This is a genomic window from Rhizobium mayense (assembly GCF_030272705.1).
Classification (GTDB): Bacteria; Pseudomonadota; Alphaproteobacteria; order Rhizobiales; family Rhizobiaceae; genus Rhizobium; species Rhizobium mayense.
The window spans coordinates 1-57,671 of record NZ_JARFYM010000021.1 but is presented as its reverse complement, the minus strand read 5'-3'; the positions used below and the strand labels follow the sequence as shown (position 1 = coordinate 57,671).

At 58.9% G+C, this 57,671-nt stretch carries 39 protein-coding genes, 2 pseudogenes and 1 riboswitch (1 of these 42 running past the window's edge); of the genes and pseudogenes, 12 read left to right on the top strand and 29 right to left on the bottom strand.

Features of this window, described 5'->3' with window-relative positions; all coding sequences use genetic code 11:
* From PY649_RS22355 to PY649_RS22315, 9 genes are all read right to left on the bottom strand, one after another.
* A protein-coding gene (locus PY649_RS22355; RefSeq protein ID WP_285870956.1) for an 8-amino-7-oxononanoate synthase crosses the window boundary here: on the bottom strand, nt 1-711 show its 5' portion. The gene continues 423 nt to the left of window position 1, outside the view; the window shows 711 of its 1,134 coding nt (coding positions 1-711); its start codon is at nt 709-711; its stop codon lies beyond the left edge, outside the window.
* Between the two features lie 5 nt (nt 712-716).
* Nucleotides 717-1,700: a biotin synthase BioB gene (gene bioB, locus PY649_RS22350; protein WP_285870954.1), complete on the bottom strand. Its 984-nt coding sequence runs from the start codon at nt 1,698-1,700 to the stop codon at nt 717-719.
* Between the two features lie 346 nt (nt 1,701-2,046).
* On the bottom strand, nt 2,047-3,849 hold the full coding sequence (gene atzF / locus PY649_RS22345) for an allophanate hydrolase (RefSeq protein WP_285870893.1): 1,803 nt from the start codon (nt 3,847-3,849) through the stop codon (nt 2,047-2,049).
* Nucleotides 3,849-7,385 carry an urea carboxylase gene (gene uca, locus PY649_RS22340; protein WP_285870892.1) on the bottom strand — a complete coding sequence of 1,179 codons (3,537 nt, stop codon included), beginning with the start codon at nt 7,383-7,385 and terminating at the stop codon, nt 3,849-3,851. Before uca ends, atzF begins: the two co-directional genes overlap by 1 nt.
* Before the next feature lie 5 nt (nt 7,386-7,390).
* Entirely contained in the window at nt 7,391-8,041 is a 651-nt protein-coding gene (locus tag PY649_RS22335) for an urea amidolyase associated protein UAAP2 (protein WP_285870891.1), read from the bottom strand.
* A 15-nt stretch (nt 8,042-8,056) separates the two neighbouring features.
* Complete coding sequence (locus PY649_RS22330) at nt 8,057-8,872, bottom strand: urea amidolyase associated protein UAAP1 (protein WP_285870890.1); 816 nt, start codon at nt 8,870-8,872, stop codon at nt 8,057-8,059.
* A gap of 109 nt (nt 8,873-8,981) precedes the next feature.
* Entirely contained in the window at nt 8,982-9,731 is a 750-nt protein-coding gene (locus PY649_RS22325) for an ABC transporter ATP-binding protein (protein ID WP_285870889.1), read from the bottom strand.
* Nucleotides 9,728-10,546, bottom strand: coding sequence for an ABC transporter permease (locus PY649_RS22320; protein WP_285870888.1), 819 nt, complete (start codon nt 10,544-10,546; stop codon nt 9,728-9,730). The genes PY649_RS22325 and PY649_RS22320 overlap by 4 nt, the downstream gene beginning before the upstream one ends.
* 60 nt (nt 10,547-10,606) lie before the next feature.
* Nucleotides 10,607-11,680, bottom strand: coding sequence for a putative urea ABC transporter substrate-binding protein (locus PY649_RS22315; protein ID WP_285870887.1), 1,074 nt, complete (start codon nt 11,678-11,680; stop codon nt 10,607-10,609).
* Nucleotides 11,681-11,753: 73 nt separating this feature from the next.
* A riboswitch (guanidine-I (ykkC/yxkD leader) is annotated at nt 11,754-11,864 on the bottom strand.
* An 803-nt stretch (nt 11,865-12,667) separates the two neighbouring features.
* On the opposite strand from PY649_RS22315, the gene PY649_RS22310 reads away from it, so the two are divergent.
* The 4 genes from PY649_RS22310 to PY649_RS22295 all read left to right on the top strand — a co-directional run bounded on the left by PY649_RS22310 (nt 12,668) and on the right by PY649_RS22295 (nt 17,664).
* Nucleotides 12,668-13,852, top strand: coding sequence for a low temperature requirement protein A (locus PY649_RS22310; protein WP_285870885.1), 1,185 nt, complete (start codon nt 12,668-12,670; stop codon nt 13,850-13,852).
* Between the two features lie 515 nt (nt 13,853-14,367).
* A complete protein-coding gene (locus tag PY649_RS22305) occupies nt 14,368-14,910 on the top strand; it encodes a hypothetical protein (protein WP_285870884.1) in 543 nt (180 codons plus the stop codon).
* Between the two features lie 106 nt (nt 14,911-15,016).
* A complete protein-coding gene (locus tag PY649_RS22300) occupies nt 15,017-15,472 on the top strand; it encodes a (2Fe-2S)-binding protein (protein ID WP_285870883.1) in 456 nt (151 codons plus the stop codon).
* An 11-nt stretch (nt 15,473-15,483) separates the two neighbouring features.
* Nucleotides 15,484-17,664, top strand: a complete 2,181-nt coding sequence (locus tag PY649_RS22295) for a xanthine dehydrogenase family protein molybdopterin-binding subunit (RefSeq protein WP_285870882.1) — start codon at nt 15,484-15,486, stop codon at nt 17,662-17,664.
* A gap of 197 nt (nt 17,665-17,861) precedes the next feature.
* Here the strand turns inward: PY649_RS22295 and PY649_RS22290 are convergent, their stop codons facing one another.
* Complete coding sequence (locus PY649_RS22290; protein ID WP_285870881.1) at nt 17,862-18,752, bottom strand: LysR family transcriptional regulator; 891 nt, start codon at nt 18,750-18,752, stop codon at nt 17,862-17,864.
* A 711-nt stretch (nt 18,753-19,463) separates the two neighbouring features.
* On the opposite strand from PY649_RS22290, the gene PY649_RS22285 reads away from it, so the two are divergent.
* Nucleotides 19,464-19,601 carry a hypothetical protein gene (locus PY649_RS22285; RefSeq protein ID WP_285870879.1) on the top strand — a complete coding sequence of 46 codons (138 nt, stop codon included), beginning with the start codon at nt 19,464-19,466 and terminating at the stop codon, nt 19,599-19,601.
* Nucleotides 19,602-19,948: 347 nt separating this feature from the next.
* On the opposite strand, the gene dhaL (PY649_RS22280) is transcribed toward PY649_RS22285, so the two are convergent.
* From dhaL (PY649_RS22280) to PY649_RS22235, 10 genes are all read right to left on the bottom strand, one after another.
* The gene (gene dhaL, locus PY649_RS22280; RefSeq protein WP_285870878.1) at nt 19,949-20,593 is read right to left on the bottom strand and encodes a dihydroxyacetone kinase subunit DhaL; all 645 of its coding nucleotides are present in this window, start codon (nt 20,591-20,593) and stop codon (nt 19,949-19,951) included.
* Nucleotides 20,594-20,648: 55 nt separating this feature from the next.
* Nucleotides 20,649-22,745, bottom strand: coding sequence for a bifunctional sugar-binding transcriptional regulator/dihydroxyacetone kinase subunit DhaK (locus PY649_RS22275; protein ID WP_285870877.1), 2,097 nt, complete (start codon nt 22,743-22,745; stop codon nt 20,649-20,651).
* Between the two features lie 132 nt (nt 22,746-22,877).
* The gene (gene dhaL, locus PY649_RS22270) at nt 22,878-23,519 is read right to left on the bottom strand and encodes a dihydroxyacetone kinase subunit DhaL (RefSeq protein WP_285870876.1); all 642 of its coding nucleotides are present in this window, start codon (nt 23,517-23,519) and stop codon (nt 22,878-22,880) included.
* A gap of 13 nt (nt 23,520-23,532) precedes the next feature.
* Entirely contained in the window at nt 23,533-24,525 is a 993-nt protein-coding gene (locus tag PY649_RS22265; RefSeq protein ID WP_285870875.1) for a dihydroxyacetone kinase subunit DhaK, read from the bottom strand.
* Between the two features lie 33 nt (nt 24,526-24,558).
* A complete protein-coding gene (locus PY649_RS22260) occupies nt 24,559-25,332 on the bottom strand; it encodes an SDR family oxidoreductase (RefSeq protein ID WP_285870874.1) in 774 nt (257 codons plus the stop codon).
* Between the two features lie 61 nt (nt 25,333-25,393).
* Entirely contained in the window at nt 25,394-26,383 is a 990-nt protein-coding gene (locus tag PY649_RS22255) for a substrate-binding domain-containing protein (protein ID WP_285870873.1), read from the bottom strand.
* A gap of 85 nt (nt 26,384-26,468) precedes the next feature.
* The gene (locus PY649_RS22250; RefSeq protein WP_285870871.1) at nt 26,469-27,473 is read right to left on the bottom strand and encodes an ABC transporter permease; all 1,005 of its coding nucleotides are present in this window, start codon (nt 27,471-27,473) and stop codon (nt 26,469-26,471) included.
* 55 nt (nt 27,474-27,528) lie between these two features.
* Nucleotides 27,529-29,007, bottom strand: coding sequence for a sugar ABC transporter ATP-binding protein (locus tag PY649_RS22245; RefSeq protein WP_285870870.1), 1,479 nt, complete (start codon nt 29,005-29,007; stop codon nt 27,529-27,531).
* An 867-nt stretch (nt 29,008-29,874) separates the two neighbouring features.
* Entirely contained in the window at nt 29,875-31,995 is a 2,121-nt protein-coding gene (locus tag PY649_RS22240) for a carboxy terminal-processing peptidase (RefSeq protein ID WP_285870869.1), read from the bottom strand.
* Nucleotides 31,996-32,547: 552 nt separating this feature from the next.
* Nucleotides 32,548-34,125 carry an acid phosphatase gene (locus PY649_RS22235; protein WP_285870868.1) on the bottom strand — a complete coding sequence of 526 codons (1,578 nt, stop codon included), beginning with the start codon at nt 34,123-34,125 and terminating at the stop codon, nt 32,548-32,550.
* A gap of 225 nt (nt 34,126-34,350) precedes the next feature.
* On the opposite strand from PY649_RS22235, the gene PY649_RS22230 reads away from it, so the two are divergent.
* Both PY649_RS22230 and PY649_RS22225 read left to right on the top strand, forming a co-directional pair.
* The gene (locus tag PY649_RS22230) at nt 34,351-35,526 is read left to right on the top strand and encodes a cytochrome-c peroxidase (protein ID WP_285870867.1); all 1,176 of its coding nucleotides are present in this window, start codon (nt 34,351-34,353) and stop codon (nt 35,524-35,526) included.
* Nucleotides 35,527-35,762: 236 nt separating this feature from the next.
* A pseudogene (locus tag PY649_RS22225) lies at nt 35,763-37,010 on the top strand (malonate--CoA ligase); the annotation flags it as partial.
* A 164-nt stretch (nt 37,011-37,174) separates the two neighbouring features.
* On the opposite strand, the gene PY649_RS22220 reads toward PY649_RS22225, so the two are convergent.
* The 9 genes from PY649_RS22220 to PY649_RS22180 all read right to left on the bottom strand — a co-directional run bounded on the left by PY649_RS22220 (nt 37,175) and on the right by PY649_RS22180 (nt 49,639).
* Nucleotides 37,175-38,797, bottom strand: a complete 1,623-nt coding sequence (locus tag PY649_RS22220) for an L-lactate permease (RefSeq protein WP_285870866.1) — start codon at nt 38,795-38,797, stop codon at nt 37,175-37,177.
* A gap of 50 nt (nt 38,798-38,847) precedes the next feature.
* The gene (locus PY649_RS22215; RefSeq protein ID WP_285870865.1) at nt 38,848-39,846 is read right to left on the bottom strand and encodes a 2-hydroxyacid dehydrogenase; all 999 of its coding nucleotides are present in this window, start codon (nt 39,844-39,846) and stop codon (nt 38,848-38,850) included.
* A 538-nt stretch (nt 39,847-40,384) separates the two neighbouring features.
* The gene (locus tag PY649_RS22210; RefSeq protein ID WP_285870864.1) at nt 40,385-41,983 is read right to left on the bottom strand and encodes a purple acid phosphatase family protein; all 1,599 of its coding nucleotides are present in this window, start codon (nt 41,981-41,983) and stop codon (nt 40,385-40,387) included.
* 251 nt (nt 41,984-42,234) lie between these two features.
* Nucleotides 42,235-43,572 (bottom strand): LLM class flavin-dependent oxidoreductase, encoded by a 1,338-nt coding sequence (locus tag PY649_RS22205; RefSeq protein WP_285870863.1) that lies wholly within the window; start codon nt 43,570-43,572, stop codon nt 42,235-42,237.
* A 12-nt stretch (nt 43,573-43,584) separates the two neighbouring features.
* Nucleotides 43,585-44,310: an ABC transporter ATP-binding protein gene (locus PY649_RS22200; RefSeq protein WP_285870862.1), complete on the bottom strand. Its 726-nt coding sequence runs from the start codon at nt 44,308-44,310 to the stop codon at nt 43,585-43,587.
* A complete protein-coding gene (locus PY649_RS22195) occupies nt 44,307-45,074 on the bottom strand; it encodes an ABC transporter permease (protein ID WP_285870860.1) in 768 nt (255 codons plus the stop codon). The genes PY649_RS22200 and PY649_RS22195 overlap by 4 nt, the downstream gene beginning before the upstream one ends.
* A gap of 98 nt (nt 45,075-45,172) precedes the next feature.
* The gene (locus tag PY649_RS22190) at nt 45,173-46,156 is read right to left on the bottom strand and encodes an ABC transporter substrate-binding protein (protein ID WP_285870859.1); all 984 of its coding nucleotides are present in this window, start codon (nt 46,154-46,156) and stop codon (nt 45,173-45,175) included.
* A gap of 2,201 nt (nt 46,157-48,357) precedes the next feature.
* A complete protein-coding gene (locus PY649_RS22185) occupies nt 48,358-48,828 on the bottom strand; it encodes a hypothetical protein (RefSeq protein ID WP_285870858.1) in 471 nt (156 codons plus the stop codon).
* Between the two features lie 319 nt (nt 48,829-49,147).
* Nucleotides 49,148-49,639: an Lrp/AsnC family transcriptional regulator gene (locus PY649_RS22180; protein ID WP_285870857.1), complete on the bottom strand. Its 492-nt coding sequence runs from the start codon at nt 49,637-49,639 to the stop codon at nt 49,148-49,150.
* 352 nt (nt 49,640-49,991) lie between these two features.
* Here PY649_RS22180 and putA point away from each other — a divergent pair, with 352 nt between their 5' ends.
* The 5 genes and pseudogenes from putA (at nt 49,992) to PY649_RS22155 (ending at nt 57,527) form a co-directional block, all read left to right on the top strand.
* Nucleotides 49,992-53,690, top strand: coding sequence for a trifunctional transcriptional regulator/proline dehydrogenase/L-glutamate gamma-semialdehyde dehydrogenase (putA, locus tag PY649_RS22175; protein ID WP_285870856.1), 3,699 nt, complete (start codon nt 49,992-49,994; stop codon nt 53,688-53,690).
* A gap of 383 nt (nt 53,691-54,073) precedes the next feature.
* Nucleotides 54,074-54,310: a hypothetical protein gene (locus tag PY649_RS22170; protein ID WP_285870855.1), complete on the top strand. Its 237-nt coding sequence runs from the start codon at nt 54,074-54,076 to the stop codon at nt 54,308-54,310.
* 419 nt (nt 54,311-54,729) lie between these two features.
* Complete coding sequence (locus PY649_RS22165; protein ID WP_285870854.1) at nt 54,730-55,404, top strand: hypothetical protein; 675 nt, start codon at nt 54,730-54,732, stop codon at nt 55,402-55,404.
* Between the two features lie 698 nt (nt 55,405-56,102).
* Nucleotides 56,103-56,734 (top strand): annotated as a pseudogene (locus PY649_RS22160) (tyrosine-type recombinase/integrase).
* Nucleotides 56,735-57,059: 325 nt separating this feature from the next.
* Entirely contained in the window at nt 57,060-57,527 is a 468-nt protein-coding gene (locus PY649_RS22155; protein ID WP_285870853.1) for a DUF1801 domain-containing protein, read from the top strand.
* Nucleotides 57,528-57,671 lie beyond the last annotated feature (144 nt).

Here is a 57,671-nt window from a genome sequence, read left to right as displayed (position 1 = left end):
TGCGAGCAACGCACCCGACACGCCGAGTGCCTTGCCGCAGGTATGCAGGGCAAGCACGTTTTCGCGCCCCTCCAATCCCGCTGCCAGCCCTCTGCCGCCCGTGCCGAAAACGCCGGTGGCATGGGCCTCGTCGATCACCAGAAAGCCCTCGTGGCCGTTCGCAATTTCGGCAAGCTGGGCGAGCGGCGCTTTGTCGCCGTCCATGGAATAAAGGCTCTCGACCGCAATCCAGGGGCGACCTCTGCCGCCGTTCCTGCGCCAGCTTCGGATCGCCTCATCAAAGGCGTTGGCGTCGTTGTGGGCGATGCCGACGGCCGCCGCCTTGCTGGCCGCAATGCCCTCATGCGCGCTAGCATGGATGAGCGCGTCGTGCACGATCAGATCTTCGCGCCGCGGCAAGGTCGAGAAAAGTGCTGAATTGGCAGCATAGCCGCTGCCGAAATAGAGCACTCGATCCACGCCGAAAAACTCAGCGGCTTCCGCCTCCAATGCCTCGTGTTCGGGATGATTGCCGCGCAGCAAGCGCGAGCCGCCGGCGCCCGCCGGAACGCCCCTCTCCATCGCCGCCATGATTGCCGCCTTGAGGCGTGGCGCGCCGGCAAGAGCGAGAAAATCGTTGGAGGTAAAGTCCACGCCACGCTGCGGCGCAAGGCTGCGCAGCCTCGCCTTGCGCCGCAAGCCCTCAAGTGTGGCGCTATAGTCCGAAAGCATGGTCGTCACACCGCCGGCTCCAGCCGCATGGGAGAAAGGCCGAGGCGGCGGAAGAGCGTTATATCATGATCCTCGCCGGGATTGTCTGCCGTCAGCAGCGTGTCACCGACGAAGATGGAGTTGGCGCCCGCGAAGAAACAGAGCGCCTGCATCTCGTCGCTCATCTCGGTGCGTCCAGCCGAAAGGCGCAGATATGAGGTCGGCATCAGGATGCGTGCCAGTGCGATCGTGCGGACGAAGTCGATCGGATCGACAGGTGTTGCGTCCGCCAGCTTCGAACCGGGAATGGGGATGAGCTGGTTGATCGGTACGCTTTCCGGTGGCACGGGCAGGCTGGCCAGGGTCAGCAGCATCGAGATCCGGTCCTCGACCGTCTCGCCCATGCCCAGGATTCCGCCGGCACACACCTTGATGCCGGCCATGCGCACAGTTTCCAGCGTATCGAGCCGATCCGCGAAGCTTCGTGTGGTGATGATTTCGGAATAGAAGCGCTCGGAGGTGTCGATGTTGTGGTTGTAGTAGTCGAGGCCAGCCTCCGCGAGGTCGCAGGCCTGAGTCTCGGTCAGCATGCCGAGCGTCATGCAGGTTTCCATCCCGAGCGCCTTCACCCCTTCGACCATGGCGACCAGCGTGTCCATATCGCGGTCCTTCGGGCTGCGCCAAGCCGCTCCCATGCAGTAGCGGGTCGCGCCTGCATCCTTGGCTTTGCGAGCCTCGGTGACAACTCGTTCGACTTCCATCAGCTTCGAGGCCTTCAGCCCGGTCGGATAATGAGCGGATTGGCTGCAGTACCCGCAATCCTCTGCACATCCGCCTGTTTTGATCGATAGAAGTCGGCTCATCTGCACGGCGTTGGGGTCAAAATGCGCGCGATGGATGTTTTGAGCCCGGAAGAGTAGGTCGTTGAATGGTAAATTATAGATAATTTTGGCTTCGCTCAAGGTGATGCTGTGTGCAAAAGCCGTCAAGCACTCTGAAATTTTGGTTATCTGTTCCACTTTGGTCGCCCTCAAGGTATGATTGTCGATAGACAGTAATTTTTATCGATAATTTTGCAAGAGCTGATTTCAGATGAACTGGGCCGGATTTCACAAACCGTCACGGAGAGGCGCCTGGAGAAATCACGCGCCTACAATGCCAACGTTCAACGCGGCGCAGATACCAATCGCACACGATACATGATCCACTCACGCTTGCCTCACCGACTTGTCGCAAGAACACGGCGTGGTGACAGGACGATATACCGATCGATTTGGGGTTATTCATAGCCGGCGAACGAACATTGTCTTCGATCTTGCCCACGCGGTCACGATCGCGGATCAACCCGTATAAGCTTTATCTCCTGCCTTGAATGTAAGCTTGCCAGCCGCCGAGTTCAGTGATCTCAAGCGCACCTTCAAGTGCATATGGTTCGCATAGGAAGCCCGAAATCTGGCTGCCGTCGTCGAGCACCACCTTTCCTATTCCCAAAGGCGCTGGAATGTTTTGCACGAAACGCCCGAAAGCGCCGGGCGGCAACTTCCATACCTCGACAGCGAGACCGCGACCATCGAGTCCGGGCGAACGGATGAGGCCCGGTTTGGGCGGAGAAGCGTTCGGGAGTACGAAGAGCCGGTAGTCGCCAGCCGTACGGCATGCTTTGACAAATTTGCCGCCTGCGCGCGTCAGCTCGTGGTTGAGCGGCATCCCGGTGAGGTGTGCGCCAACCACGACGATGGGAACAAGTCCATCGTCGTCGGCGGATATTCGCGAGGGTTCCGGTAAGCCAGCATGGCGATCCCTGCCCATTCCTCTCGCGAGCGCCCGGTGCAGGGCGTCCGCAAACGCGGCAAGCGCATCGTCGGAAAAGGCCGGGCCGAAAAGTGTTACGCCAGCCGGCAGGTGTCCTTCTGCGTCGAAGCCGGCGGGAATGGCAATTGCCGCATAGCCGAACAGGTTGGCGAAGTTGGTATAGCGGCCGAAATGGCCGTTCCTGGCGATGGGGTCTGCCAGCATCGCCTCAACCGTACAGGTGGTAGGCGAGGTCGGCAGCATAAGCACGTCGAGCTTCTCCCATTCGACGAGCGTCTTCTGGCGCAGCGCTTCCAGCTTGTACAGCCCTTCGAAGGCGTCAACGGCGCTATATTTCGCGGCGCCGGAAATGATGGTGCGAACGGTCGGGTCGAAATCCGCCGGGTTCGAGACGATGAAATCCTTCACGGCCGCCAAGCGTTCAGCAACCCAAGGGCCGTTATAGAGAAGTTCTGCTGCCTCTCGGAACGGACCGTAATCGAAGGCCACGATCTCGGCGCCAAGCGCCTTTGCCCGTTCGATAGCGGCATCGTAGAGCGCTTCATACGCCGCGTTGCCGTAGAACTCGCGCTCCGTGCCGGCCAGAACGCCGATGCGAAGGCCCGAAGCCGGCAGGCGGACCGGATACGCCTTCTTCGAGAATGGATCGGCCGCATCGTAACCGTCGATCACCTTGCGGACCGCAACGCCATCGCCCACCGTCCCGGCGAAAACCGTGACGACATCAATCGAGCGGCAGGCCGGCACGACGCCGACATTGGGCACCAGTCCAGGTGTCGGCTTGATGCCGACGAGATTGTTGAACGCCGCGGGGACGCGGCCCGAACCGGCTGTATCCGTTCCAAGGGCGAAACTTGCGAGACCGGATGCGACCGAAACTGCCGAACCAGACGAGGAGCCGCCCGAGACATAATCCTTGTCGAACACCGACCGCGGTGCGCCGTGGGGTGAACGCGTACCGTTGAGGCCGGTGGCAAATTGGTCGAGATTGGTCTTGCCGATGACGAGCGCGCCGGCTGCTTTCAGTCGGGCGACGACGGTCGCGTCCCTTTCCGGCCGGTAGGCGAAGGCGGGGCAGGCAGCCGTGGTCGGCAGACCGGCGACGTCGATATTGTCCTTGACCGCGAAAGGCACGCCCCAGAGCGGAAGACTGTTTGCCTCCGGCGCACGGGCAAGAAGATCAAGCGCAGCGGCCCTCAGATCGTCGGCTGGGGTTTTGGTAATGAAGATCGCCGGGTCGTCTGAGGCCGCGATGCGCGCAAGCACCTCATCCACCAGGTCGAGCGGCGAAAGCCCGCTGGCGTAGGCGGCCTTCAAAGAGGAAAGATCAAGAAAAGCGGGAAACATCAGGCGTCCTCCAGAATAACCAGCACATCGCCGGCCTTGATATTGCGACCCGGCCCTGCGCGCAGATCGCGGACGCGACCCGGCGCGTGGGTGGTAACGGTGATTTCCATCTTCATGGATTCAATAATGGCGAGCGTTTCTCCTGCTTCCACCCTCTGGCCGTTCTCGACGAGCACTTTCCAGACACTGCCGGGAACCGCGCTCTCGATGCCGAAGCAGCCCTCGGGAATGTCGCCGCCGAGCCCGGGGCCGCTCCCTTCATCGACCACGAAACTGTCGAGACCCTCGGCCTTCCACCGCTGACGCTCCGCTTCGAAGGCGGCCTGCTGGCTTGCCTTGAAAGCGCCGATGCTTGCGGCGTTGCGGGCAAGCTCCGCCTCATAGCCGGCATAGGAAAACTCCCCTTCGTCGATACGGATGGGATAGCCGCCGTGCGGAAAGGCGGCGCGTGCCTCGGTCAGTTCTGCATGGCTGACTGGAAAGAAGCGCACCTGATCGAAGAAATCGAGCAGCCATGGCTTGTCCTTGCCGAACACGGCGGTCTGCCGCCACGTGTTCCACATCTGGATAGTGCGACCGAAGAGCTGATAACCCCCGGGTCCCTCCATGCCGTAGATGCACATATAGGCGCCGCCGATGCCGACGGCGTTTTCCGGTGTCCACGTCCGGGCCGGGTTGTACTTGGTGGTGACGAGCCGGTGGCGCGGGTCGAGCGGCGTCGCTACGGGCGCCCCGAGATAGACGTCGCCAAGTCCCATGACGAGATAGGAGGCATCGAAGATTGTCTGCTTCACCGCCTCTTCGTCGGCAAGGCCGTTGATGCGGCGGATGAACTCGATGTTGTCAGGGCACCACGGCGCGTTGGGCCGGACCAGTTCCTGATATTTGCGCATGGCAAGTTCCGCGTCCGGGTCGTTCCACGACAGCGGCAGCCAAACGGTACGGCTCGGCACTTTGACCGAATGCACCGACGGCATGCCGTCCTCGATGTCGGAGAGCATACCGAGCAACCGCGAGCGTGCGAAGCTCGATCCGTCGTAGTGGATCTGCAGAGAACGGATGCCGGGAGTGAGGTCGATCAGGCCGGGAAGCTTTGCTTCCTTCACTGCCTCCATCAGGAGGTGGGCACGCAGTCGCAAGCCGACATCGAGCTGCATCGACCCATATTCCACCAGGAGATTGTTGTCGCCCTGACGGCGGTAGACGACGGAAACCTCACGATCTTTCCGCTTGCCGACGATCGGCGAGCCGGCATCCTCGCCGATACGTTTGACGGCCGGACCGGCGACCGGATCTTCGCTACGCGCCACGGCATGGAAGCGGATTCTGTCGCCCGGCTTGAACTGGCCCATCTTCCACTGCTCATCGGCGGCGATCACTGCGGGGCAGACGAAACCACCGAGCGAGGGGCCATCCGGGCCAAGGATGATCGGCATGTCGCCGGTGAAGTCGATGGCGCCGATCGCATAAGCGTTGTCATGGAGGTTTGAGGGGTGAAGCCCGGCCTCGCCGCCATCAGTACGTGCCCATTTCGGGGCTGGCCCGATCAGGCGCACTCCGGTGCGGGCCGAGTTGAAATGCACCTCGTATTCCGTCGCAAACAGCGTCTCGATGTCCTCTTCAAGGAAGAAGTCCGGTGCGCCGTGCGGGCCGTAGAGCACGCCGACCGACCATTGGCGGGAGAGCTCGGCGGGCTCGCTGGCCGGCTTCACGTCGGCCCGCGGCGCGCGGGCAAGCCGCAACACATGGCCGGCGCGCAATGTTCCACTGGCGTTGCCACCGAACTGGCCAAGGCCGAAGGTGGCGCGCGAACCGAGCACGACGGGCGCGTTGAAACCGCCAGAAACGGCGAGGTAGGCGCGCTGGCCCGGGCCTCTGATCGCTCCTACGGAAAGCGTCTGTCCGGCTTTTACAGCAATCACGGTGTCGTGGGGAACCGGTTCGTCATCGAGTTTCATCGGCATGTCCGCACCGGAAAGCGCCACGGTCAAATCCGAGAAGAACTTCAAAACGGGGCCGGATACCGTCAGCTCCAGCGCGGCCGTGTGGTCATGATTGCCCACCAGCCGGTTGGCGTGCCGGAAGGAACGTTCATCCATCGGACCGCTCGGCGGCACGCCGACATGCCAAAGACCGAGCCGGCCGGGCAGTTCCTGCAGGCTCGATTGCGCGCCGGGGGCGATCACTTCCACCACGTCAGGCACGAACACGAAATCCTTGAGCGCGGTCGTTACCACGTCACCGCTGCCGAAGAGATCGCATGCGGCGATTGCCTTCAGATAGTCGAGGTTGGTTTCAATGCCCGAGATCGAGGTTTCGGCGAGCGCGGCGCAGAGATTGGCGATCGCGTTCGCGCGGTCCGTGCCTGAAACAATGACCTTGGCAAGCATCGGATCGTAGAAGGGAGTGACCTCCGTGCCGGTTTCGATCCAGCTATCGACACGCGCCGTTTCCGGGAAGACGACTTCGGTGAGGAGACCGGCGCTCGGGCGGAAATCGGCATGGGGCATTTCCGCATAGACGCGCGCCTCGATCGCCGCGCCCTTCGGCATCAGATTTTCGTTGCCCGTCAGCACGTCTTCGCCGGCAGCCTGCCGGATCATCCATTCAACGAGATCGACGCCGAACACGGTCTCCGTCACCGGATGCTCCACCTGCAGCCGGGTGTTGACCTCTAGGAAGTAGAATTCCTCGCGGACGGCGTCATAAATGAACTCGACCGTGCCGGCGGATTCGTACCTCACCTGCTGACCAAGCGCGATCGCCGCCGCATGGAGCCGTTGGCGCGCTGCATCCGAAAGACCGGGAGCAGGCGTTTCCTCAATGACTTTCTGGTTTCGTCGCTGGAGCGAGCAGTCGCGTTCGCCGAGCGCGATCACCCGGCCCTGGCCGTCGCCGAAAATCTGCACCTCCACGTGACGGGCCTTGGCGACGAAACGTTCCAGATAGACGCGCGCATCGCCGAAGCTGGCCTTCGCGGTGCGCTGCACGGTCTCAAAAGCCGCCTTCAGCGCTGTAGTATCGGAGCAAAGCTGCATGCCGATGCCTCCGCCGCCGGCGGTCGACTTCAGCATGACCGGGTAGCCGACGGTTTCGGACGCTGCCAGCGCGTCCTCCACTGAGCCAAGCAGGTCGGAGCCTGGCAGCAGCGCCACGCCGCTCCTTTTCGCCAGCTCGCGAGCCGTGTGCTTGAGGCCGAAATCGGCGATGTTTTCAGGCTTTGGGCCAATGAAGGCAATGCCCTCGGCCTTCAGCCGTTCGGCAAAGCCGATGTTTTCCGACAGGAAGCCATAGCCTGGATGGACAGCTTCCGCGCCGGTCGCCTTGCAGGCGGCAACTACGGCTTCGATGTTCAGATAGCTTTCGCTCGCGGGTGCCGGGCCGAGCCGCACCGCTTCATCGGCAAAAAGCGTTGCTTTTGCGAACCGGTCGGCATCGGAATAGACGGCGACGGAAGCGATGCCCATTTTCCGCAAGGTCTTGACGATGCGGACGGCGATTTCGCCGCGATTGGCGATGAGAACCTTCTTGAACATGGCGCTCACGCCTCCTCGTTCCAGACGAGAACGCGGATCGGCGTCGGATCGAAACCGTTGCAGGGATTGTTGATCTGCGGGCAATTGGAGATGACCATCAGCACGTCCATCTCTGCCTTCAGTTCCACATAGTCGCCGGGCACGGAAATGCCGTCGACGATGGTCATGCCGCCATTGGGCGAGATCGGCACATTCATGAAGAAGTTGATGTTGGGTGCTATGTCGCGTTTGCCCATGCCGTAGCGGGCTATCTCGGCGACGAAATTGTCGCGGCAGGCGTGGAGATATTTCGTATCATGGCCGAAGCGCACCGTGTTGCTTTCGCATGAGCATGCGCCGGCCGATGTGTCGTGGCGGCCGCAGCTGTCGGCGGTCATCGTCAGCATGACGCGGCCTTCGCTCGACATGATCTTCGTGCCGGTGGAGATGTAGGCGGCGTTTTGCGCGCGCATCGTGTCCTGGTTGGAATAGCGCTCGGAATAATCATCGGCGCGGTAGAAGAGCGTGTCGATGGCCTGCTGGCCGTAGCTGTCCTCTATGCGTATCGTCTGGCCCTTGCGGATGACCGTGGAAAACGGCTTCTCAGCAGGAATGTAATGGTCCGGCGCGACGTTTTCGAGCGTGCGTGAGAGGGCGGTCTGGTTGAAGTCGGTCATGATCGTCTCTCCGGCTCAAAGGCTCGCAGCTAAGTTGTTTTCGAAGCCGCGCACGGCCTCGACGGTCGCGGTGCGGCAAAGGTCGTCAGCGGCAGCAGGCCTTGCCGCAAGCCGCGTGACGGTGACGGGGTTCGGCGCATAGAGCGGGTTCGGATCGAGCGGATGCGGGCAATTGGAGAAGCCGACAATCATGTCCATCTCGGCACGCAATTCGACGTAATCCGGACCGTTGAGAAGGCCCGCGTTCCAGAAAAATTTGCCCTCCGCATCAACGCGCACAGGGGCAAAGAAGGTCAGCGCGGCCGGAATATCCCGCCGATCAAGGCCGGCTTTCATTGCCAGTTTGACGAAGTTGTCGCGTGTGTCGCGCAGGTTCGATTCCTGGTAGCGAGCATTGCTTGATGCGTTGGAGCCGCCAACGAGGCAATCGTGGGCGCCCGACGTGTCCTCGGTGATGGAGAACATGATACGGCCCATGTCGGAAAAGATCACTCGTCCCTTCGACAGCTCCGTGGTCCACTGGACTTTAACGGTGTCGGGAAGATTGATCCGCTCCGACCGGTCGTCAGCGTTCCAGGCGATCATGGCGAGCGACGAATGCCCATGTGTGAGGCTGATTCTAATAAGCTCGGCGGCTCCCAATCTCGTTGCCCAATACCAGCCTCCAGGAATGATTTCGCGGTGCACGATGTTTTCATCGTCCACAGCCGGTTCGGCTAGGGCACTAAATCCCGGGAGTGCTTTAGGAGCAAACTCAAGCCCCTTTCTCTGATGCTCCTCATAGCGCGCCCGGTTGGCGGCGATTTCTTCTGCAGGACGTTTGACGTGCATGGGGTTGCTCCATGGCGGTTATGCGCGGGTCGTCCCGGCGATATCAGGCCCTCGACCGGGTCGTCCCGGCCGGGCAGTAAATCGGCACCCCGATTTGGAGAGAGCCGTTTCAAGACGTGGCGACGACCCCGGCGCGCCGGGGTGGCCAGATCGGGATGTCACTGGTGATCGTCGCACCGTAACGAAGCTTTTCCTCCGGTCGGTCGCGCCGCCGTTCGAACGCGATCACGCGGGTCGCAAGCGTGAATGCCTCGCGCATGTCATGGGTCACCATCACGACAGTCATCGGCGTCTCGTGCCACAGCCGTTTCATCAGTTGATGGATCTCGGTGCGGATGCCGGGGTCGAGCGCGCCGAACGGCTCGTCAAGCAAAAGGACTTTCGGGCGCATGAGGAGGGCCTGGGCCAGAGCGAGCCGCTGCTGCATACCGCCGGAGAGTTGGGCGGGATACTTTTGCTCGGCCCCCGACAGACCGACATCGACGATCATGGCGCGCGCCTCTTCCACCGCCGCTTTGCGGGCGGCGCCGAATAACTTGCCCGTAATCCTCGAACCGGTGAGTTCCTTGCCCACCAGCACGTTGCCGAGAGCGGTAAGATGCGGAAACACAGAATATTTCTGGAAGACCACGCCGCGATCCCGGCCGGGCTCCGAAGGCAATGGCTGCCCGTCAAGAAGGATCGTGCCGCGTGTCGGGCGTTCCTGCCCGAGCAGCATGCGAAGGAATGTGGACTTTCCGCATCCGGATGGTCCGACGAGAGCGATGAACGAACGGCTTTCGACCTCAATCGATACATTCTCCAGAACGATCTGGTCGCCGTATTCCTTCCACACGTTGTCGACGCTGATCGCACTCATGTGTTGCCCTCCGTTGCCGACCAGGGGAACACGGCAAGACGCAGGCGATCCAGCAGCCAGTCAGTCAGCACGGCAATGAGCGTTATCCACGCCACATAAGGGAAAATCACATCCATCGAGAGGTAGCGACGGACAAGAAAGATGCGATAGCCAAGTCCGGAGTCGGAGGAGATCGCTTCCGCTGCTATCAGAAACAGCCACGCCGGCCCCAGCTGCAAACGGACGCAAGTGATGAGTCTTGGAAGAATCTGCGGCAGCACGACACGCAGCGCGATCTGCCAGGAATTGCCACCAAGGGTTTCCGCCTTGATGATCTGTTCGCGTGGCAGCTCGATTGCCTTCAAGGCCAGGTCGCGGATCATAACCGGAGCGACGCCGATCACGATCAGCGCGATCTTGGAAACCTCCCCCAATCCGAGCGCAATGAAAAGGATAGGCAAGAGTGCCAGAGGCGGAACCATCGATACCGCGGCAATGAATGGAGAGAGCAGTGACCGGGCATAGGGCAGCATGCCAATCAGCATGCCTACGACTAGGGCCGTTGCGGTCGCGATCGCAAGTCCCGAGGAAAGCCTGGTTATACTCGCCAGCGTATCCGCCCAAAGCACAATCTCTCCGGTTCGCGTATCCGGAATGAACGCCATTCTGTTGATTGCATCTGCAAAGCCGCCAAGGCTCGGCAGAAGTTTGTCATTGACGTTCTCCGCCAATCGGGCTGCCGAACTGACGGCATAGGCGAGGACGACCAGTGCGAAGGGCAGTGTCATTAAAGCAAACTGCGCGCCCCGGCTCGGCCTCGTGTTGATCCAACGCATGGGAATGCTCCGCTAGTGAAGGAAAGGGGCAGCACGGGTTTGCCGCGCCGCCTGTCGCGATCAGAGGGAACCGTCGGCTGCGGTCTTCATGTAGATCTCGGTGAAGCGCAGCTTCACATTGCCGACGTCCCCCAGGACCTTGCCGTCGGGCATTTCAATGCCAATGACGTCAGCGGACTGCGCCCCATTACCGAGCAGGCCCTTTTCGAAGAGGAAGGCACGAACGCGATCCATGGTCTTCGGCAGGTTTGGTGAAGCGGTAAAGGCAACGGCATCGGCCGGCTTGTCGAAGAGCTTGGTCGCGGCGAGCTGGGCTTCGAAGCCGGCGGCATCGGTTCCGGACGCCGAACCCATCGCCTCGCGCGCTGACTTGCCTTCTGCGGTGTCGGCCCTCAGGAGCGCTGCTGTCTCATACCAGATGCCGGCAAGTGCCTTGCCGAAATCCGGATTGTCTTTCAGCACGCCTGTGTTGGCGGCCATCAGGTCGATGATCTCACCGGGGATCTGAGAACTGTCGAATACCTTCTTGGCGGAGGGATCCTCGAGGATTGTGGATACCAAGGGGTTCCAGGTGACGACCGAAGTCACGTCGGGCGTCTTGTATGCGGCCACCATATCGGCATCCGATGTGTTGACTACCTTCACGTCGCGTTCGCTGAGCTTGATGCTTTCGAGCGCACGAGCCAAAAGATAATGCGAGACGGAGAACTCGACGAGATTGACGTTCTGCCCCTTGATGTCTTTTAAGCTTGTCTTGTCCTTCAGGATGACGGCGTCATTGCCGTTCGAAAAGTCTCCGACGATGACGGCCGTCGTATCGACCCCGCCCGCAGCCGGGATCGACAGGCCATCCATATTGGTGAGCGTCACGGCATCGAAGGCGCCTGCCGTATACTGGTTCATCGACTCCACATAGTCATTGAACTGCGTGACATCGATCTTGATGCCATATTTGTCGGCCCATTTCTTGACGATGCCGTGGTCGGCGGCATAGCCCCAGGGCATCCAGCCGACATAGATGGACCAGGCGACCTTGAATTCTTTCTTCGGCGCGGCCTCGACTACGCCACCGCCGCATAGGGCCAACGATGCCGCAATGAAAGTGATGGATATAAAGCTCTTGAAAGTCTGCATTGGTATTCCCCTTTTGCTTATGTCCAAAAAGGGATCGGCATAGACCAACGCCGCCAATCCCTTGGCTAACGAGGTCTCCCGGGCTTTTATCCCGCCGTGCATCCATGCGGGATTTCTCCCCGCGCGGTGGCAGCTCTCGGACCAGACATGCGCAGCGCGCACCGGAACCCTAGCCACCAACTCTGCGAAACTTTGAAGCAAGCGGTATGCCAAGTCTGAAAACACAGGATTCCGGCTTGTAGAAAGGCGCGCGGGTGAAAAACTGCTCATCAATTGATCAGTCGCTCGTCGCGTGGCCAAAAAATAGCCTGTCCATCATTTGCGGGTGAAGAGACAGGCAGGGAGCCACTGGCGCCCAAACGCCATCAGCGACGGTTATCGCCCGGCGAATACCTGCCAGGTTGTGGCCAGACCGTTAAACCATGCGGCACCACACCAACCCGAACTTTTATTACGGCGTCGGAGGTGGAGAACATCGAGCGCGGCTGACCTCAACTCTGATGCGCCATTTCGTGGCTTAATCGATTTGGCGTCATGCTTTTGAGAATACAGGTCAATGTTATTGACCGTGTTTTCATATTGTTCGCTGGACCCGGCAAGTGTTGCCGGATTGAGCCCCTTTATCGAGATAATTGAAATACTTAACTACGTGTATCGCTGTGCCATGAGTTCAAGGAACCTCAATAATAAGGGCCTGACTGGTCTTTCGCCGGCCTTGTAAGTTCGAGCTTACGATTGAAGCCGGCGGCGAGGCGGTGCCGAGACCTCAAGCGTGGCAGCCGCCACGCTAGGGGGAATACGAGCCGCGCCCGCCCGCATCGATAATGAGGGCCGAGATCAACTTGGCTCAAATGCTGTCTCTCACCTCGACCACAACAATGCCGGAGTGGACGCCGCCGGCTGATCAGACTGGTCGCACTTCCTCCCTTCCATCGCGTGTTGTGAGGACTTTCAACGCACATTAACGTCCTAAGGAGCCCTGCATCGATGGAATCGCATAAGACTGGATCTCATCCGCCTTTACGTCGGCGAGACGGCCATCACGCGCGCGTGACATTCGAGGAACTGTTCTTCGATCTCGTTTATGTCTTCGCAGTTACCCAACTGAGCCATAAGCTGCTGCACGACCTTACACTCGCAGGCGTGATTGAGACTTTGATCCTGTGGTTCGCTGTTTGGCTCGGATGGCAATATACCTGCTGGGTAACAATTTGGTTCGATCCGGAGACGCCGCGCATACGCGGCATGCTGTTCGGCGCAATGCTTTTTGCGCTCGTCATGTCTTCATCTATCGGAGATGCCTTCGGTGATCACGGCCTCGTCTTCGCAGGCTCTTACGCTGCTATTCAAGTGGGAAGAACGGCATACATTGCATATGAGCTTGGAAGTTCGCATCCGTTGTCGGCCAATTACAGACGTATGCTGGGATGGCTTATGATATCGGCATGCTTTTGGCTTGCCGGAGCCTTTACCGAGCATTGGATACGGGCTTCTCTCTGGGTATTTGCCGTATTATGCGAATATATTTCGCCGATGTTCGGCTTTGCGCTTCCGATCCTCGGGCGTTCGCGGACGAGTGACTGGACAATTGAAGGCGGCCATCTGGCCGAGCGTTGCCAACTATTTGTAATTGTCGCACTTGGTGAGACACTGCTCGCAACTGGTGCGATGCTCGCGGAGACAGACACCTGGGATATAATAATAATGTCGGCCGTGCTGGCGACCTTTCTCGGCACGCTCGCGATGTGGTGGTTATATTTTGGGATATCTATCAAGGACGCAACGCGTACAATTACAAAATCGGACGATCCCGGGTGTATTGGAGCTTATCTTCATTATGTCCATGCGATCTTGATTGTAGGTATCATCGCAGCCGCTGTTGGCAACGACTTGGTGATGTCTCATCCCAACGATGGAGTGAAAGTTGCTTATGCCCTTGTACTATCCGCCGGGCCTGCAATTTATCTTATTGGAAGCTCCATATATAAAGGCGTTGTTTATAGAACCGTACCATATTCACACATCATTGGTGGAATTGTCTTCGTCGCACTTATACCTGTTCTCGCCCAAGTTCATTTGATCGCTGCGGGCTGGATAACAAGCGGCGTGCTGCTTGCGATTGGTTTCTGGGAGCGGCGAGTTCATGGCCATTTGCGATCCCAGCCACAATGAGCGGGAATATCGCCAAAAGACGAGCAAGTCTCATGCGCTGAGGTCATGGCGTTCGCTTGAAACGTTGCTTTGGCCGTTACGGTGATTGTCGCGTGCCTTTGATCGGCAGGGACCCACAGCCGATTGAACAAATTTCAATCGACTATGACTGTCGGGTTCCTCCGCTGATGAGACGGTCGGCAAGTCGCCGCCGGCACCACAATGTCTTTCATGCCTTCCCCATCCAGTCGTCGAGCTCCCTAAACTGGGCATGACACGGGATGTTTTCTGCGGGGGTGCCGAAGCAGAAGGGTGGCCCTGGTCAAGTCGGATTCGAGACAACTGGGCGGGCGCAGCTTGTTCGTGGTTTTCGGACATTGATGCCGGAAAACCCATAATTATCGATCAGGGAAGAAGTGATATCCCCAAAGACATCTAACGATGCAGTATTCCAGAGAGCGCAATAAGTATTGGCGACACAGCCTTTTGTAAAAGTCTTAAGGCGAGACGGTTGTCGGAAAACAAGAGGACCAAACGTGCAATCTCTCAACAGACCACTCGCGCGCGTCGGTTACCTCTCAATTGTAGCGGGTAGCATTGTGCTGATGGTGGGGCTAGTTCTTTCGCCGACGCGAAATCTCAGGGCTGAGGTCGCCCCGACAGATCAACTCGAGGCGGTTGCGGCCTGGAATCAGATCGTTACGGTACTCGACCACCCACGGTGTCTCAATTGTCATCAGGCGGTCACGCCGCTGCAGGGCGATAGCCGGCGTGTGCATATTCCGTTGGTCGTCCGCGGCCCAGACAATCACGGCGTAGGTGCTATGCGCTGTGGCAATTGCCACAATGCGATGGGTAATAACGAGACGTCAGGAACTCCGGGCGCGGGCACGCCAGGGTTGTGGCAACTGGCGCCCATCTCAATGCTGTGGCAGGGCCTCTCCAGCAAGCAGCTGTGTGAAATGCTAAAGGATAGGAGCGGCAATGGTAATCGCGACGGCGCCGCCCTGATAGAACACATGGATCATGAGCCGCTAGTGCAATGGGATGGCATCCCGGTGGTGACCGGCAGCCAGTAGCGATGCCGCATGACGAGTTTGTCGCCGCAATGAAGGTCTGGGTTAAGGGTGATATGGCCTGCCCGGAAATGTAAATCGTAAAGCCAGATCAATAAGGTAACCCAGCATGATATCCTTGAAAGTCAATGGTAAGCCTGTTGAGCTTGATGCCAGCCCCGAAATGCCGCTGCTGTGGGCTTTGCGGGATCTTCTCGATCTGACGGGCACTAAGTTCGGTTGTGGTCGCGCAATGTGCGGTGCCTGCACCGTGCATATCGATGGCGAAGCTGCACGATCTTGCTCAGTGATGGTTGGCGATGTGGGTGACGGGGAGATTGTCACGATCGAAGCTGTCGACGGCCCCGTTGCACAGGCAGTGATCGGGGCCTGGCAAAAACTTGATGTAGTACAGTGTGGTTATTGCCAATCCGGTCAGATCATGTCCGCGATCACCTTGCTTTCCGCGAACAAGGCACCGAGCGATGAAGACATCGACTTGGGCATGGAGGGCAATATCTGTCGTTGCGGCACATATGTGCGGATTAAGGCCGCAATTCATGAAGCCGCCCGAACGTTAAGATGAGGGCTGCTGCTATGAATATCTCGATTTCCACTCCTTCGCTCTCGCGCCGCGCGCTGTTGCGTGGCGCTGCAGCTGGTGCCGGGCTCTTCGTCATCGGGACCTTCCTGCCATTTACCAAGGCACGGGCACAAGAGGCCGGAGGGCCGCCCCAAGGAATCTTCGATCCAAACGTGTTTCTTGAAATAGCGCCTGACAATTCGGTCACAGTGCTCAGCAAACACTTCGAAATGGGTCAAGGTATCACGACCGGACTTGCTACATTGGTAGCTGAGGAACTTGACGCTGACTGGGCACAGATGCGCTTCGCTTTTGCCCCCGCCAACGCCGCACTCTACAACAATCTTCTCTTCGGCCCCGTCCAAGCGACAGGCGGCACTACGTCGACCATCGAGTCCTGGACTCAAATGCGTCAAGTCGGAGCTGCGGCGCGGTTGATGTTTCTCGCCGCCGCTGCTTCGAGGTGGCAGGTCAGACCCGAAGACATCACGATCGAGCGTGGCGTTCTACGCAGTGGCGACCGAAGCGCCACTTTTGGCGAACTCGCCTCCGTTGCGATGACCATACCTGTCCCAAAAGAGGTTAAGCTCAAAGAACCGAAGGACTGGAAGCTGATCGGCAAGCGTCTGCCGCGCCTCGATAGTCCCGAGAAAACAACGGGCAAGGCAATCTTTGCGCTCGACATTCGTCGGCCGGATACGCTTACCGTTGCCGTTCGGCATACCGATCAATTCGGGGCGACGGTCGCGTCCTTCGATGCGACGGACGCGTTGCGGGTTCCTGGCGTCGTCGAGGTGAAACAACTGCCGACCGGGATTGCGGTCTACGCCACGAACACCTGGGCCGCGATCGTTGGGCGGAAGGCGCTCAAGGTTACCTGGGACACAACTAAAGCCGAAAAGCGCTCCACGCATGAGATTTATGACGAGTATCGCAGCCAGATGGCTAAACCCGGCCTGAAGGCGGCTGAACGCGGCGACGTGGCCGGTGCTCTAAAAAGGGCTGCCAGGACGATCGAGGCTGAATTTACCTTCCCTTATCTCGCACACGCGCCGATGGAACCCCTGAACTGTACGATGGAGTTGAAATCAGACGGGGCAGAGATCTGGTCGGGTTGCCAGTTACAGACCATCGATCAGTTCGTTGCGGCACGTACACTGGGATTGAAGCCTGAGCAAGTAAAGATCAACACTCTGCTTGGCGGTGGCAGCTTTGGGAGACGCGGCAATCCTGTCTCTGACTGGACAAGGGAGCTTGCCTTGGCCGCTAAGGCCATTGAGGGTCGGTCACCGGTACATTTGGTGTGGACGCGCGAGGATGACATCAAAGGCGGCTTCTATCGCCCGATGGCTATGCACAAGGTGCGCGTCGGCCTCGCTCCAAATGGCGCAATCGCCGGCTGGGAACATAGGTTGGCCAGCAAACCGATTTTCGTCGGTACACCCTTTGAGGCCTCCAGCGTCAATAAAGACGGACTAGATGCGACGAGTGTCGAAGGGGTTGTGGACACACCCTACGCAATCCCTGATTTTTACGTCGTACAGCACAACATCGACTCGAATGTCCCTGTACTCTGGTGGCGTTCGATCGGCAATACGCATACCGCATTCGCCATGGAAACAATGATCGATGAACTGGCGGCTGCGGCGGGTGTCGATCCCGTGGCTTTTCGCCTTAACCTCCTCAAAGATGATGCGCGCAACGTCGCTGTGGTGCGGCTCGCTGCCGCCAAAGCAAACTGGGGTGAAACTCTCGTAAAGGGAAAGGGGCGCGGTATTGCGTTCCATAAGTCTTTTGGAACTCGTGTGGCCATGGTGGCAGATGTCGCGGTTGACGGTGAGAAGGTCTCGGTTGAGCGCATAGTGTCGGCCATCGATGTTGGTATCGCCATTAATCCCGATGTGCTTGTCGCCCAGGTCGAAGGTGCTATTGGCTTCGCACTGTCCATGGTGTTGCGTAATCGCATTACGTTGAAAGATGGCTTGGTCGAGCAAGGCAACTTCGACGACTACGAGCCCACGCGCATGCGCGAAATGCCGCGGGTTGAAGTGCATATTGTTGAATCAACGGAATCGCCGACTGGTATCGGTGAACCTGGGTTGCCGCCGGTTGCCCCTGCGATTGGCAACGCGGTCGCGGCTGCAATCGGCCGTCATCTGCACTCACTGCCACTTGACTTGTCAGGTGCGACGTGACGGTGAATTGCCACTCGATTTGCAAATCATCCCAGAAAAGACGTGCTCGACGCCAAAACGCTCAATGAGTGAAACTCCAAAAGGCCGCGATCTCAATCCGAGCCCGTCCTCCGGCGGACATGCGCTGGCGCGGCCGATGCTCATTCGCATCTCTTGCGCCAACCAATCCTCATGGGCACACAGGAAAGCGGCACCGTCTAGCTTTTCTGATTGAACACCGCCGCCACCCAGTCGATAAAAACTCTCACACGCGGGGATAGTTGCCGATCCCGCGGGTAAAGAACGGAAACCGGGGTACTGGTCGGAGGGAAGTCCTTCAACACTTCAACTAGTTGCCCGGTTTCGAGATCCGCATTGGCATGATATCGAGGGATTTGAATCAAACCCATGCCGAGTTTTGCCAGGGAGATATAGCTTTCCGCAGCATTGACCGACACGGTTGCCGGTAGAACATATTCACGAGTCTGGCCGTTGACGGTGAATTCCAACGGCAACACTTTTCCAGTTGCGCTCGAACGAAAGCCGATCATTCGATGGCCATCGAGCCCATCTGGATGCGTTGGCATACCATGGGCTTCAATATACGACGGCGCTGCGAAGGTCACTTCGTCGAGCATTGCAACCTTCCGCGCGATCATGTCGCTGTCTTGGGGCGTACCGACACGCACCACACAGTCAATACCCTCCCGAATAAGATCGACGAGTCGGTCACCTTCGCTCATATAGACCTCGATCTCCGGGTAATTCGCCAGAAAGGCGCGCAGATTGGGCAGTATGAAGTGGCGTGCGAGTGTGCCGTGAACGTCTACGCGCAACTGCCCTTTTGGCTTTGCTCCTGCGAAGGCTCCTTCTGCATCCTCGATATCCGAGAGAATATTTAGGCAACGCTGATAATAGGCTTCCCCATCGAGTGTTGGGCTGACAACGCGCGTTGTGCGTTGAAGTAGTCGTATCCCGAGGCGGGCCTCCAGCTGCTTAACCGCATCCGTCACCGTCGAACGTGGCACTCCCAAATCCTGGGCTGCAACAGTGAAGCTCCTCCGTTCTACGATGCGGGTAAAAACACGCATTGCGTCCAGTCGATCCATCTATTGTTCGTGCTCCGCGGATAGTGTCACCAATCTATGCATGATCCCCGCCGATTACTAGGTGTGTATCAATTGTTTCAAATTGCCCGGCAGCGCTGTTTAAGGAGTTAACCGAATGTAGGGTAAAAATCAGAAATGTTCATCGATCTCATAGATGAATTTATGATCGTTCTCGATTGTGTCGGTAAGGCGTCAAATATGTATAAAGAACTGTTAAAATTATGCAGCGGCAATACCAGTATAGAAAATGTAGTAAGCGGATAAAATACTGCGAAGAAAGCTGATCATATTGCCATTGACCGCGTTGAGTTTTGGGTCATTCTGGGGTCGCGGTGATAGATATTACTAAGAGCCGAACTTTATTGAGCATGGCAACAATCCATCCAATCGTAACGCCACCTTTGGGCGTGCCGATTTTCCGACACAGGCCCGACCGCGAGAGTAACCGCACACGAATGCGCGGATTGGGTTCCCTCCTCGCATAGCACACCATCGATCGCCTCAGTCTGCGTCGTCGATCGTAACTCCGAAGGTGCTCGCTCCCACACACGAATAGACACATTCCATTGAAGTCCTCCCATTCCTATTGTTCGTAAAATTCGGAAAATGATGTCGATTGTTGGTTGATTAAATACAGTGAAGAAAGCGGCATCTTCCTTACGTCCAAAGAGGCGCCGCGACGGGAGAACGGGAAGCCTTCGCATCGCCGGTGTGGCAACGAAGACGGAGGCCCGTGCCAAGATGATCGAAGCCGGCTGCGAACTCGCCCTCTTCGGCTTCAATGGCCTGGAGATTGGTCAGACGCTTCCCAAGCCGCTGTCGCTTCGCCATCGGCAAGACCGCCGTTGAGTTGCTGCTCGAAAGTTCTGAGCGGAACGATCCGCCCAAAATCATCGATGCCGGGTTTTCAATCATCGAAGGCGCGACTGCTTAAAGTGATCTAAACCCTTCAAACTGGACCAGTTTTGGCCAGAGTTTTCCGGTGAATTTGCCTGGCTGGGAAAGGAACGGAAGGCGATGAAGGCATCGCACGCCGGCGCTATTGATGACCACCGTTTTGGTAGAGCAGTCCAGATAGAACTTCTTCCCGTTGGGTGCGTACCTGACTTCAGTGGAGGGGTTTTGAAACGATACTCTCAATACAATCTTGATACTCCTGCATGGTTGATATCCCCAGATCTGCAAACTCCTGTAGTTCAATCTTTCGCAAACGTATCCTTCATCGCGCGCAAAATTATCACCGCGGATGCCGCGCCGGGATCGATGTGTCCGAGCGACCTTTGCCCAAGGCGAGCTGCCCGGCCGCGTGCGGCAATCATGGAGCTAGTCGAGTCCGCACCGGTTTCGGCGGCGTCCAGAATGGCGTCCCACATACCGGCGACCTCAAGCGCACGTTCTCTGGCTTCGATGGCAGCTTCAGCAGCGGGTATCCAGGCATCCAGCATGGTTTTGTCGCCGCGTTGACCCTTGCCGCGCTGTTGAATGCCGGCGCGCATTTCGTTTACGATCATGGCTTGGCATGCCGGCGAGAGCGTTTCGTCGGTCTTCAGCGCCTGCGCAGCCCGACGAAAAGCCGTCGCATAGAGCGGTCCAGTCGATGCGCCGACGGCATCGAGAAAAGCAGAGGCCGCCACCGCAAATATCTCCGAGGGCGAGGCCCGCGCAGGGTCGAGTTTTGCAAGTTCGGCATTCACGGCCATGAAGCCCAGGGACATGGTAATTCCGTGGTCCGCGTCACCGATCGCGCCATCCAGCTCCGAGAGGCGATCCTTCTCGGCATTGATTGCAATGGATATGCGCTGAAACATGCTGCCGAGGCATCGAGCTGCTTTTTCCGACATCGCCTTCCTCCCGATCCCGGCAGTTCCAAAGGCTGCCGGGCAAATTCTTTTACGATCATCCGACCCTTAGAGCGAAGGTGTCGCATGGATGGTGCAACAGGTCCGTCAGCTCCGGGTCGAGATGTAATATGGATATGGATGCGCCGACCATGTCGAGCGACGTACAGTAATGCCCCACCCAGTTTGCTTCGATTTTGATATCCTTGGCGCTCAACCTCTGTTCGACGCGCCTGAACAGAATATAGAGTTCCATCAAAGGCGTCGCACCGAAGGAGTTGATGAGCACTGCGACCCGGTCGCCCGCCGCGGGCTTCATTTCCGCAAAGATCCGGTCCATGATCCGATCCGCAATCTCATCGGCACTCATCATCCTCTCGCGGGTCACACCGCGTTCGCCGTGAATGCCCATGCCAAATTCGATATCATCAGGCCCGATCTCGAAATTATGGCGCCGCGTCTGCGGCAGCGAACAGGGCTCCAGCGCAACACCCATCGTGAAGGTGCGGTCATTGGCCTTGCGCGTTACCGCCTCGCAGGCATCGAGCGACAGGCCTTTGTCGCAAGCGGCGCCCGCAATCTTGAAGATGAAGAAATTGCCGGCAACACCGCGTCGCCCCTCTCGATCCTCGATCGGCGAGGAGGAGATATCGTCGGTCGTCAGCACCGTGCGGACGTCGATCTCCTGCTCCTGCGCCATTTCCGCTGCCATTTCGAAGTTCATGACGTCGCCGGCATAGTTGCCATAAACGAAGAGCACGCCTTCGCCGCCGGAGGATGCCCTGACGCATTCGAGAATCGGCGTCGGCGGTGGCGAGGAAAAGATGTTGCCGATGGCAACGGCATCGGCAAGGCCCTTGCCGACATAGCCCAGGAAGCAGGGCTCATGTCCCGTGCCGCCGCCGATCACCAGGCCGACCTTACCCTTTCTCGGCCCATTGCGCGCCACCAGCGCCCGGTTCGATCCTTTGATCGGCACGATATGCGAGGTATGCGCTTTGACGATACCCTCGAGCATCTCGTCGACGACATCGTCGGGGTTGTTGAGGAACTTCTTGATGTGCGTTCGGTAGCTACTGGGTGGGGCAACGCTGTTGTCGGATCTCAGACGCTGCTGGGTTTTCTGATCGATTTCCGTAACGCCGTCCGCATTGAGAATGCCGCGGCCCGTGGCCGCATCGGTAATCAGCACATTGATATAACCACCGCGCAAGGCGGCGAGGATTCCTGGAACCTTGTCGAAGCCGCCGGCAACGGCGATCCGCAGGCCTATGGATTTCAGCGTGTCGAGGGAGATGCCGATGGTGCGATCGTCAAGCGGCCCGGCAACCGGCTGGCCCTTCGCATCGATGAAGCGGCCGGCAAGAACGCCGACGGCATTCTTGGCTAGATAATCCTGCAGCGAAACGGATTCGAAAAAGCCGCTGCTGTGGATCGTCGAATTTGGGCGAAGCGACGCCACGCCGAAGATGGCCTTGTTTGCTTTGGAGAGCGTCGCAAACTGATCCGCGACCAGCGGCTCGCGTAGCAGGATCTCGCGAACCTCCGGCGCCGAGACAATGGCGGGCGCCGTGATGTTGATGAGCTTGCCATCAGTCGCGTTCGCGAAGGCTGCGGCGCAGAGCTCCGGCGTGTAGGCAAATCGCGCACGGGTGCCGCCGGTCGCCTGAACGATAGTGACATCCTGCAGGTTCGGCACATCGGCCTGTTCGGCGACCGCGAGAACGGTCCGGCCCCAGGCGACAGCAAGCGTGTCGCCGGATTTCAGCAGCTTCGCGATAGCCTGCGCGCCGGCCGTTCCCAGACGATCGATTAAGGGGCGCGTACCATCGTCGCTTGGCACGACGAGACAGTCATGCAGTCCGAAATGGCGTTTGAGTTCCAGTGCAATGGAGAGGGAGCTCAATCGGGACGGTTCGAGCGAGATGTTGACGATGCCGCGGCTGCGGGCATCGGCAAGGTAACTGTTCACGGTCGCCCGCGAAATGCCCATGATTTCAGCGATATCGCCCTGCGTCCTGCCGTCTTCATAATAAAGCCAGCAGGCCCAAACATAGGGATCGTCGCCATAGCGCAGCGGCATGGTGTCGGTGGCGTCCGGCACGCCTGCTTTGCTTGCAATATTTTTGTCGGCCGAAGATGCCTTGCCTGTCATGACGATTCACTGTCCCCATTTTCCGCCAGAAGATGGAAGCAACGGCGCATGTTTGCAAATGCTTCTTCTTGGGAAGGGCGGCGCGCGACCCCGTGGTGGAGCACGGGATCGCGCAGCCTTGGGAGAGCCCGTTTATTGCAGCCGCGCTCGAGCACCCTCGGAAAGCTCCTTCAGGATGATTGCGCAGGAGGTCGCGCCCGCATCCAGCACGCCAAGCGAACGTTCACCCAGCCGGCTGGCGCGGCCGATTTTGGCCACCAGATTAAGCGTCGAGTCGCGACCGGCCTCGGCCGCCGCGACCAGTGCATCGAGCGCCTCGGCAAAGGAGTCGCCGGCCTCATTCGCGGCATCGAACGCCTCGATTGCCGGCACCAGCGTGTCGAGTAACGTCTTGTCGCCGACCTTGGCGGAGCCGATCGCCTGGATGCCTTCGAGCCCGGCATGCAATGCCTTGCTATAGGCTGCGTTATCGATGGCCTCGATGCCTTCGAGCTTTTCGGCGATCTCGGTGAACATGACGCCGTAAAGCGGGCCCATGGAACCGCCGATCTCGGTCATCAGCACCGTGCCCAGCGTGTCCAGCGAAACCGCAAGCGACTGGTTCTTGCCCTTCAGGCGCTCCGCGGCCATGCCGAAACCCTTGGCCATGTTGACGCCGTGGTCGCCGTCGCCGATCTTGCCGTCGATCTCGCTGAGATAGGCACGGTTCTCGACGATGCGATCGGCCATCGCCAATACGATGTCGCCTGATGTTGCATTGTTGAATGTCTGCATGCGTGCGTCCCCCTTACAGCAGCGTCGTGCACTTGACCTCGACGTCGAGAAGCTCTTTCAGCTCTTCGTCGAGCGCCATTACGGTCAGCGTCGCGCCAACCATTTCGAGCGACGTGAAGTAGTTGCCGATATAGGTCTTGTAGATCTTCAGGCCCCGCTCCGAGATCTTCGCCTCGATCGTATCGTTGAGGATGTAGAGCTCGTTGACCGGTGTCGCGCCGAGGCCCGATACGAGGACGGCCACTTCCGTGCCGGCTGCCAGATTATGATCGTCGAGCACGATCTGGCACATGTCCTCGGCAATTTCCGCCGCCGTTTTCAGCAGCTCGACGCGAACACCAGGCTCGCCGTGATGGCCGATGCCGACCTCCATGGTGCCGGGCTCAATCTGGAAATTCGGATGGCCGACAGCGGGCAGGGTGCAGGGACCAAGACCGATGCCAACCGAGCGGCAATTGTCGATTGCCCTTTGCGCGGTCACACGGACTTCTTCAAGGCTTGCGCCCTTGGAAGCCTTGGCGCCGCCGACTTTCCACATGAAGATTTCGCCGGCGACGCCGCGGCGCTTCTCGCGCTCCTCCGGTGGTGCGGAGCAGACATCGTCGTTGGCAACGACGGTCGCGACTTCGATGCCGTCCTTGGCGGCAAGTTTCGTTGCCATCTTTACGTTCATGTTGTCGCCGGCATAATTGCCGTAAAGGCAAATTACGCCGCGGCCGCCATTGGCCTCGCGGATGGCATCGTGGAAGCTCTTGGCAGTCGGGGAAGAAAAGAGCTCACCGACCGCGACCGCATCCAGCATGTTCTTGCCCGTATAGCCGATGAACGCCGGCTCGTGACCCGAACCGCCGCCGGTGATCACGCCGACCTTTCCGGCATGCGGGGCATCCTTCGCAACGACGACGCGCGGATTTTCTGCCAGGCGGACGATGTCCGAATGCGCCTTGATGAAGCCTTTTACAGTATCTTCAACGACTTCATCGGGGTTGTTGATGAACCGCTGCATGGTCTCTCCTGTCGAATTGTCGAGCGTTTGCGCTCAGAGAATAGTGTAGCCGCCGTCGATCAGCAGATCGGCGCCGTTGATCATGTCCGCGGCGGACGAGGAGAGGAAAACAGCCGCCGCTGCAATCTCCTGCGGGAAGGCAAACCGGCCGGTGGGGATGCGCTTCTTGGCGGCTTCGCCCTTTTCGCCGGCCCAGGCCTTCTTGCCGAGCTCGGTTAGGACGATCGTCGGCGAGATGGTGTTGACGTTGATGCCGTGCTTGCCCCATTCGGCGGCAAAGGTCTTGGACATGCCAATCACGCCGAACTTGGAGGCGCAATAGGCGACGTGTTCTTCGATAGCAACGGTGCCGGCCTGCGAGGCGAGGTTGACGATCTTGCCGCCCTTGCCGGCGGCGATCATGGCGCGACCGACGGCCTGTGTGACCAGGAACGTGCCCTTGAGGTTGATATTGATCGTCTTGTCCCAGTAGTCGAGTGGCAGATCCTCGGCAGGGGCGAGGAAGACGACGCCGGCGCTGTTGACGGCGATATCGATGCCGCCGAAATGCGAGACGACATCGCTGACAGCCTTGTTGACGGAGGCGGGATCGGACACGTCGCAGACGAATGGCGCCCCGCTGCCGCCGATTTCGGATGCCTTGGCCTTCGCCATGTCGACATTGATATCGAGAACCGCGACCTTCGCGCCCTTGGAGGCGAACGCCGCCGCGATTGCAGCGCCGATGCCGGACCCGCCGCCCGTAACAAGCGCTGTCTTGCCTGAGAGCGGGAAGGTCAAATCAATGTCTGGAGATGTCTCGGTCATCTTTTTCAAGCCTCTGTCTTCGGGGTGAGACGGAGCGACACTTCGCTCCGCCGCATTGATCTTACTTGCGGGTTTCGAGCAGCTTGTCGACGTTCTCGGCCGTTACAGGGGTCCACGGAACATTGTAGTTCTTGTCCTTGCCGTCGTTGAAAGGCATGTCGGGATACTGCGACCAGATCTTGGATTCCGGCTTGTAGTTGCCCTTCTTGGCTGCCAAGATCGCGAGGTCGAGTGCGCCCTGGGCCTGCGCGCTGGCGTCCTGCAGGATGGAGGTCATCGTGCCGTCTTTCACGGCGTGGAGCGCATCCGTGATGCCGTCGATGCCGGCAATGGCGAAGTCTTTGACGTTCAGCTTGGCAGCCTTGATCGCCTCGATCGCGCCGAGTGCCATCTCGTCGTTCTGACCGATGACACCGTTGATCTGGCCGGGGTGAGAGGTCAGCCAGTTTTCCATCAGGGTCTGGGCTTCCGCGCGCGACCAGTTTGCTGTCTGGTCTTCCAGCACTTTCACATTCGGGCACTCGGCGAGCGCCTTCTTGTTGCCTTCAAGGCGCGAAATCTGCGCCGACTGGCCGATCGGGCCTTCGAGGATGACGACATTGCCCTTGCAACCGATCTTGTCGAGAACGGTCTTGGCTTCCATGTAGCCCGAAACCGTATCGTCGGAGCCGACGTAGGAGGTCAGGAGATCGGAGTTGACGCGGGTGTTGGAGCCGACGACCGGGATACCGGCGTCGTGAGCGGCCTGAACGGCGGTCGCTGCGGCTTCGATATCGATCGGCACGAAAATGATCGCGTCGAACTTCTGCGTGATCATCGTGTTGACCTGCTCCTGCTGGACAAGCGCGTCATAGCGGCCGTCGAAGATGGTCAGATCGACGTCGCCGTTCTTGACGGCGGGATGTTCCTTCAGCGCTGCCGACCAGATCTGCATGAATTCGGCATTCAAGCCGTAGGGCGCCGCGCCGATCTTCAATTTCTTGTCCTGGGCGAGGGCTGGCGAAGCCAGAAGCGCCGTCGCTGCCGCAAGAGCAATAAGTAGTTTCTTCATTACAAGTCTCCTCCGTTGGAAGTTCGGCGGCCATCCTGGCGCGCCGTTTGGTTTTCCGAGTGCCAACACTGGAATTTCTTTGGGCTCAGCCGCCCAGATTTCGCTTTTGGTCGAGCATCACGGCGCCGACGATAAGCGCGCCCTTGAGGACCTGCTGGTAGTAGGACTGGATTCCCATCAGATCGAGACCGTTGTTCATGACGCCGATGATCAGCGCTCCAATCAATGTGCCCGTAATGCGGCCGACGCCGCCGGAAAGACTGGTACCGCCGATGACGACAGCGGCGATCGCGTCGAGTTCGTAGGCAATACCGGCCTGCGGCAGGGCGGAGCCGGTCCGGGCGGCAAGGATCATGCCTGCAAGCCCGGAAAGCCCTCCGGAAATCACGTAAACAAGGAAACGCAGCTTACCGACATTGATGCCCGAGGTGATGGCGGCATGCGGGTTGCCACCAACGGCATAGATATATCGGCCAAAGCGGGTGCGGTTCAAAACCCACCATGCAACGATGAAGACGATGCCAAGCAAGATGACAGGTATCGGGATCGACAGCACGCTGCCGGTGCCGATCCAGCGGAAATCAGGGGTCAGTGCCGGAACAGGCTTGCCGCCGCCATAAATCAGTGTCAGGCCGCGCGCGGCAGACAGCATGCCAAGCGTCGCGACGAAAGCAGGAACGGCAAATCGCGAGACGATGAGGCCGACCACGGCGCCGCAGGCGACACCGACGAGCAGGCCGACGGCAAGCGCAACATAAGGCGGATAGGGCGCGCCGACGATGCCGGCCGTCGCCGAGGTCGTTGCGAAGCTCGCGCTGACGATCCCGGTGAGCGCAACCACGGAGCCGACGGAAAGATCGATGCCTCGCGTCAGGATGACGAATGTCATGCCGATCGCCAGCACGCCGTTGATCGAGGTCTGCAGCAACACGTTCGAAATGTTGCCGGCCGTCAGGAAGTACTCATTCGAGAAGGAGAGGAAGATGGCGAGCAGCAGGAAGGCGAGAAAGATGCCGTATTCCTGAATGATCAATCTGCGTCGGTCCGAGCCGAACCAGGAGTTGGACGGATTGTTGTCAGTGGCGGACATTGCAAATACCTCTTATTGCCGGGCGCTTCATTCTGGACCCCGTGTTCTGTCGCATTCAGGTCGACAGATGCACGAGCGATTGCGCGTCGGCCTCCTCCCTCTTGAGAATTCCGGCGGAGCGTCCCTGCCGCATCACCAGGATGCGGTCTGACATGCCGAGAACCTCGTCTATTTCGGATGAGATCATGATGACTGTGCCGCCTTCGGCGGCGAAGTCGCAGATAATGCGATAGATTTCGCGCTTGGCGCCGACATCGACGCCGCGCGTCGGCTCGTCCAGGAGCAGCACTTTCGGCTTGCGCAGGAACCACTTGCCGAGGACGACCTTCTGCTGGTTGCCGCCGGAAAGGCCGGAGACGGGCATGCTGTCGCGCGCAGCCTTGATGCCGAAGCGCTGGATCATGCCCTGGCTGGCGCTGGCCTCCTCCCGCCGATTCATTGAGAAATGCGGGCTCATTTCGGGCAGGCTCGCAAGGCAGATGTTGTTGCGGACGCTGTCGATCAGGTTGAGACCCGTGAGCTTGCGATCTTCCGTCACGAAGGCGATGCCGTGCTGCATGGCTTCTGCCGGCTTGCGCACGACAATAGGCGCGCCGGCGAGCTTGATCTGACCGCTGCTGACAGCATCGACGCCGAAGATGCAGTTGAAGATCTCGGTCCGGCCAGATCCCATCAGGCCGTAAATCCCGAAAATCTCGCCCTTATGAGCGGTAAAGGAGATGTCGGTAACCTTGCCCTCTGCAGTGAGGCCGGCGACTTCCAATCCCGGAATTGCTGTCGGCACATTCGTCTTGATATATTCCTCGCCAAGCTCGCGGCCGACGATCATGCGGATGAGGCCAGGTCGGTCGATGTCGGCAAGCGCGCCGCTGCCGACATAGGACCCATCGCGGAAGGCCGTGTAGGAATCGGCGATCTGGAAAATTTCGGACAGGCGGTGCGAGACATAGACGACGCCTTTGCCTTCGGCCTTCAGCCGTTCGATGGCCGCAAACAGCTGCTGCGCTTCCTTCTCGCCAATCGCCGAAGTGGGCTCGTCCATGAAGATCACTTCGGCATTGTGGCTAAGCGCCTTGGCGATCTCGACCAGCTGAACCTGGGCGACAGATAGGTTCATCATCAATTGCGTGGCGCGGATATTGAACTGAAGCCGATCTAGCAGAGCCTGCGCATTGCGGTTCATCGTCTTGAAATCGATGCCGCCGAAGCGAGCAGAAGGCTCGCGACCGAGATAGATGTTCTCCGCAACGGTCATGTGCGGGATGGGGCTGAGTTCCTGCTCGATGATCGCGATGCCGGCGGCAAGCGCTTCGGCGGGGCTTGCGTATTCTACGTCCTTGCCGCGGCGGCGAATTGAGCCGGCATCGCGGTTGTGAATGCCCATCAGGATCTTGAGGAAAGTCGACTTGCCCGCACCGTTGCCTCCGCACAGGGCATGGACGGAACCGGGGCGCAATTGAAAGCGCCCGTCGCGCAATGCCGCGACGCCGCCAAAGGACTTCTTCAGTCCCTCTACTTCAAGCAGGAATTCCACTTTCCCCTCCGCATTCCGAATGCCGGGCAAAAAGCTCGACCTGAGCCAACACTTCATCGCCAGCATTCACGTTTTACAATATTCGATCTGCTTTCGACAAATGTCAACATGGTATTCGCAAATTTGAAGGAGCGAAGGCCCGCGGCCTCTGTTGGGAGTATGACGGGTGCGGAGAAATGAATTTCAGAACTTTATTTAACGTGTTGAAATATCGTTGAAAATATCACAATCTTAGACATCTCGGCGGCGAGATATCTCATTCTGTGTCTCCCTCAATCCCCGATCATGCTTTCTTGAGCAGCGGTTTTCCAAGGTGAGGTCGACCAGCGCTTCCGTGAAGTCGAGGCTCAGCGTTGGTGACATGAAGGTGTGGATCGGTGGCGAACGGGTTCGGGTTCACCTGTTCGTGGGAACATTGGGTTTATTCGCGGCACATGCATGCTCGCACGTCACTCACGGAGCGGCAGGGCGGTCTGACAGCCCAATCAGCAACCACCTTCTGCAGGCAGTCGTCATGAATTCGCGATGGGTCGCCACTCGCGTTAGGTCGCGGTGAGCTTAAAGGCTTGGTAAAAGCCAAAGAACCTCATCGTCCGTCGGCCGAGGACGACCGTTACGCGTTGCCGCCCAGGTCTCCAGGCGCATACCGCACAGGACGTCCCAGCGCACCGGTTGGGCGAACTGGGCAAGTTCTGTCACCTTGATTCCGTCAGCACATTCGCCCGAGAGCGGCGGCCAACGTTGGGCCGGCGCTAGGCAATCGGCACTTGGCTGGCCAGGCCCGGCGCCGACCTCATCAAGTTCGCGACCCCGACAGATTTCCCAAGCGACCCAAGAGGCACCTTGGTTGCGCTCGTTGAAAAATTGTCATTTTTTGTCACTGTTTCCCGGTTGTTGCGGGGCAGCCTTCAGCGCGCCTGCCTGGAGATCCGCCTGGTCGGCAACAATGGAGGCAGTCTCGTTCAGCAAGACGTCTTTTGCATTCCTGCGGGCATTTTCAATCGCAATATCAGCACTGAGGCTACGCTCGTTTGCCTCCAGGCCATCGTCTTCGCCACTGTTCACACCATCATTCATTTGCTGGCGAGACTTGAGACGATTGGCCTGAGCGATCAATTCATTGCGACGCTCGGTTTCATTCAGGGAGACAACCCGTTTCTCACGCTGCGTCTTCAGTTCGGCAACGTCTTCTGTAAAGCGCTGGAAATCCTTGTCGTTCGCCAGCCGAGCCTGGTGGCGGCTCTGCAGTTGCGGCAGCAGCGTCTTTATATCGCCGTCAGGGGTATATTTGGCCGGTTTGACCTGCGACCACGGCAGGGCGTTGTCATAACTTGCCTCACCGAGGCTCTTGGGATCAGAAAAGCCCGGCAAGCTGATGTCGGGCGTCACGCCGCGCAACTGTGTCGTACCGCCGTCGACACGGAAAAACTGGGCAACCGTCAATTTCAATTCGCCGAATTTCGGCCTGCTGCTGTGGGTCAACTGGTCAAGATTGATCACAGTTTGCACTGTGCCCTTGCCAAAACTGGGTTCGCCGACGATCACACCCCGACCATAATCCTGAATTGCCGCGGCGAAGATCTCGGAAGCTGATGCCGAGCCGCGATTGATCAATACAGCGAGCGGGCCTGTCCAGGCCGGCGCGGAAAGATCGTCGTTCTCAACCTCCACCTTACCGCGGGCATCGCGTTCCTGAACCACCGGGCCCTTGCCGACAAACAGACCTGTCAAATCAATCGCCTCGGCTAACGAACCGCCGCCGTTATCGCGCAAGTCGATCAGAACGCCGTCGACATTGTCCTGTTTCAGTTCAGCGAGAAGTTTGGCCACGTCGCGGCTGGCGCTGCGGTAGTCCTTGTCGCCTTTTCGCCGCGCCTCAAAGTCTTCGTAGAAGGCGGGCAAGGTAATCACCCCAATCTTGCGGGTGGCGTCGCCATCCTTTATCGACAGGATCGTCTTCTTGGCCGCCTGCTTGTCAAGGCTGATCTTGTCGCGCACCAGGCTGATGATGTGATGCTTGCCATCCGGTCCTGCATCCGCCGGCAGAATGTCCAGGCGCACGACAGACCCCTTTGCGCCGCGTATCATCTGCACGATTTCGTCGAGGCGCGTACCGACCACTTCCTTTATCGGGCCATTCTCGCCTTGGCCGACGCCGACAATGCGGTCGCCAGCCGCGAGCTTGCCGGACACCTGCGCCGGGCCGCCGGCGACGAGCTCACGGATCGTCGTGTAGTCATCTCTTTCCTGCAATACCGCGCCGATGCCAACGAGCGAAAGCTTCATTGAAATATCGAATTCCGCCGCAGCGGCTGCGCCGAAATAGTCGGTATGCGGGTCGATCGATGTTGTATAGGCATCCATGAATGTCTGGAAGACGTCGTCGCTCTTGTACTTGTAGGCACGCTCGAGGGAATTTTCGTAGCGTTTGTCGAGCGTATCGCGAATGCCGGCATCGTCTTTGCCGGCCAGCTTGAGACGCAGCCAGTCGTTCTTGACGCGTTTGCGCCATAGGTCATTGCTTTCCGCTTCCGATTGCGGCCAGGGCGCCTTGTCGCGGACGAGGGGATAGTCTTCCTGCACACTGAAATCGAAGTTCTGCTTGAGCAAGTTGCGTGCGTAGTTCATGCGGTCGACAACGCGCTGCATATACACATTGAAAATGGAAAAGGGGATCTGCAGGTCTTCCCGGTTTATGGCATCGTCGATCTTAGTGCTGTTGGCGGTGAACTTGTCGATATCCGTCTGCAGGAAGAGGACACGGTCCGGATCCAGCGACTTGATAAACTGGTTCATGATCCTGGCCGAGAGGGCATCATCGAGCGGAACAGGCTTGTAGTGGGAGCGTGCAAGAATTTGTGCGCTCAAATGGGCGGCCTGCGCTTGCTGCTGTAGCGGCGTCAAAACTGCCGGTGAACCAGTTTCCAGCGCATATGCCGATGGGGCAATCGCCAGGAACAGACAGAGGAAACCATATTGTAAACGCATCAAGCTTCGATCCTACTTTCACCGTTGAATCTTTAATGAGTGGCGTTCGTGGAGCAATTATGGTTTTTTGGCAACTAAATGAACGCGCTTGCTCCGAATGCGTGTTTGAAAAAGTCCCGGAGAGAGATTTCGGTATGTCGCGGACAGAATTATTGGCGGAATTAGGTCGATTTTCGTAAGCCTTGCGGCTTGACCCTCACCCAATGTTTTCGTCTTCAGTTTGAGCCCTCTCAAAACCTTCATCGGCAAATGGTCAAGACCAGCATCCTACGGGCGCCGGTCAGCTCCCCGTCGTGTGAAGCTCGCAGACCCGAGCGGCAAGTCTTCCTGCTCAGGATTTTTTAATTAGAGACCGACCTTGACGCCGATCTGGATATAGATTGCAAAGGAATGATTCTTGGCCGCGCCTTCATGATACTCCGCCAGTGTGGCGCAGCTCACGTTTGAGCCGCGGCGCCGGCGAAAAGCGGATAGCCGAGTCCGTTCGCCGAAGCTCTGATGTGTGGTCCCACCGCGCCCTGGGATCGCTTCGGAGTGTTCGTAACCCTGTCCTCACTTGTCCTTGAACACGAGTGCACTGGTCAAATCGCCGAGTGGCTTCTGCCGATGGGCGGCGATCGCAGCATCGCGTACGGTGATGCCATGCAGGGTCGGCAGCTCGAAGCGGCGGGTAACGAAACGCAGGATCGAAGTCGTGTCCATTGGCGTGTGGTCGACATAGCCATGCCGCGCATAGGGCGAGACGATAATTGCCGGAATACGTGAACCCGGTCCCCAGCGGTCGCCTTTGGGCGGCGCCACGTGATCCCACAGGCCGCCATTTTCGTCATAGGTGACAACGACCAGCATATGAGGCCATTGCGGGCTCTTCTCCAGATGCCCGACCAGATCGGCGATATGGGCGTCGCCAGCCTCAATATCGGCATAGCCTGAATGCTCATTAAGGTTGCCCTGCGGCTTATAGAAAGAGACTTGCGGCAGCGTGCCGGCATCGATCGCTTTGATGAACTCGGCGCCGGCCAAGCCGCCATCCCTCAGATGCTCGGCCCTGGCCGCGGTGCCGGGAGCGAAGTTTGCATAATAGTTGAAAGGCTGGTGGTGATATTGAAGATTCGGCACCGGGTCCTTGTTGCCGTGGTCGAGCACATCCTGCCAAGCCCCGCCATACCAGGCCCAGGACACGTGCTTGAGGTTAAGCATATCGCCGATGGTTGGCTCAGTCTGTGGCGGCAATGTCGTTGGCTTGCTCGGATCCGCCAATGACTTGTCGCCGTCCGGCGCGGGACCGTTACCGCTCGGCTGATAGGGCGGCTGCATCGTGTTGACGGCGTAGAAATCGGGCGTGAGATTGCCGTCGGCGACGAACTTCGGAATGCCGTCTATAGCCGATTTTGGCGAATTGGCCGCGGCCTTGAGGGTCACACCGTCGGGCTCGACCACGGCGACCGAAGGCTTCGCGGCGCTGGTATCCGCGTTGGGATAATAGGGCGCGCAGGCGCAAATCAGCCATTGATGGTTGAAGAAAGAACCGCCGAAGGCGCCCATGAAGAAATTATCGGCCAGCACGTATTTCTGGGCGACCTTCCACATTGCCGTCTTCGAGCCGTCCCACAGGCTCATGGCGAGCGCGCCTGAATCGGCATAGGCGACGAACTTGTCGTTGCGCCCGCCGTCGATCTGCATCTGGTTCTGATAGTAACGGTGCCAGAGGTCGCGGGTGATCGTATTCGGGTTGAGGTTGAATCCCTTGGCGTCGTCCGCGTGGAAGGGCCGATTGGGGAGATGCTCGGTCTCCGCTTGGGTCACCGGTGGCGTCACGCCTTTGGCGGTAAGACCCTCCCAGATCGGCGGCAATTCACGGAAAGGCTTGCCGTCGCGATCGCGCTGGATGCGTGCGCTTGCCAGCGCCTTCGAAATCCCGTTAGCCCCTGGGAAGCTGCCATAGAGATTGTCGAAGCTGCGGTTTTCCGCGTAGATGACCACAACGGTGTCGATCAACTTGAGATCACCGGCTGTATTCGGCGCAGATCCTGCCTTCGCGCCAGAGTTGCTATCGCCGGCGATGGCAGGGCCAAAAGCCGTTACAGAGAGACTTAACGCGCAGACCGCCGCAGCTGTGATCGATTTCATTTGAACTGGCCTCCCCCCCGGGTTCCGGTGGCTGTCCCTCCACCTGATGCGGCAGCTTATCCGGGGCAGAAGCGAACGCAAGTCCTAATTGAAATGATTCTAAAATCCAGCTAACGATTTTGAGGTGGAGACCTGAGATCGTGAAGGGACGCGACCACAACGATGCAATCCAAATCGCGTACAAGGCGGTGGGTCGGGATCTGTGCTGCCGCTGCATTGTTGCTCATGATGACCTCGGTCCATGCAGGCCAAGCTCTGTCGCGCGCTGATGTGCGACAGAAAACACAGGCCTTGGGAGCGCTCGGCAAAGCCCTTTTCTTCGATCCCTCCCTGTCTGCGTCAGGCAAGATGGGCTGCTCCTCCTGCCACGATCCCAGCCATGCCTTCGGGCCGGCGAATGACAGGGGGGTGCAACTCGGCGGCGGCGATTTGCATCAGGCCGGACTGCGGGCGGTGCCCTCGCTCAAATATCTGCAGGTGGTGCCGTCGTTCACCGAGCACTTCTTCGAATCCGAGGACGAGGCAGACGAAAGTGTCGACAACGGACCGACGGGTGGGCTGACCTGGGACGGTCGGGTCGATCGCGGCTGGGAGCAAGCGAGGATTCCCCTGCTTTCTGATTTTGAGATGGGCAATAAAAGCGAAGCGGAGGTCACCCGTCTTGTGCTCGCGGCGGGCTACGGCAAGGCAATCGCCGATATTACCGGGCTAAAGGCCGTCGGTGATCCGGCGATCGTCTTTCGCACCGCGGTTAAGGCATTGGAAGTCTTTCAGCAGGACTATCGGACCTTCTATCCCTATTCCAGCAAGTATGACGCAGTCCTGGCCGGCAAGGCTCAGCTCACGTTACAGGAAGCAAGAGGACTGGACCTCTTCAATGCAGCCGATAAGGGCAATTGTGCTTCCTGTCACGTCAGTCAGCGTGGGAAAGATGGCACGCCACCGCAGTTCACCGACTATGGGCTGATCTCCATCGGCGTGCCCCGCAATCGCGACATTCCTGCCAACAAGGATCCGGCGTTCTACGATCTTGGCTTGTGTGGTCCCTTGCGCGGCGATTTCGTTGGGCGTGAGGATTATTGCGGCCTCTTTCGCACACCAACGCTGCGCAACGTTGCCCTTCGCAAGACCTTCTTCCACAATGGGGACATTCACTCCTTGCGTGACGCCGTGCGCTTCTACGTGGAGCGGGAGACCCATCCGGAGCGCTGGTATCCTCGCAAGCCCGACGGGAGCGTAGACAAATACGATGATCTGCCGGAGGCGGCAAAGGCCAACATAAACACCGACCCACCTTTCGATCGAAAGGCGGGAGACGAGCCGGCACTCTCTCCCGCCGAAATCGACGACGTCGTAGCTTTCCTCGATACGCTCACCGATGGCTACGAACCATTGGAGTGAGGGCGTGAGCTGCCATGGGTTGCTCGATGCTGCTTGCTCGGCAGATCGAGCAGGCGGGCGACGGTCTCGGCGCCTTTACCAGAAACTGCTATCTTGCCGGTATCGCTTATCTGGATCTCGGTTCCGTTTGAAAAGCTGAGGGACCAGCCGTCGTCGCTGGCTATGCGGCGCCTGTCGGTTAGTTCGATGCCGGCCGCAGAGATCAGCGCTATAGCCTTTTCGACGTCCATGATCCGGAGCTGGAGTACTTCATCGGCGATGCCGAACCTCGGCTGGTCGTCGTCGCGCCGACGGCGAAGGAGGCCGTTTTCCCGATCGCGGCGCGTCAAGGTGCGATCGTCGAAACGCTGGACGCCGTCGGCGGTGGATCCCTGCTCGCAATCGCCAATAACAGACAGAACGATTTCACCGACGTCGACCGCGATACGGACGACCTCGCCGCGATCCTCTACACATCCGGGACCACAGGCCGTTCGAAGGGCGCCATGCTGACCCATGGAAACCTGCTCTCCAATGCATCTACGTTGAAAGACTGCTGGCGGTTCATGGCGGACGACCGGCTGATCCATGCCTTGCCGATCTTCCACACGCATGGGCTTTTCGTCGCCACCAACGTCACGCTGCTGGCCGGCGCCTCAATGTTCCTGCTTCCCAAGTTCGATCCCGAGGAAGTTCTTTCGCTGATGTCCCGTTCGACGGTGCTGATGGGAGTTCCGACGTTCTACACGCGACTGTTGCAAAGCCCGCGTCTCGACAGGGATGCAGTCGCGAATATGCGGCTTTTCGTTTCGGGCTCGGCTCCGCTGCTCGCCGAAACACATGTCCAGTTCGGCAGCCGTACCGGTCATGCGATCCTTGAGCGTTACGGAATGACCGAAACGAACATGAACACGTCGAACCCCTACGATGGTGACCGCGTCGCCGGCACGGTCGGTTTTCCGCTGCCGGGTGTGACGGTCCGTGTCGTCGACACTGCGACCGGAAAGCCGCTACCCTTTGGTGAGACGGGCATGATCGAAATCAAGGGGTCGAACGTGTTCAAGGGTTACTGGCGCATGCCGGAAAAGACGGCCGCCGAGTTTACTTCGGACGGCTTCTTCATCACGGGCGACCTCGGAAAGATTGACGAGCGGGGCTACGTCCACATCGTCGGGCGCAGCAAGGACCTTGTGATTTCCGGCGGATATAACATCTACCCGAAGGAGGTCGAAGGGGAGATCGACCAGATGGAGGGCGTCGTCGAATGTGCGGTTATCGGCGTGCCACATCCGGACTTCGGCGAAGGCGTAACGGCGGTCGTGGTGCGCAAGCCCGGCGCGTTGGTGGACGAAGCTGCGGTACTGATGGCCCTCAGGGATTGCCTCGCACGCTATAAGCAACCAAGGCGCGTGATGTTCGTCGACGAACTTCCGCGCAACACGATGGGAAAGGTCCAGAAAAATGTGCTGCGTGAGCAGTACGCCGGCCTTTTCGCGGACGGGTGACGCTGGAACCCGAGCCGGTTGGGGCTATGTGGTAGGCCCGGAAGGTCGTCGAGGAAGCGCTTGTCTTCCGGTGCCAAGCATCATCCCGACGCCGGTGAGGAACATGTGCGAGCGGGAAGACGAGCCGCGACCCTGCACGAGCTCCACGCATGAAAGCGTACTTGTCACCAAACCAAGAATGACAAGGTGAATGTCCAAAGGCAGACGTAGGCGAGAAGCCCAAAACTATAGAGCAGAGTTGTCCGCATAATGTCTGCTTCTCGGCCAACTTGGCCTACGGCAGCCGCAGCGATGGCGATGGACTGCGGCGAGATCAGTTTTGCCATTACACCACCGCTCGTGTTGGCGGCTACCAGGAGCGCCGGGCTGGCCCCGATCTGAGACGCCGTAACCGATTGCAGATGGGCAAAAAGGATATTGCTGTTAACGGCGGAGCCGGTAATGAACACGCCAAACCAGCCGATCATAGGCGCAATCAGCGGAAAGACTCTGCCGGTTCGAGCTAGTCGCAGACCGATGCTGGATGATGCTCCTGAGAAATTGGCAATATATGCGACGGCCATGATAATCGAAATCATGGCAAGCGGACGCCAAAGGTCGCGAATGACCCAATTGAGCTGCTTGAACGCTTCCGAAGGCGACAATCTCGATGAGAGCAGGGTGGTAAGAATGACAGCGATCAGAATTGCGGTTCCAGATGCGCTGATCAGAGCTACGTTCCAGACGGCAGGCAGGCCCTCAGTTGTGTCCACGATCGGAGGCATTTCCTCAACCTGAAGGTGCAGGGACGGGATTTCCAGTTTCAGCACGGTGGCCGCGAGAGGACCGTCAGCCGCGAAGAGGCTCTTAAATTGCGGCAGGCTCCATAACAGAATGACTGCAGTCAAAATATAAAAGGGCGACCAAGCCTTAATGACCTCAGTCAGCGACCACCGCTGCGCTGATATCGGCGGAGCGCCGTCCTCTCGATATATCCGCTTTGGCTGCCAGAACTGCATGAACAATGCCAGCGTGCCCATGGAGCCCAGTGGTGCCACGATGTTGGTCAGTTCCGGTCCGACAAAAGACAAGGTGAGTGTTTGGAGACCGCTGAACAGAACGCCGATCAGGAGTAGTACGGGCCAGGTTTCCCTGACACCTCGATAGCCATCCAGGACAAGAATGAGAAAAAGCGGCACGAACAGCGTGGAAATTTGGACGATCACGATCATCATGGCAGACAGGTCTGCCAGGTTGACTCCACCTTGCTGCGCACCGACCAGAATGGGTATGCCAATTGCGCCGTATGCGCCGCTCGCGGCATTTGCCAGCAGGCAGAGCATGGCTGCCTTGATCGGTTTGAAGCCAAGTTCCACGAGCAGGGCCGCGCAGATGGCAATCGGTACGCCGAATCCGGCAGCCCCTTCCAGGAACGCACCGAAGCAGAAGGCAATCAGAATGACCTGGATGCGTTGATCATCCGAAATCGCCGCGATGCTGCCCCGAATAACGTCGAACTTGCCGCTTTTTACCGCCAGCCGGTAAAGCCAGACCGCCATGAGCACGATATAGCCGATCGGCCACAAGCCGCTGAGGATGCCAAAGACGGCGGCTCCAACTATCTTTTCCAGTGGCATGTGAAAGACGACGGAAGAAACGATGATTGATATCGCCAGCGTGGCGATCGCAGCGGTCAATCCCTTGAGCTTCAATAGGGTCAGTGCGACCAGAAAGAACAGGATAGGAAGCACGGCAACCAATGCGGAAAGACGGAGGTTTCCCAACGGATCGTATGTCTGCTGCCACATTGGCATTTCCCGGTTCGCTCGATTGCAGGTGTAGTGTCAAAAGGAAGGCTTCATGCTTTCAGAACCGCATTTGGACAGCTTCTTCCATTGGCCAGGCAATTGAAGTTTTCAAACGTGACATCTGCAATTTCGCGCAGGGCCTCGGTGGTAAAAAAGCCCTGATGACCCGTCACCAGAACATTCGGAAAAGTCATCAGCCGCTGGAAGACATCGTCATCGATGATATCGGACGACCGATCGTGAAAGAAAAGCCCGCTCTCTTCTTCATAAACATCGATGCCAAGTGAACCCAAGTGACGGGATTTCAATGCCAGAATGACCGCGCGCGTGTCGACCAGAGCTCCGCGGGACGTATTGATCAGCATTGCGCCTGGTTTCATCAGACCCAGTTTCTTGCTGTTGATCATATGTCGGTTGTGTTCAGACAACGGGCAATGGAGCGTGACGATATGAGACCGTGCCAGCAGGCTATCCAGGTCCGCCATTTCGCCAATAGCTGTAAATTCCGGGGAGGGCGTTGGATCGAACCCAAGAAGGCGGCAGCCAAAACCATTCAAGATTTTCGCGACAGCGAGTCCGATCTTGCCCGTGCCGATGATGCCGACCGTCTTTCCCTGAAGGGTCATGCCCAACAGGCCGCTGAGCATGAAATTGCCTTCCCGGACACGGTTATAAGCCCGATGTGTGTGCCGGTTAAGCGTCAGGATCAGCGCTATCGTGTGTTCCGCGACCGCCTCTGGCGCGTAGGCAGGTACGCGCGCAACCAGCAGACCAAGCTTTTGGGCCGCATCGATATCGACATTGTTAAAACCCGCGCAACGGAGAAAGACTCCCTTCACACCGAGCCCGTGCAAAGCCTCAAGGACGGGTGCGTTCACAACATCGTTGACGAAGACGCATATGGCATCACAGCCCTGCGCAAAGGCGACCGTCTGCAAAGACAAACCGGCTTCCTGGTAAATCAGGTCGAAGGGCGCCGGTTCGCGCTGGTTTGCCTCGTCCAGGAAAGTCTTGTCGTAGGTGTGAGTGCTAAAAACTGCAATTTTCATGGGTAATCCTGTCGTCACGCTTGAGACTGCGCTCGCCCCTCATGAACGGGGTGGGATTGCCGGAATGGTTGCCGGTGGGCACAACTGGTGTTCGTCGCCACGCGAGTGGACGGCGAGGTCATTGGATGTCGATAGCTTGCCGGAAGGAGGAGCAGAAGGGGGCACCAAGTAACATGCAGGTCCTCCAACTCTCGCTCAGGCAAGAAGTATTCGAGGTTGGATGTTAGCATCTCTTGTGTGATGAAGCCCGTAGCATCACGTAGCCTCTATCGGCGTGGACGCCGGTTGGCTGCGGAACGACCACAATCAGAACCGAGCTACAGTTCGATTGTGATCCGGAGGGTGAGCACGGTCTTCAGACCGCAAAGCACCTGCAGCGTCGCCTTACTATGCGTTCGGCTTTTATGGCGACGTCGCTACCGGCGCCTTTGGCATCATCGCGTCCAGTGCGATACGCAAAGGCGAAAACACCCCGTTCCACTCGCAGGATGCTACGTTCCTGCTGCCGAGACGAGGATGTTTCCGCCTCCAGCCCGCTTTAGTCTCGCCGCGGGCGGCGCAGCGTAAAACTCTCGAAGGGAGCGAGCTGGCCATCCTGGCCCACCACGTCGTAATAGGTCACCTTCATGGTGGTGAGATCGCCTTGATGGGCGCCCGGGTCGACATCGAAGGCGGCGAAGCCATAGGAGTGGGCGGCGTTGCGCACGGCCGACCAGGTCGCGTCCTCAGCCACGTAGATCGGCGGGCGCTTGCCGGTCGTGGGGTTCTTGTCGCCCACGCCCATGATCACGCGGCAGCAGGGCGGATTGAAGAAGAGCTCGTTGGAGGGCACGGATGTGCCGCCGCCGCCGATCACCATGTGCACCGTTCCCTTCGTGGTGTCGATCACGTCGGTGGTGGTACCGACCGGGATCGGTGTCAGCGTCTTGTTGTTCTGCTGGCCGCGGATGGGATGAGAGCGCTCGTAATGGTGCTCGTGGCCGCAGACCACCAGGTCCACGCCATATTTGTCGAACAGCGGCAGCCATTCCTCGCGGATGCCGAGATCGGCGCCGTTGAACTTGTCGGCGGTGGAGATGGCGACCTGGTGCATGCAAACCACCAGCCAGTCGATGCCTTTATCGTCGCGGGCTGCGGCGAGTTCCTTCTCGAGCCATGCTTTCTGTGCGCCGCCGGAATAGCCACGCACATAGGAATCGCCACCGTCCTGGTAGCAGACATCGTCATTGGCGATGGCGATCACCCGCACCGAGCCGGCAGTGAAGCTGTACCAAAGGCCATGCGTCACCTCGGTCTGGCCGTCGGCGGCTGGCAGGGAGAAATAGGTCTGATAGGCTTTGTAGCCGATTGGTCCGTTGCCGAGTTCGTTCTCGTGGTTGCCGGGCGAAGGCATCCACGGGCGGTTGCGAGCGCTGCGGGTGTTATTGTTCCAGAAATCCCACCAGGTTCGTACGCGGTCCTGGGCGAGGTTGGCGTAGCACAGGTCCCCATTGAACAGGTGGAAGAGCGGGCGCAGGCGCTCGACGCCGAGCGTGGTGTCGCCCGCGGCGGGCGAACCGAGATTGTCGTTGATATAGGTGACGCCCTGCAGCGTGACGCCGGCCGGCGGATGGAAGACCTTGCCGAGAGTCGGTGTGCCCTGGTCACCGAAGCTGGTGAACGTAAGGCGCTGGCGACCACGCGGCGAGGTGCGGAAGGTGCCGAATTGCGGCTCGGCGCCGTCGTGCAGCGCGGCGTAGAGATAGGCGGCGTCGGCGTCGAGCCCGCCGACCTTGGCATGATAGGCATAGACGGTCTGGTTGGATTTGCCGTCGACATAGCTCGCTTCTTGGGCGGCCACCGTCTGCTCGAGCTTGCCGTCGGGCCGGCCGATCAGCACGCGCGGCTGCTTGACCGGCTGCAGCGTATGCCAGGAGACCACCATCTCGGCGGACGCATCGGCGCCGAACTGAAGATGGAGCCCCGCCACCGGGGGCGTTTCCACCGGATTCGTCAAACCAGTGGCTGCCGGTGCCGGCGCATTGTCTTCGGCGCTGGCAAACGACGAAGTCAGCAGTACGCCGGTTCCGATGCCGGCAGCGGCAAGGAGTCTGCGGCGGCTGATGTCAAAGTTCTTATCGCTGTCCGGTGTGTTCATGGCGGGGAGCTCCGGCGAGAGGGGGGTTCCTCTTGCTAGCGCCAGACTGTGAATTTGGCGCGACAATCTGGTCATGCCCCCACCTTTGCTTCGTATGCCCGGGAGTCCAAGGACGATCACCTGGAACGCATGTCCCCAGGAGGAGGGCGTGAGAGCAGGGACCCTGTCAGACGAGAAACAGCTACGTTTGCTCGCGTCGACTGATAGAGGGCGGCCTTGGGGCTAGGCGCCCGTTGGAACTGCCGAAGACTTCACGCGGACTGAGCGAAAGTAGGATCTGCGCGGACCGCTCCAAGCCCGAAATGCGATCTCAACGTATCGCCTTCGTAGTCGGTCCTGAACAGACCGCGCTTCCTAAGGATGGGCACCACCTCGTCCGCAAAGAGCGACAACTGGCTGTTGATGATCGGAGGCATGACGTTGAAACCATCGGCGGCACCCGACAGGAACCATTCCTCGATGATGTCGGCGATCTCTTCCGGTGTGCCCGCCACGGCGACATGACCACGAGCGCCTGCCAATTTGCGCAACAACTGGCGCAAGGTGAGCTTTTCGCGCAAGGACATCTCGACGTAGCCGATGACGCGGCTCTTGGAAGCCTCGACGGCGTTCGGATCGGGGAAGTCTTCCTTTGTGAGCGGTCGGTCGAGCGGGACTTGGCTGAAGTCATGCCCGCCGAAGCGGGCCTTGAGCCTCGTCAGACCGACCTCCGTGCTCGTCAGCGCGTCGAGTTCCTCCCAGACTTGCTCGGCTTCGCGCTGCGTGGAACCGATCGCTGCGCTGATCCCTGGCAGAACAACGATGTCTTCGGGGCGACGGCCATATGCGACCGCACGGTTCTTTACGTCCGAATAGAAGGACTTGGCGGAATCGATCGTCATGTGGGCGGTGAATATCGCTTCTGCCCAGCGAGCGGCAAACGCTCTTCCTGAATCGGACTGCCCTGCCTGGATATAGACTGGCCGACCCTGCGGGCTCCCTGGAACATTCAGCGGTCCCTTCGTTCGGCAGTGCTGGCCCTGGTAGTTCGCAGGCCTGATACGAGAAAGATCGAGATATTTGCCGGCGTCCCGGTCGTCGACCACCGCCTCCGATGGGAAGCTCTTCCACAGAGCGTTGACAGCCTCGACGAATTCTTCGGCAAGCTTGTAGCGATCCGAATGATCAAGATTCTGCTGAAGCCCATAGTTGGCACCGGCCTCCGGCGCCCAGGAGGTGACGATATTCCACCCGGCGCGCCCCTTCGACAAGTGGTCGAGCGTGGCGAACTGGCGAGCCAGGGTGTAGGGCAGGCTGTAAGTGGTCGATGCCGTGCCGATCAGGCCAATCTTCTCGGTATGGGCAGCGAGCAAGGCCAACAGCACGATCGGCTCGAGCGATCCGGAAGAGGCGAGACCGCTGCTGTTGCCTGCAGCCAGGGTATCGGCCAGGAAAACCGCATCGAATTTTGCCGCTTCGGCGATATGTGCCGCTTCGACGTAGAGATCGAGATCAGTGAGTGCTTTGTGATTGGAGCCCGGGTGACGCCACGCGCCTTCGTGGTGGCCACGCGACATCAGAAAGAGGTTCAGGTGCAGCTGTCGGGACATCTCTATTACCTTTCAGACTCGCTCGCTGACGCCGAAGCTGAGAAGCAGTTTGGCACGGAGCGAAAGCAATTTGGGATCGTGGGAACGTCGCGGATGGGGGACCGAGACGATATGGTCTTCCGCTATCCGACCGCCCTTCAGGACCAGGATCCGATCGGAAAGAAGGAGCGCTTCGTCGACGTCATGCGTCACAAGAACGATCGTCGGCCTCTCGCGTTTGACGAGGCGCATGAGCAGCTCTTGCATTCGAAGGCGGGTCAGGGCATCGAGAGCGCCAAAGGGCTCGTCGGCCAGAAGAAGTTGTGGAGACCGCAGAAGGGACCGGGCGAGGGAAGCGCGTTGCTTCTGGCCGCCGGACAACGTCTCCGGCCAGACCGTGGCCTTGTCGCCCAATCCGACAGCATCGAGCATATCGAGCGCCGCGGATCTGGCATCTTGGCGCCGCAATCCCAGTGTCAGGTTGTCGACAACCGACTTCCACGGTAGCAACCTGGAATCCTGGAACAGGACGGAAATTTTGTCGGGTACCTTGAAGTGTCCTTGTCCTTCCGCGTCGTCATCCAGTCCTGCGAGGGCACGGAGCAACGTCGTCTTGCCAGAGCCGGATTCGCCTAGCAGCGAAACGAACTGGCCATGGGGGATTTCGAGCGAGATGCGGTCGAGAACCGTCTTGCCTTTGAAGCTCCGCGACAGGTTTCGAAGCTCGACGGCGTTCGGGCTAGGAATATCCCCGTTCACGATCCCAGTGCCCTCCGGTAAGAGAGGGCACGGCTTTCGATAAACCGCACCACCGCGTCTGAGGCAAGTCCCAGCACCGCATAGATGATGATGCCGACGACGATGACGTCGGTCTGGCCCCAATCCCTGGCCCGGTTCATCAGGTAACCGATCCCCGTCTGGGTGTTGACGAGTTCGAGAACGACCAACGCGGTCCAGCTGATCGCCACCGCCAGCCGGAGTGCTACGAAGAAGCCCGGCAACGCGCCAGGAAGCGCGACATGGCGAATGAACTCCATCCGGGTCAGTCCGAGCGTGCTGGCAAGCTCGACGTGCCCGATCTCGATGGCCCTGAGAGCTACATGGGTGTTGATATAAACGGGCACAAGGACGGCCGTGAAGATCAGAAAGACCTTCATGGATTCGCCAATGCCAAGCCAGATGATGACGAGTGGTATGAGCGCCAGCGTCGGAATGGCCTTTTTGATCTGGATGACACCGTCGATCAGCGCTTCGCCGGTTCTTGTGAGACCGGATAGAAGCGCGAGCACGATGCCAACGGTCACGCCGAGGAAAAGGCCGGCATAGGCTCTGCCAGCAGAGGCAAGAAGATGCGGCAGCAGCGAACCGTCCAGGATCATGTCGTAGCCCGTCTTAAGGGCTGTCGACGGCGCAGACAGTGTATACGGCGAGAGAAACCCCAGCCGGGACGCGGCCTCCCAGAACACAAGAACGAGCGCCGGTCCGAGTAGACGAAGTCCTTTGGGCAGCCTGGCGGGCGTCAATCTAATCGGCCGCCGAGGCGAAGTATGAACGATGCTTCGTTCGTTGGACCGGCCCCGGTCCCCGGATCGGGCGAACCTCGTCTGGGCGACGTCGGCCATCAGCTACTTCCTTGACGCGCTTGCTCGATCGTCTGGTCGAAGATGCCGACGAAAGAGGAGTTCGCGTCGAAACGCTCCTTGATCGACCCGGCCTGATAAAGGATGTCGATCAGCTTCTGGTGATGGGGAATGGCCTCCGCTGATGTCGGGAAGACGAGCGGCGACTGCCCCTTGAGGATGGCGTCGGCGTCCTCGGGCGTGACGTGCTGGAAGCCGGCGTAGTAGAACTTCGCCCATTCCTCTCGATGTTCGTTGCTCCACTTCCCGGCGCGGACAAAGGCGGTCAGAAATGCTTTGATCGCCTCGACCTTCTTGGGATCGGTCAGGACCTCCGGGCGAGCGTAGAAGTAGGACGTGCTTGGTAGCAGCCTGCGCTCCTCCGGGTCGAGAACGGGGGAGGCGCCTGCTTGCTTGGCCAACCTCGTGACGAACGGCTCCTGGAGTACCGCAACATCGACTGCGCTCGATCTGAGCGCATCCGGCAGGTCAGCGACACGCAGGTTGAGGAGTTCCACGTCGCTGAGCTTCAGCCCGGCCCGGTTCAGCGCCTCGATGAGGAAGACTTGCCGACCGGATCCCTCGACGTAGCTGACCTTCTTGCCCTTGAGCTCGGACAGCTTGTTGATGACGAGTCCCGGCCTGCTAGTGAGGTGATACTCAGAGATGTCGCGGGTGAATGTGCCGATGATCGGCAGAAGCGTCCCGGAAGCGCGGGCCTGGATCGGCGGGGTGTCCCCGACGAAGGCGATATCGAGGGCCCCGGCTCTCATGGCTTCAAGGATGGCGGGGCCGCCAGCGAAATTGGGGAATTCTACGCTGAGATTAAGGCTCTTTCGCTCGCCGCTGGCATCCAGCAGATTGCGGACGAACTCGCTTTGATCGGCCACGACAAGCTTCGTTGTCTCGGCCGCGAAGGCGCGCCCAACGCTCGTGGACGCAATAATTCCGATGCCCACAGCCTGCAGCAAAGTCCTACGCTTCACAGTCCACCCCCATCTCTTCCGCCGAACTGCAATTCAATCTATAGTGTTTCTATAGACATTAAAGAGATTTAGGTTTCAATTCGCCGGCTTGTTGGGCAAAAGTCTTCCACAGCCCGCAGGTTTTTTTAGAGATCTGTGCTGCCTGTATTCAGATGGATGTTGAGCCAGGCGCGCATGGCAAGATCGTCGTCAACGCCGTACGCTGCGCGATCGCGCTTGAAGGGCTTGAGCCTATCCCTGTGGCGAACGCAGCCGCAGGCAAATTCTGGCGCGCCGCAACACGTGCAGCCACTACGAACGATCTCCACGAGTTCGCAGTCGACTGACAGATCGTTGATCGCTTTTCGATCAGGGAGGCGCCGTGATCGGGAGAGCTCGGTTACGGGGTAGATCGACTTGAGTTACGTCAGCAGGGCTTGAAGCGCGATGGCTACAAAGGCGAAGATGATGACGGCCAGCGCCATCAGAGTGACCTGGCGATTGGCTTTTTCGAGAACGCGCAATTGTCGTCCCCGTTTCCCACGAAGGCGATACCCTCGGACAGGGACGGTATTGGAGCGGGCTTGCTCTTTTCTCCCGGACGTGGCTGCCTCCCAGCAGAAGATGCTCTTTTTCAAGTATAGCAGCCGGCGCCACATTTTTCATGGCTTGAATCGGCACTTTGAGACTCAACACGCATTTTTCGCTTATTCCCCTCGAACGGCACCACCCAGCATGTTTTTACTCATTCAGAGAGCTATGGCGATGAAGCATCAGTTTGGTTTCATCTTGCGGTGGTAAAAATCTCTCGCGAACAAGACGTCCACTCGGAAAATTGTTCGCGCAAAATGAGCCGTACCCGGTGCCCTGGCCCTACCTCCCTGCCATGAGGTAGGGCCGCTTTATTCGGTCGCGTCTCTTTTAAGGGGATTGCTGTTTTCATCCCCTTGCCGTGCGGTGGGAGACCGCTAGGTCACGTTGTGCGGAACAGCACATGGGGGATGAGTTGGCTTACGATTGGAGCGGCGTCAGGACGCGCCGAATAAAGGCATTGAAGGTGGGGATATCATTGATGATTGCAGCCGCGGCTCTGGCAGGCCCGGCAATGGTGCTGCTTCGCTCCCATCACTGAAGCCAACCCGGCACGTAGTGAAGAGTTTCGCTAAGTCCATGCTTGCAGAGCGTCGATTTCTACAGGTTTGCGTTGCCGACGATCTGAAACGGCACACGCCATGTGGATATTAATCTCTCATTTTTCACGCAACGAGCTTGCTATGGTTTAACCCGGCGACCAGCGATCTATTGCACCTGCTGAAACGGGGAGACCCCACGTGACGGCCGGGCGCCCCGGAGCACCCTTGGTCGGGAATGTGGGGCTCCCGTCATCCAGTTAGAGCTTCGATGCCGCCGTGAAAAAATCGTCGATCTGCCGGTGCGTAAAGCCCATGCCCGCCAAACTCTGCTGCATTCTCGGCAACGATTTGACGAAAGAGTCGGAATATTCATGGGCGATCCGCACCGATCGATCCTGCGATCTACCCGTTGCGATGCAGTGCACCAGGAGTGTCGAGCCCTAATCGCAAACGGTCCTGTATAGCTTCACCCGGTGGTGATAGCTGTATCTGTAGTATCTCTCTGTCCAGCACCGGCGACCATAGTCATATCTCGGGCCGTCATAATAGCCATCGTCGGCGTAGCGTGGCGGGTAATGATAGTGCCGTGGTGGTGGCGGATCATCGTAGTAGCGAGGTCCAGTCCCGTACTCAAAGTAGATCTGAGAGAATGCCGGCGACGCTGGTAGCGCCGTTGCAAACGCCAGTGCTGCGATTGCGATCATTTTCATGTGTTCTTCCCATCCCGATTTGCACATGCTCAATTGCAAGGCTGTGTCTCACGCCTCGGATGGTAATACGTCATGAGCTTTGCTTTTGAACATGGACCTAAGTCCCGATCAAATGCGGACTTTGGCCCGATGAAGTGCAAAAAGCATTTGCGCCGCTTGAGGCGGTTGAAACGATGGATGCTTATTCGAACAACTTTCCGGTCGCTGCGATCGAGCTGCATCCGTGGAATGTGAACTTGGATACCTGACCGCCACGCTCACCATCATCGTCCACAGCCACAAGCAAAATCGGATCGAAAAACTGCTGCCGTGAAATATTCCGGGATTGCGCAGTCACGGAAACCGCTAAAAGCCTTTGGTGGCAGATGTCAAACTAACTTCAGCGGTTTCCAACCCCAAACATAAGCTTCGGTTTCGGCAAATTATAATGGGGAAGCTTCGCATTCGTTGCGCGGGCATTTAGTCGGCGAATGTAACGCGATAAGGCCAAGCCCTGTACGCACAGGATTACCAAGTCAAAAATATCGAAGAAGATAATGAACGCCAATGCCCCTACGATTGCTCGAATTGTAAAATGTGGAGCAAGCTCATTGAGCCGAACAAGCGGGCCGATATCTTCGATGACCTTTGCGGCCAAAAGTAACACAAGCGCCCAGAACGACGGCCGCCAAGTCCGCGCAGAGGCAAAATCAAGATCAAAGGCGTAGCTAAAAGTGACCGCTAACAGGGGGAGCTGCATAACTAACATGCCGTAATGCAGTAATGTTGGCAAATAGCCGCCATCAAACCAGTAAAATAGCGAGTTGAGATACAATACTCCACTCAAAACTGCAAAAAGCTTCCATCCCATCGACGACCCCATCAAGTGCCTAGAGAATAGGTTGAAAACGTAACAATACATTGAGCAGGTTGCTTAAAGATCTACCAGACACCTACTGAGTGTATGCGTCTTGAATGCGACAGCCGAGGGTTCCCTTGATGCCGACGGCGGGAATACGGCCCGTCTCCGGGCTCTTCTCTCCTTTCCTCTCCTCACCGGCTGTTTCAAAACATCATTCCAATCCTCGGCCGGCGGCCGCAACCGAAGCCAGGTACAGTCGACGCCCTCCGCGATCGCGCGAAGGCGCGGCATAGACGTCTGTCTCAATGCGGATTTGCAGCGGGCCGCGTCAGCCCACTGACGAAAAGCGATTCCATCCCTCTTTGACAGTCTCCATGGCTGGATTCGTGGATGTGCTAGCGACGTGGGGTAGCGTAGAAATCTTTTCGCCCAGCACCCGACGATACCTGCCGATATCGCGCGTGCGAACCTTCAGGAGGTAGTCGAAGCGGCCGGCAATCATGTGGCACTCTTCGATTTCTCGCACCTTCCTTACAGCGTCGTTAAAACTCCTCAGCGCTTCTTCGCGTGTGTCGGATAGTTTCACCTCGACGAAGGCGACGTGGTCGAGCTGCATCTTGGTGGGATTGAGGATCGCTCTGAACCCCTCGATGTAACCTTCGGATATGAGACGTCTGAAGCGAATTTGGCATGGAGTTTTGGACAGGCCGACACGCGCGGCCAAATCAGTGATCGACATTCGGCCATCCTCGACAAGAGCCTCAAGGATCTTCTTGTCAAACTGGTCGAGTTCACCAAAAAAGTTGATTTCTGTAGCCATTATGATCTTCAAACGTCGCCATTAAAAGGCACTTAGTATCATACAAACCCTAAATCAAGTCGGTTCGACGTCCAGACCTATGATAAGCTGCCTTTATGAAACTGGAGGACGGATCAATTGCTACCGAGGATAAGCGCTCCCACGACGCTGCGAGCGGCGACAACATCAACCTGGTGGAGAAGTACGGACCTATCGGCTCGTCCGCCGTGCGCGCTGTCCTCAGCGTCACATCAAGAACGCGAGGCCGCGACGCAAAGAGAGACGAACTCGACCGTCTTCTGGCCCCAAAACACCTCCCCGAGTGATGAGCCGCATAGGCTTGATTTGATTTTTTCAACCAGGATTGCCCGCAATGCTCAAAGCCGTTGCTGAAAACTCGCCCGAAGCCTCTCCCCTGCCATTCTCCCAGTTCGCGCCGCCGATCCGCGAACAGTCTGCTTTACGCAAGGCAATTACTGCCGCTTATCGCCGCCCCGAGACGGAATGTCTGCCGCGGCTTGTCGAGGCAGCAAAAGTCCCGGCTGACTTGAAGGCGACGATCCGTGGCACGGCGCGCAAGCTGATCGAAGCGCTGCGCGCCAAGCACAAAGGAACCGGTGTCGAAGGACTGGTGCAGGAATATTCGCTGTCGAGCCAGGAGGGCGTTGCCCTGATGTGTCTTGCGGAGGCGCTGCTGCGCATTCCCGACACGGCGACCCGCGATGCGCTGATCCGCGACAAGATTTCCGAGGGCGACTGGAAGTCCCATGTCGGCGGCGGACGTTCGCTGTTCGTCAATGCCGCGACCTGGGGTCTGGTCGTTACCGGCAAGCTGACGTCCACCGTAAACGACCGCAGCCTTGCCGCAGCGCTGACGCGGCTGATCGCTCGCTGCGGCGAACCGGTCATCCGTCGCGGCGTCGATATGGCGATGCGCATGATGGGCGAGCAATTCGTGACCGGCGAGACGATCGACGAGGCGCTGAAGCGGGCGCGCCCGCTCGAAGCCCGCGGCTTCCGTTATTCCTACGACATGCTGGGCGAGGCGGCGACGACCGCGAAAGATGCCGAGCGCTACTATCGCGACTACGAGAATGCCATTCACGCGATCGGCAAGGCATCGGCCGGCCGTGGCGTCTATGAAGGCCCCGGTATCTCGATCAAGCTGTCCGCTCTACATCCGCGTTATGTCCGCGCGCAGTCGAAGCGCGTCATGGAAGAACTGCTCCCGCGCGTGCGTGCGCTGGCGCTGCTCGCCAAGACGTATGATATCGGTCTCAATATCGACGCCGAGGAGGCCGACCGCCTCGAACTTTCTCTTGATCTCCTCGAGGACCTCAGCCTCGACGCCGAACTCGCCGGATGGAACGGTCTCGGTTTCGTCGTCCAGGCTTATGGCAAGCGCTGCCCCTTCGTGCTCGACTACATCATCGATCTTGCCCGCCGCTCCGGCCGCCGCATGATGGTGCGCCTCGTCAAGGGCGCTTACTGGGATGCCGAAATCAAGCGCGCGCAGCTCGACGGCCTACCGGACTTCCCGGTCTATACGCGCAAGATCCACACTGATGTCGCTTATGTCGCCTGCGCCCGCAAGCTGCTGGCAGCAACGGACGTCATCTTCCCGCAATTTGCCACGCATAATGCCCAGTCGCTGGCGACCATCTATCATCTGGCTGGTCCGGACTTTAAGGTCGGCAAATACGAGTTCCAGTGCCTTCACGGCATGGGCGAGCCGCTTTACGACGAAGTCGTCGGCAAGCAGAACCTCGATCGGCCCTGCCGCATCTATGCGCCGGTCGGCACGCATGAAACGCTGCTCGCCTATCTCGTGCGCCGCCTGCTTGAGAACGGTGCCAACTCTTCCTTCGTCAACCGTATCTCCGACCCGAAGATTCCGACCGACGAGCTGACCGCTGATCCCGTTGATCTCGTGGAAGCGACCACGCCGGTTGGAAAGCCACATGATCTGATTTCACTGCCGGCAAACCTCTACGGGGCCGAGCGGCAGAATTCCTCCGGGATCGACTTGGCGAACGAGACCGAGCTGGCGCGCCTTGCCGGCAACCTCGTCGAAACGGCCAGAACGTCCTGGCACGCTACGCCGCTTCTCGCTGACGGCTCTGTTGAAGGTACGGTCCAGCCGATCCTCAATCCGGCTGATCATGGCGATGTCGTTGGTCAGGTCACCGAGGTCGAGATCGATGCCGCGGCCAGGATCGCCAAGCTCGCGGAGAAGGGCGGTCAGGAATGGGCTCGGGTCTCGCCGGCAGATCGGGCCGCATGCCTCGACCGTGCCGCCGACCTCATGCAGTCGCGCGTCGAGCCCTTAATGGGGATCATCATGCGCGAGGCGGGCAAGTCGGCCGCAAATGCGATCGGCGAAGTCCGTGAAGCCGTCGACTTCCTTCGCTACTATGCTGAGCAGGCCCGCCGCACGCTCGGCCCCTCGCATACGCCGCTCGGCCCGATCGTCTGCATCAGCCCCTGGAATTTCCCGCTGGCAATCTTTACCGGGCAGGTCGCGGCAGCGCTGGTCGCTGGCAACTCGGTCATGGCGAAACCTGCGGGCGTAACACCGATCATCGCGTTCGAGAGCGTCAAGATTCTACACGAGGCGGGCGTCCCGCGGGGCGCGCTCCAGTTCACGCCCGGCAGCGGCCGTCTAGGCGCCGCACTCATCGATGCTCCGGAAACGGCCGGCGTCATGTTCACCGGATCGACCGGGGTCGCGCGCATGATCCAGGCGCAGCTTGCAAACCGGCTGTCGAAGTCCGGCAAGCCGATCCCGCTGATCGCCGAGACCGGCGGCCAGAACGGCATGATCGTCGATTCCTCCGCGCTTGCCGAACAGGTTGTCGGCGACGTGATCGCGTCTGCTTTTGACAGCGCGGGCCAGCGCTGCTCGGCGCTTCGCGTTCTTTGTCTGCAGCAGGATGTGGCAGACCGCACCCTGACCATGCTGAAAGGCGCCCTTCAGGAGCTGACGATCGGCCGCACGGACCGCCTGAGCATCGACGTCGGCCCCGTGATCACCGAGGGCGCAAAAGTCGAAATCGACGCCCATATCGAAAAAATGAAGGCGCTTGGCTGCAAGGTCGAGCAGCTGCCGCTTCCACAGGCCGCAGACCTCGGCACCTTCGTGCCGCCGACGATCATCGAGCTCAAGAAGCTCTCCGATCTCGAAAAGGAAATCTTCGGCCCCGTCCTTCACGTCATCCGCTACCGCCGTGAGGATCTCGACCGCTTGATCGACGATATCAACGGCTCCGGTTACGGCCTGACCTTCGGCCTCCATACGCGCCTTGATGAGACTATCGCCCATGTGACGAGCCGCGTGCAGGCGGGCAACCTCTATGTGAACCGCAATATCATCGGCGCGGTTGTCGGCGTCCAGCCATTCGGCGGGCGAGGTCTCTCCGGCACCGGCCCGAAGGCTGGTGGTCCGCTTTATATAGGCCGCCTGGTTCAGAAGGCGCCGGTGCCGCCGCAGCATAGCTCCGTACATATCGACCCGGCGCTGGCGGATTTTGCCGTCTGGTTATCGTCGAAGGATCGCGCTGACGATGCCGAAGCAGCCCGTGAGCTCGGCAGCCTGTCGGCAGTCGGATTGCAGAAGGAACTTGCCGGCCCCGTCGGCGAGCGCAACCTTTACGCCCTCCACCCCCGCGGCCGTGTCCTTCTGGCTCCGGTCAGTGAGCGTGGACTCTATCGTCAGATTGCCGCCGCCCTTGCAACCGGCAATCGGCTCGTCATCGACGAGGCGTCAAGCCTCCTCCCGGTGTTGGACGATCTGCCGGCGAGCGTCGCCCATCGTATCAAATGGACGTCGGACTGGAACAAGGACGGCCCATTTGCCTCCGCCCTCGTCGAAGGTGACGCGGAACGGGTGATGAAGGTCAACCAGGCAATCGCCGCGCTCGACGGTCCGCTAGTGCTGGTTCAGTCGGCAACGACTACCGAGATCGAAAACGACATCGAAGCCTATTGCCTGAACTGGCTCGTCGAAGAGGTCTCGACATCGATCAACACGGCGGCGGCAGGCGGAAATGCCAGCCTGATGACGATCGGATAGCATGATATTCGGGCGGCTGCTGAGTCGGTAATCGGCTCAGCAGCGGGCCGGCAAACAGCTTCAGCGGCTGCAAGGCGAAGCTTACCGTCGATCAGCTTCTTTTGCCTCTGCCTTGGAGGGGTGAAGATGCGGTTGGTGCAAGCGCCGTCAAGGCGCAGGAGTGAAGTCTTGGTGGCAGGCCCGAACAGGAAATGCGTAGCTTAAAGAGGATGGGCATCGCGGCATCTGAGTCTATTCGGCAACATTTCCCGACAACCTTGAAGACCATCGTAATCGCCCGTCGACACGCTGTTTCGGCGTCAGTTAAACCGAGTCTGCGAATTGATTCGCCGGGGCCGATGTGTGTGGGGAGAATCGCCCGCGCAGGCCCACTGGGAGCTGGCATGAACGCGACAACCATATCCAACTGGGCATCACGGAATAACTTCCACGCGCGTGGGCCGTTCACCTTCCATAGATACGACAAGGACCGCAGCCTTGCGATAGAGATCAAGCGTGCCTCGGTCGTGGTCATTGTCGAAACAGTAGGCCGGCCACCGCGCATCAAAGCGCGCTTGTTCAAGGATCTGCGCTATGATCCCCTCAATGACATCATCGACGGCATGGACCTCGCCATCTGAAACGGCTGCCCCCGGCAACAGGCTGCTCGAACACAGCACCGTCAATACAGCTGTGGTCTCCGGTCCGTATCCTCTCAAGACCCAAAAGCTCATCGACTGTTGGCTGTTTGCTGACATCTGCGATGAATGTGTTCAACGGCAACTATGCGCCCGCATTGCGGCCATCGTGTAGATCGAACTCTGATCCCAGAAGCGGCCGCTCTGCAGAGCCGGCAACATCAGCCTTGAAGTCAAGCCGTTGCGAAGGCAGCGAACGGTGAGGCGACCTTCTCTTCGTGGTCGCGCAGCCGTTCCAAATTCTCCGTCCGCGACGTATCATTCGGAGGCGCATTGGGCGCGATGCTTAGAATCGCAACCGCCCAAGCGACAACACGGGAGTCAGCCGATGACGAGCACACGAATTTCGCAGAGTGCCTGACATGGGCACGACTTCTCGCCCCAGAACCACCGGTGTGCGGCAATTCCTTGATCTTGAGCAGCAGCGCGATTGGATAGCGGGCAAGATCGACTTGCCGGACGCGGGCGACCGCTCAGAGTCCCTGGAACAGCGCTTCAAATATGTTGCTCGATTTGAGAAGCTACTTAGTCGCCCGCAAGCAGGGGAAGTGCTGGAGATTCTCGGGCTATACGGTCCAAACTGCATTCCCTTGCTGCGCAAGACCGAGCGCTACTACTGGTCGGTTTCCTGTCTGCCGTCGACCTCGGACAAGCCGCTCGTACGCGTCAATGCGAGCTGGATGGAGCTTTTCACGCTCTATGCTCAAGGCGACGATATCCGCGCCAGATTCATCGTGCATCTTTCGGATTTCACTACAGATCGTTCAGCAACGCCGAGCCGGGTGGACGAACCCTTTCTCGAGCAAAGCGTCGCGATGCCCGAGGACGTCAGTTATTTCTTCCCGCGTGGTGCGGACATTTTCGGCATCAATGTGCGCGGCTCTGTCTCGATCCGCAAAGTCCTCGGGAGCCGCCGAGCGGTGCGCGCCATTCGGACGTTCAACCTGACGCACATGAACCGCGGGCGGAACGCCTATCAGGCGAGCCATTGCTACAGCGTGGCGGATTACATGCAGGCAGATCGAGGGGTTCTTTAACCCACGTCATCCTGGTGAATTCACCGTCGCCGGTGGCGGCCGCATCTCGCGAGGCCGAAAAGACAACAGAGGCACACTCGCGCTTGACCAGCTCGGCCGGTGTGCGCCGTCATAATGTTCATCGAGCCACAGGTCGCTGTCGCTGCAAAGCGGACATGACGCAGTGACAACACGGGTCGCAGTTGCGCCAAAAGCGGCCACCAGCTTGTCAGGTTAAACAACCCGTCTGGAAACATGGGCAAGCCCACTCATGCCGTGTGCATGGGAATGTTATGATCTCATCTGCGTCAACATGGCTGATGTTGTATGCAGCAGTTTTGAGGTAGTGCTCCCTCACGATAGATAGTGCCAAGTAATAGCCTGGAAATATCCGAAATGTGGGATTGGTTCCCTATAGTCTTCATTACGTTCAAGGTTCTCGTGTTAGGCACGGGCATGTTCTTCGCCATCAAGTGGCATCACGATCAAGAGAAGAAGAAATAACGAAACCAGCGGACCGTAAGCGCCCGCCGATTAGAGAAGTGCCGCCCATTTAGTCCGCTTAGGGCCGATCTCAGACCTCGGCGGCAAGAACTCTGATGCCCGCATTTTCGTGTTGGGTGTCCCAGCAGCGGACGGTCGACCATCGGCCCCCACCTCCGGGAACCCATCACGTTCGCGTTTTCCTTGTGGTCAATGGTGACCAAAGGAGAACTCAGATGGGTATTGCACAATCTGATCCCGCCGCACTGGGCCGACCGGCATGGAACGCAGGCCGCAAAGTCGGCGTCAAGAAGCCCCTGAAGCAACGCGAGATTTGGGCGATCCGCTTCTTCCTAGATCGGGGGGGCGCATGAGAGACCGGGCACTGTTCGATCTCGCAATCGACAGTAAGCTCCGAGGCTGCGATCTGGCTAAGATCAAGATCGGAACTCTCGTCACAGGTCAAGAAATCCGAACCCGTGCCATGGTCGTCCAGCAGAAGACCGGTCGACCGGTACAGTTCGAGATCACGACTGAAGTCAAGGCAAGTCTGCTTGCATGGCTTGAGCGGAGAGGCGGAACAATCGACGACTACGCCTTTCCCAGTCGAGTCGATCGTGCCGATCATCTCAGTACACGCCAGTATGCCCGATTAGTCGATGAGTGGGTGACCGCAATCGGGCTAAGACAGGAAGACTATGCCACGCATTCGCTTCGACGCACGAAGGCCGCGATGATCTACAAAGCAACGGGCAATCTTCGTGCAATCCACATACTGCTCGGGCACACGAAGATCGAGAATACCGTCAGGTACTTTGGTGTGGACATTGAGGACGCGCTGGAACTGGCAGAGCATACAGAGATTTGACTATGTGCGGCTCCGCCTAGCGGGGCCGCGCCTCGCGGCGCAAGCGGCCCGCTACGAGAAAACCGACGGAGCAGCTATGCGCCCTCAAATGCGACCTTGAGCACAGCGTTCAGCGATCAAGAAAACTGCCAGCAGTCAATGCCTTATAGCGCGAGCGAGCGCGGAACCGGATGGCGCCCTCCTGCGACCTGCAAGAATGGGGAAGTTGCACCTTAGGGCACCCGATCCATTCCGTTGCTCCCGGGAATCCTCAGCGGACTGGTATTCGGCTACAAGCGTCATCGTAGCCCCAAGAGTTGGCGGCAAATTTGATGGAGAGCAAACAGTGACAAACAAACCGCAAGCCGAAGACACAGAAGCCACAGGTTCTGGCCAACTCCTCGCTTCCATGACGGGCAAGGCGAGCTCGGCCAAGGCCGCAGAGGGCGACAAGCCGGTGTTCTCCTATATCGCAAGTTTGCCTCAGCCCCAGCGCGGTATCGCTGAGCGCATCGATGCCTTGGCCGCCGAGACGATACCGGACCTCAAGCGCGCCGTGAAATGGGGGATGGCGTATTATGGCGTGAGCGACGGGTGGTGCTTCTCCTCGGGTGCTTTCATCGGTCATCTGAAGCTGATGTTCATTCACGGCAACGAGCTCACACCGGAACCGCCGGTGACGCCGGTCGGCATGGGCAAATCCACGCGCGGCGTTGAGCTGGTTTCGCTGGATGATCTCGACGAGCGGCAGGTCGCGGCCTGGATGCGGGAGGCCAAGCCTTTCGTGGGGGCGAGCAAGCGAAAGAAGGCTTAGATCGCGATTAGCAAAAGCTACGATTGCATCGGAGGGCTAGAGCGCTTCATGTTTTGTTTGAAGCATATCCAGCGTTGACAAGATAATTGGTGCACTCGTCTGGACCGATGGTCTGGACGAGTGAGCCGAGATATCGCCAGGTGT

What these genes read in the sequence shown, in the direction of transcription:
- atzF (WP_285870893.1), bottom strand. Translation starts at nt 3,849, where the DNA reads ATGTTTCCCGCTTTTCTTGATCTTTCCTCTTTGAAGGCCGCCTACGCC.
- uca (WP_285870892.1), bottom strand. Translation starts at nt 7,385, where the DNA reads ATGTTCAAGAAGGTTCTCATCGCCAATCGCGGCGAAATCGCCGTCCGC.
- PY649_RS22335 (WP_285870891.1), bottom strand. Translation starts at nt 8,041, where the DNA reads ATGACCGACTTCAACCAGACCGCCCTCTCACGCACGCTCGAAAACGTC.
- PY649_RS22330 (WP_285870890.1), bottom strand. Translation starts at nt 8,872, where the DNA reads ATGCACGTCAAACGTCCTGCAGAAGAAATCGCCGCCAACCGGGCGCGC.
- PY649_RS22325 (WP_285870889.1), bottom strand. Translation starts at nt 9,731, where the DNA reads ATGAGTGCGATCAGCGTCGACAACGTGTGGAAGGAATACGGCGACCAG.
- PY649_RS22320 (WP_285870888.1), bottom strand. Translation starts at nt 10,546, where the DNA reads ATGCGTTGGATCAACACGAGGCCGAGCCGGGGCGCGCAGTTTGCTTTA.
- PY649_RS22315 (WP_285870887.1), bottom strand. Translation starts at nt 11,680, where the DNA reads ATGCAGACTTTCAAGAGCTTTATATCCATCACTTTCATTGCGGCATCG.
- PY649_RS22310 (WP_285870885.1), top strand. Translation starts at nt 12,668, where the DNA reads ATGGAATCGCATAAGACTGGATCTCATCCGCCTTTACGTCGGCGAGAC.
- PY649_RS22300 (WP_285870883.1), top strand. Translation starts at nt 15,017, where the DNA reads ATGATATCCTTGAAAGTCAATGGTAAGCCTGTTGAGCTTGATGCCAGC.
- PY649_RS22295 (WP_285870882.1), top strand. Translation starts at nt 15,484, where the DNA reads ATGAATATCTCGATTTCCACTCCTTCGCTCTCGCGCCGCGCGCTGTTG.
- PY649_RS22290 (WP_285870881.1), bottom strand. Translation starts at nt 18,752, where the DNA reads ATGGATCGACTGGACGCAATGCGTGTTTTTACCCGCATCGTAGAACGG.
- dhaL (WP_285870878.1), bottom strand. Translation starts at nt 20,593, where the DNA reads ATGTCGGAAAAAGCAGCTCGATGCCTCGGCAGCATGTTTCAGCGCATA.
- PY649_RS22275 (WP_285870877.1), bottom strand. Translation starts at nt 22,745, where the DNA reads ATGACAGGCAAGGCATCTTCGGCCGACAAAAATATTGCAAGCAAAGCA.
- dhaL (WP_285870876.1), bottom strand. Translation starts at nt 23,519, where the DNA reads ATGCAGACATTCAACAATGCAACATCAGGCGACATCGTATTGGCGATG.
- PY649_RS22265 (WP_285870875.1), bottom strand. Translation starts at nt 24,525, where the DNA reads ATGCAGCGGTTCATCAACAACCCCGATGAAGTCGTTGAAGATACTGTA.
- PY649_RS22260 (WP_285870874.1), bottom strand. Translation starts at nt 25,332, where the DNA reads ATGACCGAGACATCTCCAGACATTGATTTGACCTTCCCGCTCTCAGGC.
- PY649_RS22255 (WP_285870873.1), bottom strand. Translation starts at nt 26,383, where the DNA reads ATGAAGAAACTACTTATTGCTCTTGCGGCAGCGACGGCGCTTCTGGCT.
- PY649_RS22250 (WP_285870871.1), bottom strand. Translation starts at nt 27,473, where the DNA reads ATGTCCGCCACTGACAACAATCCGTCCAACTCCTGGTTCGGCTCGGAC.
- PY649_RS22240 (WP_285870869.1), bottom strand. Translation starts at nt 31,995, where the DNA reads ATGCGTTTACAATATGGTTTCCTCTGTCTGTTCCTGGCGATTGCCCCA.
- PY649_RS22235 (WP_285870868.1), bottom strand. Translation starts at nt 34,125, where the DNA reads ATGAAATCGATCACAGCTGCGGCGGTCTGCGCGTTAAGTCTCTCTGTA.
- PY649_RS22230 (WP_285870867.1), top strand. Translation starts at nt 34,351, where the DNA reads ATGATGACCTCGGTCCATGCAGGCCAAGCTCTGTCGCGCGCTGATGTG.
- PY649_RS22220 (WP_285870866.1), bottom strand. Translation starts at nt 38,797, where the DNA reads ATGTGGCAGCAGACATACGATCCGTTGGGAAACCTCCGTCTTTCCGCA.
- PY649_RS22215 (WP_285870865.1), bottom strand. Translation starts at nt 39,846, where the DNA reads ATGAAAATTGCAGTTTTTAGCACTCACACCTACGACAAGACTTTCCTG.
- PY649_RS22210 (WP_285870864.1), bottom strand. Translation starts at nt 41,983, where the DNA reads ATGAACACACCGGACAGCGATAAGAACTTTGACATCAGCCGCCGCAGA.
- PY649_RS22205 (WP_285870863.1), bottom strand. Translation starts at nt 43,572, where the DNA reads ATGTCCCGACAGCTGCACCTGAACCTCTTTCTGATGTCGCGTGGCCAC.
- PY649_RS22185 (WP_285870858.1), bottom strand. Translation starts at nt 48,828, where the DNA reads ATGGGATGGAAGCTTTTTGCAGTTTTGAGTGGAGTATTGTATCTCAAC.
- PY649_RS22180 (WP_285870857.1), bottom strand. Translation starts at nt 49,639, where the DNA reads ATGGCTACAGAAATCAACTTTTTTGGTGAACTCGACCAGTTTGACAAG.
- putA (WP_285870856.1), top strand. Translation starts at nt 49,992, where the DNA reads ATGCTCAAAGCCGTTGCTGAAAACTCGCCCGAAGCCTCTCCCCTGCCA.
- PY649_RS22170 (WP_285870855.1), top strand. Translation starts at nt 54,074, where the DNA reads ATGAACGCGACAACCATATCCAACTGGGCATCACGGAATAACTTCCAC.
- PY649_RS22165 (WP_285870854.1), top strand. Translation starts at nt 54,730, where the DNA reads ATGGGCACGACTTCTCGCCCCAGAACCACCGGTGTGCGGCAATTCCTT.